45 protein-coding genes and 1 pseudogene (1 of these 46 running past the window's edge) are annotated in these 57,671 nt (G+C 71.6%); 22 read left to right on the forward strand and 24 right to left on the reverse strand.

Annotation, left to right across the window (positions count from 1 at the left end):
- Positions 1-722: 722 nt before the first annotated feature.
- The 3 genes from KZ829_RS37110 to KZ829_RS37120 form a co-directional block, all read right to left on the reverse strand.
- On the reverse strand, positions 723-3,242 hold the full coding sequence (locus KZ829_RS37110) for a DNA gyrase/topoisomerase IV subunit A (RefSeq protein ID WP_220148511.1): 2,520 nt from the start codon (positions 3,240-3,242) through the stop codon (positions 723-725).
- Positions 3,243-3,256: 14 nt separating this feature from the next.
- A complete protein-coding gene (locus KZ829_RS37115) occupies positions 3,257-5,338 on the reverse strand; it encodes a DNA gyrase/topoisomerase IV subunit B (RefSeq protein ID WP_220148512.1) in 2,082 nt (693 codons plus the stop codon).
- Between the two features lie 112 nt (positions 5,339-5,450).
- The gene (locus KZ829_RS37120) at positions 5,451-6,059 is read right to left on the reverse strand and encodes an adenylate/guanylate cyclase domain-containing protein (protein WP_220148513.1); all 609 of its coding nucleotides are present in this window, start codon (positions 6,057-6,059) and stop codon (positions 5,451-5,453) included.
- Positions 6,060-6,233: 174 nt separating this feature from the next.
- Between KZ829_RS37120 and KZ829_RS37125 the strand changes: the two genes are divergently transcribed.
- On the forward strand, positions 6,234-9,044 hold the full coding sequence (locus KZ829_RS37125) for an ATP-binding protein (protein ID WP_220148514.1): 2,811 nt from the start codon (positions 6,234-6,236) through the stop codon (positions 9,042-9,044).
- 175 nt (positions 9,045-9,219) lie between these two features.
- A complete protein-coding gene (locus KZ829_RS37130; protein WP_220148515.1) occupies positions 9,220-9,990 on the forward strand; it encodes a DUF5995 family protein in 771 nt (256 codons plus the stop codon).
- An 81-nt stretch (positions 9,991-10,071) separates the two neighbouring features.
- On the opposite strand, the gene KZ829_RS37135 is transcribed toward KZ829_RS37130, so the two are convergent.
- From KZ829_RS37135 to KZ829_RS44730, 5 genes are all read right to left on the reverse strand, one after another.
- Positions 10,072-10,581 carry a hypothetical protein gene (locus KZ829_RS37135; protein WP_220148516.1) on the reverse strand — a complete coding sequence of 170 codons (510 nt, stop codon included), beginning with the start codon at positions 10,579-10,581 and terminating at the stop codon, positions 10,072-10,074.
- A 35-nt stretch (positions 10,582-10,616) separates the two neighbouring features.
- Positions 10,617-12,101: a HAMP domain-containing sensor histidine kinase gene (locus KZ829_RS37140; RefSeq protein ID WP_220148517.1), complete on the reverse strand. Its 1,485-nt coding sequence runs from the start codon at positions 12,099-12,101 to the stop codon at positions 10,617-10,619.
- Positions 12,094-12,792 carry a response regulator transcription factor gene (locus tag KZ829_RS37145; protein ID WP_246636909.1) on the reverse strand — a complete coding sequence of 233 codons (699 nt, stop codon included), beginning with the start codon at positions 12,790-12,792 and terminating at the stop codon, positions 12,094-12,096. Before KZ829_RS37145 ends, KZ829_RS37140 begins: the two co-directional genes overlap by 8 nt.
- Before the next feature lie 336 nt (positions 12,793-13,128).
- Positions 13,129-13,776, reverse strand: coding sequence for a response regulator (locus tag KZ829_RS37150; protein WP_220148519.1), 648 nt, complete (start codon positions 13,774-13,776; stop codon positions 13,129-13,131).
- On the reverse strand, positions 13,773-15,785 hold the full coding sequence (locus KZ829_RS44730) for a sensor histidine kinase (RefSeq protein WP_220148520.1): 2,013 nt from the start codon (positions 15,783-15,785) through the stop codon (positions 13,773-13,775). Before KZ829_RS44730 ends, KZ829_RS37150 begins: the two co-directional genes overlap by 4 nt.
- A 476-nt stretch (positions 15,786-16,261) precedes the next feature.
- Here KZ829_RS44730 and KZ829_RS37160 point away from each other — a divergent pair, with 476 nt between their 5' ends.
- Positions 16,262-17,245 carry a glutathione S-transferase family protein gene (locus KZ829_RS37160; protein ID WP_220148521.1) on the forward strand — a complete coding sequence of 328 codons (984 nt, stop codon included), beginning with the start codon at positions 16,262-16,264 and terminating at the stop codon, positions 17,243-17,245.
- Here the strand turns inward: KZ829_RS37160 and KZ829_RS37165 are convergent.
- The gene (locus tag KZ829_RS37165) at positions 17,219-17,710 is read right to left on the reverse strand and encodes a MarR family winged helix-turn-helix transcriptional regulator (RefSeq protein ID WP_183215619.1); all 492 of its coding nucleotides are present in this window, start codon (positions 17,708-17,710) and stop codon (positions 17,219-17,221) included. The genes KZ829_RS37160 and KZ829_RS37165 overlap by 27 nt on opposite strands.
- 73 nt (positions 17,711-17,783) lie before the next feature.
- Between KZ829_RS37165 and KZ829_RS37170 the strand changes: the two genes are divergently transcribed.
- From KZ829_RS37170 to KZ829_RS37190, 5 genes are all read left to right on the forward strand, one after another.
- The gene (locus tag KZ829_RS37170) at positions 17,784-18,788 is read left to right on the forward strand and encodes an EamA family transporter (RefSeq protein WP_246636910.1); all 1,005 of its coding nucleotides are present in this window, start codon (positions 17,784-17,786) and stop codon (positions 18,786-18,788) included.
- Positions 18,677-21,508: an SWIM zinc finger family protein gene (locus KZ829_RS37175; RefSeq protein WP_220148523.1), complete on the forward strand. Its 2,832-nt coding sequence runs from the start codon at positions 18,677-18,679 to the stop codon at positions 21,506-21,508. The genes KZ829_RS37170 and KZ829_RS37175 overlap by 112 nt, the downstream gene beginning before the upstream one ends.
- Positions 21,505-22,566, forward strand: a complete 1,062-nt coding sequence (locus tag KZ829_RS37180) for an ATP-binding protein (protein ID WP_220148524.1) — start codon at positions 21,505-21,507, stop codon at positions 22,564-22,566. The genes KZ829_RS37175 and KZ829_RS37180 overlap by 4 nt, the downstream gene beginning before the upstream one ends.
- Positions 22,559-24,760 (forward strand): DUF5682 family protein, encoded by a 2,202-nt coding sequence (locus tag KZ829_RS37185; RefSeq protein WP_220148525.1) that lies wholly within the window; start codon positions 22,559-22,561, stop codon positions 24,758-24,760. The genes KZ829_RS37180 and KZ829_RS37185 overlap by 8 nt, the downstream gene beginning before the upstream one ends.
- A 63-nt stretch (positions 24,761-24,823) precedes the next feature.
- Entirely contained in the window at positions 24,824-26,005 is a 1,182-nt protein-coding gene (locus KZ829_RS37190) for a VWA domain-containing protein (protein ID WP_220148526.1), read from the forward strand.
- On the opposite strand, the gene KZ829_RS37195 is transcribed toward KZ829_RS37190, so the two are convergent.
- Positions 26,006-26,236 carry a hypothetical protein gene (locus KZ829_RS37195; protein WP_220148527.1) on the reverse strand — a complete coding sequence of 77 codons (231 nt, stop codon included), beginning with the start codon at positions 26,234-26,236 and terminating at the stop codon, positions 26,006-26,008.
- Between the two features lie 322 nt (positions 26,237-26,558).
- Between KZ829_RS37195 and KZ829_RS37200 the strand changes: the two genes are divergently transcribed.
- Positions 26,559-27,260 (forward strand): hypothetical protein, encoded by a 702-nt coding sequence (locus KZ829_RS37200; RefSeq protein WP_220148528.1) that lies wholly within the window; start codon positions 26,559-26,561, stop codon positions 27,258-27,260.
- Between the two features lie 685 nt (positions 27,261-27,945).
- Complete coding sequence (locus KZ829_RS45080) at positions 27,946-28,236, forward strand: hypothetical protein (protein WP_504739927.1); 291 nt, start codon at positions 27,946-27,948, stop codon at positions 28,234-28,236.
- On the opposite strand, the pseudogene KZ829_RS45085 reads toward KZ829_RS45080, so the two are convergent.
- Positions 28,149-29,261: pseudogene (locus KZ829_RS45085) on the reverse strand (S8 family serine peptidase); the annotation flags it as partial. The gene KZ829_RS45080 and the pseudogene KZ829_RS45085 overlap by 88 nt on opposite strands.
- 151 nt (positions 29,262-29,412) lie before the next feature.
- On the reverse strand, positions 29,413-31,248 hold the full coding sequence (locus KZ829_RS37210) for a S8 family peptidase (protein ID WP_308285822.1): 1,836 nt from the start codon (positions 31,246-31,248) through the stop codon (positions 29,413-29,415).
- Between the two features lie 355 nt (positions 31,249-31,603).
- Between KZ829_RS37210 and KZ829_RS37215 the strand changes: the two genes are divergently transcribed.
- A complete protein-coding gene (locus KZ829_RS37215) occupies positions 31,604-32,224 on the forward strand; it encodes a hypothetical protein (protein ID WP_220148530.1) in 621 nt (206 codons plus the stop codon).
- 86 nt (positions 32,225-32,310) lie between these two features.
- Here the strand turns inward: KZ829_RS37215 and KZ829_RS37220 are convergent, their stop codons facing one another.
- Positions 32,311-34,215, reverse strand: a complete 1,905-nt coding sequence (locus tag KZ829_RS37220; protein ID WP_220148531.1) for a hypothetical protein — start codon at positions 34,213-34,215, stop codon at positions 32,311-32,313.
- A gap of 433 nt (positions 34,216-34,648) precedes the next feature.
- On the opposite strand from KZ829_RS37220, the gene KZ829_RS37225 reads away from it, so the two are divergent.
- The 5 genes from KZ829_RS37225 (at position 34,649) to KZ829_RS37245 (ending at position 38,915) form a co-directional block, all read left to right on the forward strand.
- Entirely contained in the window at positions 34,649-34,939 is a 291-nt protein-coding gene (locus KZ829_RS37225) for a DUF1540 domain-containing protein (RefSeq protein ID WP_183215638.1), read from the forward strand.
- 129 nt (positions 34,940-35,068) lie between these two features.
- A complete protein-coding gene (locus tag KZ829_RS37230; RefSeq protein ID WP_220148532.1) occupies positions 35,069-35,824 on the forward strand; it encodes an NUDIX hydrolase in 756 nt (251 codons plus the stop codon).
- Positions 35,821-36,768, forward strand: a complete 948-nt coding sequence (locus KZ829_RS37235) for a molecular chaperone DnaJ (protein ID WP_220148533.1) — start codon at positions 35,821-35,823, stop codon at positions 36,766-36,768. The genes KZ829_RS37230 and KZ829_RS37235 overlap by 4 nt, the downstream gene beginning before the upstream one ends.
- A 12-nt stretch (positions 36,769-36,780) precedes the next feature.
- A complete protein-coding gene (locus KZ829_RS37240) occupies positions 36,781-37,740 on the forward strand; it encodes a hypothetical protein (RefSeq protein WP_220148534.1) in 960 nt (319 codons plus the stop codon).
- Positions 37,737-38,915: an adenylosuccinate synthetase gene (locus KZ829_RS37245; RefSeq protein ID WP_220148535.1), complete on the forward strand. Its 1,179-nt coding sequence runs from the start codon at positions 37,737-37,739 to the stop codon at positions 38,913-38,915. The genes KZ829_RS37240 and KZ829_RS37245 overlap by 4 nt, the downstream gene beginning before the upstream one ends.
- On the opposite strand, the gene KZ829_RS37250 is transcribed toward KZ829_RS37245, so the two are convergent.
- Positions 38,912-39,346 (reverse strand): nitroreductase family deazaflavin-dependent oxidoreductase, encoded by a 435-nt coding sequence (locus tag KZ829_RS37250; protein WP_220148536.1) that lies wholly within the window; start codon positions 39,344-39,346, stop codon positions 38,912-38,914. The two genes, KZ829_RS37245 and KZ829_RS37250, sit on opposite strands and share 4 nt — an antisense overlap.
- A 77-nt stretch (positions 39,347-39,423) precedes the next feature.
- Here KZ829_RS37250 and KZ829_RS37255 point away from each other — a divergent pair, with 77 nt between their 5' ends.
- The 3 genes from KZ829_RS37255 to KZ829_RS37265 all read left to right on the forward strand — a co-directional run bounded on the left by KZ829_RS37255 (position 39,424) and on the right by KZ829_RS37265 (position 41,550).
- Complete coding sequence (locus tag KZ829_RS37255; protein ID WP_220148537.1) at positions 39,424-40,023, forward strand: sulfite oxidase-like oxidoreductase; 600 nt, start codon at positions 39,424-39,426, stop codon at positions 40,021-40,023.
- Positions 39,993-40,742: a ferredoxin reductase gene (locus tag KZ829_RS37260; protein WP_220148538.1), complete on the forward strand. Its 750-nt coding sequence runs from the start codon at positions 39,993-39,995 to the stop codon at positions 40,740-40,742. The genes KZ829_RS37255 and KZ829_RS37260 overlap by 31 nt, the downstream gene beginning before the upstream one ends.
- 61 nt (positions 40,743-40,803) lie before the next feature.
- Positions 40,804-41,550, forward strand: coding sequence for an energy-coupling factor ABC transporter permease (locus tag KZ829_RS37265; protein ID WP_220148539.1), 747 nt, complete (start codon positions 40,804-40,806; stop codon positions 41,548-41,550).
- A gap of 594 nt (positions 41,551-42,144) precedes the next feature.
- Here the strand turns inward: KZ829_RS37265 and KZ829_RS37270 are convergent.
- The 5 genes from KZ829_RS37270 to KZ829_RS37290 are packed head-to-tail and all read right to left on the reverse strand — an operon-like array spanning position 42,145 to position 49,174.
- On the reverse strand, positions 42,145-44,190 hold the full coding sequence (locus KZ829_RS37270) for an alpha-galactosidase (RefSeq protein ID WP_220148540.1): 2,046 nt from the start codon (positions 44,188-44,190) through the stop codon (positions 42,145-42,147).
- Complete coding sequence (locus KZ829_RS37275) at positions 44,187-45,500, reverse strand: ABC transporter substrate-binding protein (RefSeq protein WP_246636912.1); 1,314 nt, start codon at positions 45,498-45,500, stop codon at positions 44,187-44,189. Before KZ829_RS37275 ends, KZ829_RS37270 begins: the two co-directional genes overlap by 4 nt.
- A 25-nt stretch (positions 45,501-45,525) precedes the next feature.
- On the reverse strand, positions 45,526-46,350 hold the full coding sequence (locus tag KZ829_RS37280) for a carbohydrate ABC transporter permease (protein WP_246636913.1): 825 nt from the start codon (positions 46,348-46,350) through the stop codon (positions 45,526-45,528).
- The gene (locus KZ829_RS37285; RefSeq protein ID WP_220148542.1) at positions 46,347-47,210 is read right to left on the reverse strand and encodes a carbohydrate ABC transporter permease; all 864 of its coding nucleotides are present in this window, start codon (positions 47,208-47,210) and stop codon (positions 46,347-46,349) included. Before KZ829_RS37285 ends, KZ829_RS37280 begins: the two co-directional genes overlap by 4 nt.
- Positions 47,207-49,174 carry a beta-galactosidase gene (locus tag KZ829_RS37290; RefSeq protein ID WP_246636914.1) on the reverse strand — a complete coding sequence of 656 codons (1,968 nt, stop codon included), beginning with the start codon at positions 49,172-49,174 and terminating at the stop codon, positions 47,207-47,209. The genes KZ829_RS37285 and KZ829_RS37290 overlap by 4 nt, the downstream gene beginning before the upstream one ends.
- A 135-nt stretch (positions 49,175-49,309) precedes the next feature.
- Here KZ829_RS37290 and KZ829_RS37295 point away from each other — a divergent pair, with 135 nt between their 5' ends.
- A complete protein-coding gene (locus KZ829_RS37295) occupies positions 49,310-50,329 on the forward strand; it encodes a LacI family DNA-binding transcriptional regulator (RefSeq protein ID WP_220148543.1) in 1,020 nt (339 codons plus the stop codon).
- 124 nt (positions 50,330-50,453) lie between these two features.
- Here the strand turns inward: KZ829_RS37295 and KZ829_RS37300 are convergent, their stop codons facing one another.
- Positions 50,454-50,831, reverse strand: coding sequence for a hypothetical protein (locus tag KZ829_RS37300; protein WP_220148544.1), 378 nt, complete (start codon positions 50,829-50,831; stop codon positions 50,454-50,456).
- Between the two features lie 224 nt (positions 50,832-51,055).
- Between KZ829_RS37300 and KZ829_RS37305 the strand changes: the two genes are divergently transcribed.
- Positions 51,056-51,835, forward strand: coding sequence for an SGNH/GDSL hydrolase family protein (locus tag KZ829_RS37305; RefSeq protein ID WP_220148545.1), 780 nt, complete (start codon positions 51,056-51,058; stop codon positions 51,833-51,835).
- Between the two features lie 25 nt (positions 51,836-51,860).
- On the opposite strand, the gene KZ829_RS37310 is transcribed toward KZ829_RS37305, so the two are convergent.
- From KZ829_RS37310 to KZ829_RS37320, 3 genes are read right to left on the reverse strand one after another with little or no spacing between them, the layout of a single operon-like run.
- Positions 51,861-53,504: a serine/threonine protein kinase gene (locus tag KZ829_RS37310; protein ID WP_308285823.1), complete on the reverse strand. Its 1,644-nt coding sequence runs from the start codon at positions 53,502-53,504 to the stop codon at positions 51,861-51,863.
- A gap of 45 nt (positions 53,505-53,549) precedes the next feature.
- Positions 53,550-55,568 (reverse strand): hybrid sensor histidine kinase/response regulator, encoded by a 2,019-nt coding sequence (locus KZ829_RS37315; RefSeq protein WP_246636915.1) that lies wholly within the window; start codon positions 55,566-55,568, stop codon positions 53,550-53,552.
- A gap of 58 nt (positions 55,569-55,626) precedes the next feature.
- Positions 55,627-56,565, reverse strand: coding sequence for a ribose-phosphate diphosphokinase (locus tag KZ829_RS37320; protein ID WP_220148547.1), 939 nt, complete (start codon positions 56,563-56,565; stop codon positions 55,627-55,629).
- Between the two features lie 46 nt (positions 56,566-56,611).
- Between KZ829_RS37320 and KZ829_RS37325 the strand changes: the two genes are divergently transcribed.
- A complete protein-coding gene (locus KZ829_RS37325) occupies positions 56,612-57,454 on the forward strand; it encodes an ABC transporter ATP-binding protein (RefSeq protein ID WP_183215692.1) in 843 nt (280 codons plus the stop codon).
- Positions 57,455-57,545: 91 nt separating this feature from the next.
- Here the strand turns inward: KZ829_RS37325 and KZ829_RS37330 are convergent, their stop codons facing one another.
- Positions 57,546-57,671, reverse strand: partial view of an ABC transporter ATP-binding protein gene (locus tag KZ829_RS37330; protein WP_220148548.1) — the 3' portion only. Its footprint extends 528 nt past the window's final position; 126 of the gene's 654 nt are visible here — the last part of the coding sequence; the start codon falls outside the window, past its right edge — the gene reads right to left on this strand; the stop codon is at positions 57,546-57,548.

Below are 57,671 nucleotides of genomic sequence, written 5' to 3' on the forward strand. Positions count from 1 at the left end.
GCCCGCGCCCACCCTCGTGTCCGCCCTCGCGTCCGCCCGCGCCCACCCTCGCGCGTTCTCGCCCCGCGCTCACCAGCGCCCCAAGCTCGATCTTGGACGCTTTCCCACCCTCTCAAGTGGTCGAGTTCCCAAGATCGCGCTTGGCGGGTTGGCGACTCTCGCGAAGCCACGCCACCGCCCCGCGATCTTGGATCTTTGGCCACCTCTCGCGGTGGCAAAACGTCCAAGATCGCGGCCGACGAAGTGGCGATGCCCCGGCTCAAAACGCCGAGGTGGAACGTCCGGACGGTGACCGCCGATCTCAGCCCGCCGGCCGCGCCGCAGGCGCAACCACCCACTCACCTCGCGCGGCTCGGCGGAACGGCGTAGCCCTACGGAACGCTCCCGCCCGTACCGCTGAAGGGTTTGCGGAAAAGCCCGGCCAGGCAAGGTTCGGGGGCGGGGGTGGCCAACGAAGGTATCAAGCCTGACGGCCTTCGTCGGCCACCCCCGCCCCCGAACCGTCCCAGCCGGAAGCGAAGTCGGCGCCCGCCCCGACGGGCTCTGCCGATGGAAGGACCGACCCCGCCCCAGCGGCCCCCGTCAGACGCAAAGCCGACGGTCCCAGCCGAATGCAAGAGCTGGCCGTCCCGGCCGGGAGCATGAGCTGGCCTCCGCCCCGAACCGTCCTGGCCGGAACGCTCCCGGAGCGGCGCACCGGACGGTTCGGAGGGGGAAGACGATCAGTCGCGCTCGATCAGGTGGCCGATGATCTGCGGACCCATGATGACCGCGACCCCGGACCCGTCCCGGCGCGCGTCCGGTTCGGGGAGTTCCACCGGATCGCCGGTGTTGCTGGCGCCGACCGGACGCGGGCCCACCCAGGCGACCGAGAGCCGCGACTCGCCCTTGAGGAAGCGCTGCACCCGCACCCCACCGGTGGCCCGGCCCTTGGCCGGGTAGGAGGCGAACGGCGACACCTTCACCTGGGTGCCCGTGGACGTGACGACCATCGGCGCACCGTGGGTGTCGTCCGTCGTGGACACCGCGTTGAAGGAGATCACCTCGGCGTCGGCGCCGACGTTGACGCCTGCCATGCCGCCGCCCTTGAGGCCCTGTGGCCGGACCAGCTTGGCCGGGAAGCGCAGCAGGTTCGCGTCGGAGGTGACGAAGACGAGCGCCTCGCCCCCGTCGGTGAGCCAGGTGGCCTGGAGGACTTCGTCGCCCTCCTTGAGGGTGATCACCTCGAACTCGTCGGACCGCACCGGCCACTCCGGGGCGCACACCTTGACGATGCCCATTCTCGTGCCCATGGCGATGCCCGGCGAGCCCTCGGCCGTGAGCGGCGCGAGACCGACCACCCGTTCGCCCTGGTGCAGGGGGACGACTTCGGATGCGGACATGCCGCCGCGCAGCGAGACCGTCCCCGATTGTTCGGGCAGGACGGGCAGCGGCAGCACGTCGGTCTTGAACGCCCGCCCCCGGTTGGTGATCAGCAGGACGCGCCCGCGGGCCGTCGAATGGATGACGGCGCGGACCGCGTCGTGTTTGACCCGGCCGCTGCGGCTGTGGGCCTCGGTGGATTCCTCGCTCTCCGCCGCGGTCCGGGCGATGAGCCCGGAGGCGGAGAGGATGACCTGGCAGGGGTCGTCGGCGACCTCGAGCGGGCCGGCCGGCACCGAGGCGGCGAGGACCTCCTTGAGGTCACCGTCGATGAGGGTGGTGCGCCGGGCCGCGCCGAACTCCTTGGCGACGGCGGCCAGTTCGTCGGAGACGACCTTCTTCAGCACGGTCTCGTCGTCGAGGATGCGGCTGAGTTCGGCGATCTCGTTGCGCAGCCGGTCCTGTTCGGCTTCCAGCTCGATCCGGTCGAACCGGGTGAGCCGCCGCAGCGGGGTGTCGAGGATGTAGGTGGCCTGGATGTCGGAGAGCCCGAACTCGCTCATCAGACCGGCCTTTGCAGCGGCCGCGTCGTCGCTGGCCCGGATGAGCGCGACGACCCGGTCGATGTCGATGAGCGCGATGAGCAGACCGTCGACGAGGTGCAGCCGGTCCTCGCGCTTGGTGCGCCGGAACAGGGTGCGGCGGGTCACCACGTCGTAGCGGTGCTGGACGAAGACCTCGAGAAGAGCCTTCAACCCGAGCGTACGAGGTTGCCCGTCGACGAGGACCAGGTTGTTGATGCCGAACGAACTCTCCAGCGGGGTGAGCCGGTAGAGGTCGGCGAGCAGGGCCTGCGGGTTGACGCCGACCTTGCACTCGATGACCAGGCGGGTGCCGTGCTCGCGGTCGGTGAGGTCCTTGACGTCGGCGATGCCGGCGAGCCGGGCGGCCTGACGCTGGCCACGCCGCGGGCCGGAGGTGATGACCTTGCCCTTCACCTCGTCGGTGATCGCCTCGATGATCTTCTCGGCGCCGACGCCGTAGGGCAGTTCGGTGACGGTGATGGCCTGCCGGCCCCGGCCGCCCTCGAGCGGGCCGGTCTCGGCACGGGCCCGGAGGCGCACGACGCCGCGGCCGGTCTCGTACGCCCGGCGCACCTCGTCGAGGCCGAGCAGCTGGCCACCGGTCGGCAGGTCGGGGCCGGGAACGTAGCGCATCAGCTCGTCGAGGCCGGCCCCGGGCTTGCGGATCAGGAGCCGGGCGGCGGCCACGACCTCGCCCAGGTTGTGCGGGATCATGTTGGTCGCCATCCCGACGGCGATCCCGGACGTGCCGTTGACCAGCAGGTTCGGGAAGGCGGCGGGGAGCACCTTGGGCTCCTGCTCGGAGCCGTCGTAGGTGGGCTTGAAGTCGACGGTGCCCTCGCCGAGTTCGCCGACCAGCAGCATGGCCTCGCGGGACATGCGGGCTTCGGTGTACCGCGCGGCGGCCGGGCCGTCGTCGGGTGAGCCGAAGTTGCCGTGGCCGTCGATGAGCGGCGTGTTGAGCGAGAAGTCCTGGGCGAGGCGGACCAGGGCGTCGTAGATCGCGACGTCGCCGTGCGGGTGGTACTTACCCATGACGTCGCCGACCACGCGGGCCGATTTCACATACGGCCGGTCGGGGCGCTGGCCCTGCTCGGACATGGACCAGAGGATCCGCCGGTGGACCGGCTTGAGACCGTCCCGCGCGTCGGGCAGGGCCCGGGAGTGGATGACCGAGTACGCGTACTCCAGGTAGGAGTCCTCCACCTCGGTGACCAGCGGGTTGTCGATGATCCGGGCGCCGGCCTGGTCGAACGCTGACAGGTCGACGCGCTTGTCGGTTTTGCGGCGTGCCATGGGTAGCGGGCCTCTCAGGCGTCGATCGTCTCTTGGTCGATCCGGCCGGCGGCCTCGATCAACCAGTTCTTCCGGGGCTCGACCCGTTCACCCATCAGCAGTTCGAGGGTGGCTTCGGCTCGTTCGGCGTCCTCGATGGTGATCCGCCGGACGGTCCGCTCGGCGGGGTTCATCGTGGTGTCCCACAGCTCGTCTGCGTCCATCTCGCCGAGGCCCTTGAACCGGGGCACCGGCTTCTGCACCTGGCGGCCGGAGCGCTCGATGCGGGTGACGGTGCTCTCCATCTCCTGCTGGGTGTAGGTGTAGAGGGTCTCCGAGTTGCGGCCCTTGGTGACCACCTTGTGCAGCGGCGGCATGGCGGCGAAGAGCCGGCCGTGCTCGATGACGGGCCGCATGTACTTGGCGAACAGGGTGATCAGCAGGGTCCGGATGTGCGAGCCGTCGACATCCGCGTCGGCCATGATCATGACGCGGCCGTAGCGCATCTGGCCGATGTCGAAGGTGCGGCCCGAGCCGGCGCCGAGCACCTGCACGATGGCCGAGCACTCGGCGTTGTCGAGGACCTGCTGGAGGCTGGCCTTCTGGACATTCAGAATCTTGCCGCGGATCGGCAGCAGGGCCTGGTACTCCGAGCTACGGGCCATCCGGGCGGTGCCGAGGGCCGAGTCACCCTCCACGATGAACAGCTCGGAGCGGTCGATGCCGATGGCCCGGCAGTCGACCAGCTTGGCCGGCATCGACGCGCCCTCCAGGGCGGTCTTGCGGCGGGCCGCGTCCTTCTGCTGCTTCTGGGTGAGCCGGACGCGAGCCGCGTCCACCACCTTCTGCAGGACGGTCCGGGCCTCGGTCTTGGTGCGCCGCCCGTCGATCCACTCTTTGAGGTACGCCTCGACGAGCCCCTGCATGACCCGGGTGACCCCGGCCGTGGACAGCTCGTCCTTGGTCTGCGAGGTGAACTGCGGCTCCGGCACCCGCACGTGGATGACCGCGGTCATGCCCTCCAGGAAGTCGTCCAGGACGGGCGGCTCCTCCTTGGGCTTGAGCAGCGCGCGGGCGTTGCGGACGGCCTCGGTGAGGGCCCGCACCAGGGCCCGCTCGAAGCCCTTGCGGTGGGTGCCGCCGTGCACGTTGCGGATGGTGTTGGTGAAGCACTCGACGGTGCGCTCGTAGCCGGTGCCCCAGCGGAAGGCGACCTCGATCTGGGCGGTTCGGACGACATTGGACTGCATCACGCCGTTGGCGTCGGCGGCGTTCTCCTTGTACGTCCCCTCGCCGGTGACCATGAGGACACCGGAGACCGGCTTGTCCGCGGCCGGGGTGAGGAACTCCACCATGTCGGCCAGGCCGTTCGGGTAGTGGAACGTCTCGGTGGCCGGCTCCTCGGCGGTCGCGTCGAAGAGCGTGTACTGGACGCCGGGGACCAGGAACGCGGTGTTGCGCAGTTTGGTCCGCACGTTGTCGACGTCGAGGCGGGCGCCGGTCTCGAAGTAACGGGCGTCGTACCAGTACCTGATCGAGGTGCCGCCGGGCTCGCCCCGCTTCATCCGGCGGACCACGCGCAGGCCGGGCTCGCGGGTGAACGACGCGTTCGGGCCCGGGCCGTCGAAGACGCCGGGGACGCCGCGCTGGAACGAGATCTCGTGGACCTTGCCGTCCCGCTTCACGGTGACGTCGAAGCGGTGTGACAGGGCGTTGACCGCCGAGGCGCCGACGCCGTGCAGGCCGCCGGAGGTCTTGTAGCCGGAGCCGCCGAACTTGCCGCCGGCGTGCAGCCGGGTGAGCACCAGCTCGACGCCGCTCAGGCCGGACTTGGCGTGCACGTCGGTCGGGATGCCGCGGCCGTCGTCGTCGACCTGCACCGAGCCGTCGGCGTGCAGGATCACCGCGATCGTGGTCGCGTGCCCGGCGACACCCTCGTCGGTGCAGTTGTCGATGATCTCGTTGGCCAGGTGGTTGATGCCCCGGCTGTCGGTGGAGCCGATGTACATGCCTGGGCGTTTCCGGACAGCGTCCAGCCCTTCCAGGTGCGTGAGGTCGTCAGCCCCATACAAGGTCTCTGGCTGTGCGGTCACGAGGCGGCACTCCCGATCGGCCATGGGTGGTCAAGACGGCGCGAGCCTACCCGGCGCCTCCGACACTTCTGCCCCAGGCGAGGCAGGTCTAGACCATGCCGTAGCCAAAATCGGGGTAAATGACCACAAAAGTGGTCTACGACACGACGGCCAACGGCGCGGCCTGCGGCTGCAACGCTCGCCAGAGGTCCAGCGGGTAGGACTTGCCCGGAACCGACACCGGCGGCAGTTCCTGGTAGGCGATGAGCTCGTCGGTCACCTCCCGGGTGGCCGAGCAGACCACCACGGTGCCGTGCGGCGCGTACGCCTGCAGCCGGGCCGCCGTGCTCACCACGCTGCCGCTGATCATCCCGTAGCCGCCGTCGAACGCCGCCATCGGGTCGACGATCACCTCCCCGGTGGCCAGCCCCACCCGGGTACGGACCGGGAACCTGCCGGCCAGGAGTCGCCCCCTCAACGTCTCCTGGACCGACAGGCCCGCTCGTACCGCGGAGGCCGCCGCCTCGGGCCCGAAGCCGTCCTCCGCGGCGCCGAACACCGCCATCACCGCGTCACCCACGTACTTCTCGACGATGCCGCCGCACTCGCGGACCACCTCGGACACGACCGAGAAGTAGTCACGTTGCAGCGCCCGCACCTCCGCGCAGTCCAGCCGGTCCACCAGAGCGGTGAAGCCGACGATGTCGATGAACAGCACGGTCACGTCCTGGCGCCGCTCCTGTACGGCGGTAGTGATGGTGGTCATGTCTCACGCTCCCCCAGATCACTGCGTTGACCGGGAGTACGGTGCCAGCCCTGGACAAGACGCGGATCCGCAGAACTACCTATCTCTGCAGCATCGATTTCCGTCGTTTTTGTGACGCAGAACAGTCCGAACCGACGACAACGTGATAGGCCGATACGGATTAGGCTGCCGGGCATGGCCAGACAGGGGGACGACGGGCCGCTTGTCGGGCGCACCGGCACGCTGGCCGACATCCAGTCCTACCTGCGCGACGTCGGTCCCGGCGGGACAGCCGCGGTGTTCGTGACCGGGGAGAGCGGCATCGGCAAGAGCCGCCTGCTCCGGGAGACCGCCGACGCCTTGCGCGGGACGGGCTTCGCGGTGCTCTTCGGCACATGTCTCGACATCGGGGACGCGTCGCCGCTGCACCCGGTGCTGCAAGCGTTGCGCCGGCACGACGGCAGCGGCCCGGCCGCGGCCGCCGACGACGCCGGCGCGCTACTCGACCGGGTCTCGCGCGACCTGCGCCGGATCGCCGGCGACCAGCAGCTGCTGCTCGTGCTCGACGATCTCCAGTGGGCCGACCGCAGCACCCGGCAGTTGCTGCTCTACCTGCTCGCCGGTCTCGGTGACGTCCGGGTCTCGGTGCTCGCCGCGATCCGGGCCGAGGCGCTGCACGGCACCCACCCGCTGCGCCGGGTGCTGGCCGAGCTGCGCCGCCTGCGGTCGGTGCGGGTGGTCGACCTGGCCCCGCTCAACCAGAGCCAGACCCACGAGCTGGTGTCCGCGATCGTCGGCGGCACGGTCGCCGTGGAGGACGCGGAGCGGGTCTTCAAGCGCAGCGGCGGCAACCCGTTCGTCGTCGAGGAGCTGGCCCGTGACCTGCGTGACGGCCGGGTCGAGCTGTCCGACACGCTGCGCGAGATCTTCCTGTCCAGGGTGGACGAGCTGCCGCCGCACGCGCACACCGTGGTGCACGCCATCGCGGCCGGTGTGGAGCCGGTGGAGCACGCCGTGCTGGCCGGGGTGGTGCCGCTGCCCGAGGACCAGCTGATCGAGGCGATCCGGGCCGCCGTGACGCACCGGTTCGTGGCCCGTGACGGCGACGGCTACAAGCTGCGGCACCGGCTGGTCGCCGAGGTGCTGGAGCAGGAGGTGCTGCCGGCCGAGGCGGCGTCGCTGCACCGGCGGTACGCGGAGGCCCTGGAGTCGATCGACGGCGAACCGGACAACGCCCGCCTGGCCTACCACTGGCAGCGGGCCGGCGAACCGGGCCGGGCGCTGCCCGCCGTGGTCGCCGCCGCCCGCACCGCCGAGAGCATGTACGGCTTCGCCGAGGCGCACCGCTACTGGACGATCGCGCTGCAGCTCACCGACGAGGCCGACCGCCGCCGCACCGAGTTGCTGGCCAACGCCGCCGAGTCGGCCCACCAGTGCGGCGAGCACCTGCTGGCGCTGGCCCGGCTGGAGGAGCTGGCCGGCCGTCCGGACGCCCCCGGTCAGGCCGGGGTGCACCTGCGGCGGGCCCGCTACCTGGCGGCCGCCGGGCGCTCGGCGACCGCTGAGACGGAGTACCACCGCGCTCTCGAGGCACCCGACTGCACCCCACGCCAGCGTGCCTCGGCCGCGGCCTACCTGGCCGAGCTGCTGCTGCACCTGGGCCGGTACGCGGACGCCAACCAGCACGCCCGCGAGGCCCTGGAGCTGGCCGCGGTGAACGGGGCGACCGCCGACCTGGTCCGGGCGAGCGCCGCGCTCGGCTTCAGCGCGGCCTTCCGCGAGGATCCGGACGCCGGACTGGCCGTCATCCGGCACGGTGTGGAGATCGCCGAGCGGTCCGGGCACCCGGACGACCTGGGGGTGGCCTACCTGCACCTCGCCGAGCTGCTGGCCGGCCCGCTGAACAGCGTCGAGGAGGGGGTCCTGGTGGCCCGCCGCGGCGCGGAGAAGCTCTCCTCGCTCGGTGTCGGCCGGACCTACCAGACGAGGCTACTGGCGATCGCCGCGAATGGACTGTTCAGAAGCGGACAGTGGGCCGAGGCGGACGCGGTGCTGGACTCCGCGATGCGCAACCGCCCGTCCGGTGCCGACGCTGTCGAGCTGCTGCTGGCCCGGTGCCGGCTCTGGGTCGGTTTCGGCGAGCTGGACAACGCCCGCCGCAACCTGGACGCGGCGGCGACCCTGCTGGCCGGCGGCGGCGCCCGGCACGTGCTGCCGATGCTGACCCTGCGGGCCGGCATGGCGATCTGGCTGGGCGAACACGGCGACGCCCGGGCCGCGGTGCAGCGTGGGCTGACCGAGTCCCGCTCCGACGACCTGGTCCTGCTCGCGGTGCTGGCCTGGCACGGGCTACGGGCCGAGGCGGAGGCGCACGTGGCCGGCCAGCCGGTCGACGCGGGTGCGGTCCGGCGGCTGCGAACGGTGATGGATCGCCTAGTCAAGGGGGTGGTCGACGCGCCGCCTGCGGTCCGGGCGGTGGTCGACGGCTACCTCGACCTGTGCACCGCCGAGCTGAGCCGGGTGGAGGACCGCCACGATCCGGAGCCGTGGGCACGGGCGGCGGCGGTCTGGGACCGGCGCCAGCAGCCCTACCCGGCGGCCTATTCGCGCCTGCGGCACGCCGAGGCGTCGTTGCAGCGCCGGGTCCGGCGGGCGACGGCGATCTCCGGGCTCCGCCAGGCCTACGGGACAGCGACCGCGATGGGTGCCCGGCCACTCGCGAGCGAGATCGTGGGGGTGGCCCAGCGGTTCCGGGTCACGCTCGCCGACGACGCGGAGACGGTGCCGATGGCGGTGCCCGAGCAGCCCGCCGACGAGCTGTCCTCGCTGACCGGCCGGGAGCGTGAGGTTCTGGCCGCGGTGGCCGAGGGCTTGACTAACCGGGAGATCGGTGAGTTGCTCTTCATCAGCGAGCGCACCGTGGGCGTGCACCTCGGGCACATCTTCGACAAACTGCAGGTGCGGACCCGGGTCCAGGCAAGTCGTGTCTTTCTGACAGCAGCCTGACCAGGCAATCGTTATCTCGCCGTGACTTACGTACGCGGAATACGTAGTTCTACCGATCCGATCGGCGGACCCCCGGTGGAAGTGTGAGTCGCACGGGGGAGCACCGCCCGGCGACCAGCTTCGCCGGGCGGTGCTGGGGGCCCTCCGCTGTACTGCATCATTCACGGAGGAACCGATGACCCAGCCCATCTGGGGCCCCGTTCAGCAGGAGATGTCCGACATCCTGCAACGGCACCCCGACGACGTGCCCGGAGTGGTGGACCAGCTAGCGAAAATGCAAGAGGTCCTGTGCCAGGTACCGCCGTTGCTCCACAGCAACCCGCTGGCCGACTTCAACAAGCTCTACCTCACGATCACCGAGAACGTGCTCGAGCGTCTCTACGCCGGCAAGTTCAAGGACCCGGCGTTCCTGGCCCGCCTCGACGTCGAGTTCGCGGCGCGCTATTTCGACGCGCTCCGTTACTGGACCGAAGGCAGCCCGGCCTGTCCGGGTGTGTGGGCCGGCCTGTTCTGCCGGGTGCCGGGGCCGGATGCCCGCCCGCTCCCGTCAGCGGTCGCCGGCGTCAACGCGCACATCAATTTCGATCTGCCGTTCGCGCTGGTCACCACCTTCGACCACCTGGGCAGCGATCCGGTGGACGGCAGCGACCAGCACCACGACTACCTCCAGGTCAACGACATCTTCGCCGAGGAGATCCCGGGTCTGCGCCGCGGTTACCTCGATCGCTGGCAGGTGCTCATCGACACGATGAACGGCGACCTCGACGACTGGTGGCAGGGCGAGATGGTGGAATACACCCGCAATGTCGCCTGGCGCAACGCTCAGAAGATCTGGGCTCTGCGCCACGACATGATCGAGCTCGACAAGGAGCGGCGGCGGCTCGACAAGACCGCCACCGGTCTCGGCAAGCTCCTCCTGTCGCCCTTCGGCGAATTCCTGCAGTAATCACCCCAGGACTCGGCCGCGCGGGGGGCGTGGCCGGGTCGGGGACCGTCGGCTGAGGCCGGCCCAAGGGGCGGGCCGGTCTCAGCCGACGATGATCAGACGGGCCGCGGTGGCAGAGCCGTCGCGGACCCCGCCCACGCCGACCGTCGCGCCCACGGTCACGGCATCGCGCTCGGTCTTCTCCCGCTTCACCCGGTCGACCACACGCAACGGGTCACCGAAGGTCCACGAGCCCTCGAACCCGTCGGACGACTTCACGGTGAACCGGTCAGCCTCCACCGCGGTGACCTCGCCGCGCTGGACCACGATCGTGCGTGTGCCGCCGTCACGTGTCTCCACCACCACCTCGCCGTGCAGCGCGTTCTTCCGCAGCAGCTTGCGGACGGCGTGCGGCCGCACCTTGCCGGGCGCGGTGGACGGGCCGTCGGCGAGCACCTCGGTGAAGCCGACCTCCTGGAGAGCCACCACCTCGGCGGCCGTGTCCACATCGGGTGTGCCCACATCAGGCGTGTCCACATCGGGGCTGCCACAGCCGGTCAGGACCAGGGCCAGTGCGATGCCCGCCATCAGGATCTTCGGGGTACGAGTCATGCCCACGATCCTGGGCCGGCCGCGATCGAGCCGTGTCAGCCCATTGTTCGGGAACGGTAAAGCTCCACGGTGAACATGGCGCCACCCTCCGGGGCGTGCCCCGCCGTGATCCGCCCACCGAGCCGGGTCACGAGACGGGCCGCCAGCGCCAGCCCGAGCCCGCTGCCCACCTCACGCACACCCCGGTAGCGCCGGTTCAGCTCGCCCCGCTCGAACGCGACGGCCAGATCGCCGTCGGTGAACCCGGGCCCGCCGTCACGGACCTCGACGATCCCGCCGCTCAGCCGGCCGGAGGCCGGCACGAGCCGACCCTCCTGATCGCGAACCTCCCCGGGCCGGCCCTCCCGATCGCGAACCTCCCCGAACCGGCCCTCGCCGTCGGCGGCCGGCCGGGCCGCCAGGATCAGCGGCGCGCCCGCCGGGACCACCCGCAACGCGTTCTCGCAGAGGCCGTCGAGCACCTGCCGGATCCGCCCGGCGTCGGTGTGGACGACGACCGGGCCGTCCGGCGCCTCGACGGTCAGCGACGGACCGTCAGGGCCGCAGCGGGCCGCCCATGCCCGCCCCGCGTCGCGGACCAGCTCCGCGAGGTCCACCTCGGTCACGTCGAGCGGCAGGTCCGCGGCCTCCAGGCGGGAGAGCACCAGCAGGTCGGAGATCAGCCGGTCCAGCCGCTGGGCCTCGCCGAGCATGGTGGCGCCCGCGCCGGCCGTGTCGTCGCCGGTGATCACGCGATCGGCGAGCGCCTCCGCGTATCCCCGGATGGTGGCCAGCGGGGTGCGCAGCTCGTGCGACACCGACAGCAGGAAGTCACGCTCCCGGCCCTCGCTGGTCTGGAGGGCGGCGGCGAGCTGGTTGAACGCGTCGGCGAGCCGGGCCGCCTCGGACGGGCCGGCCCGGGAGATCCGCACCGAACGGTCCCCCGAGGACAGGCGGGTGGCGGCGGCCGCGGCCCGCGCGATCGGCCGGGTCACGAAGCGGGCCAGCACCGTGCCGGCGAGGACCCCGCCGGCCAGGCCGATGACCAGCGCCACCCAGACCCCGCCGAGCACCCGGGCGGCCAGGTTGGTGGCGACCTTACGGGTCAGCACGACGCCGCCGGCCCGGCCGGGCAGCGGCCGGGCCGCGACGAACGACAGTCGCCCGGAGACCTGGCCGCGGATGTCGAGGGTCTCGCCCGCGGCCACCCGCCGCACCACCCGTGGCGGAAGCCCGGCACGGTCGGCGCGGCCGTTGCGGACCAGGTAGATCTCGACGCCCTCGGCGCGCAGCCGGTCGACGATCCGGGCCCGGACGGCGGGGCGCTCGTCGGTGAGCAACTCGACCGCGAGCACGGTCTGGTTCATCAACTCGGTGCGGACCTGGGTGTTCACCGACCGGATCGCGATCGGCACCGCCACCATCGTGGTCGCGATCACCGAGACGAGCGCGGTGGCGGTGGTGACGAGGACGGCGCGGCCGGCCAGCGTGCCGAAGAACCGTCGCACGGCGGGGCCCCACGCCCGAGGTGGTTCACGCATCGGCGGTATACCCCACCCCGCGGACCGTCCGGATCAGGGCGGCGGCCGGGCCCAGCTTGGCGCGGACCTGCGCCACGTGCACGTCGACCGTCCGGGTGCCGGCGTGCGAGGCGTAACCCCAGACGGCGGCCAGCAGCTCCTCCCGGGTGAAGACCCGGCCGGGCCGGCCCACCAGATGCGCGAGCAGGTCGAACTCGGTCGCCGTGAGGGTCAGCGACCGCCCCTGGAGCGCGGCGGTCCGGCGGCCGGGATCCAGGGTGAGCGGGCCCAGGCTGCGCACCCGCTCCGCCCCGGCCGGTCCGGCCGCGCGCCGCAGCAGCGCCTTGACCCGGGTGACCAGCTCGCGTGGGCTGAACGGTTTGGTGACGTAGTCGTCGCCGCCCAGCTCCAGCCCGAGGATGCGGTCGACCTCGTCGTCCCGCGCGGTCAGGAAGATCACCGGGGTCCAGTCGTCGGCGGCTCGCAGGCGGCGGCAGATCTCGGTGCCGTCCATGCCGGGCAGGGCGATGTCCAGAATGCACACGACCGGGCGCAACCGCCGGGCGGCGAGCAGGCCGGCCGCGCCGTCGTGCTCGACCTGCACCCCGAAGCCCTCCCGGCTCAGGTAGAGCCGGACCAGGTCGGCGATCGGCCGCTCGTCCTCGACCACGAGGACCAGCCCCCTGCCCACCGCGCCCGTCACGGCACCCATCATGCCGCGCGGCGGGGCGCGGAAACGTACGAGGAAGGTAAGACCCGACCGGGTGATGTGTGTGTTCCGCTCGTCTTGTGCGACATCTGGCGGCCGTGGTCGCCCTGACCTGCACCCGGGCATTTGTGGAAACGCTCCCAAAAACGTCGTGGAAGCGCTTTCTTCCCGTGCTATAAAGGCGACAGCGGCGGGGCGCCTCGAGCGTGGACGCCGCGTGCCCAGCGCCGTTGCGCCCGTCGGCAGCTCCCGCCCCGAGCCGGGCGAGGCGTCGCACACGGGGGGATGCCTCGCCCACCATCGTCACCGGGCCGCCCGCGAAATCGCGGGCGGCCCGCGTCAGCGGCCCAGGCCCACCTCACGCGCCCGCAGGATGGCCTCGGTCCGGTCGGCGACCTGGAGTTTCGCGAAGACGTTGGAGACGTTGTTGCGGACCGTCTTCGGTGACAGGTAGAGCGCGGCCGCGATCTGCGCGTTGCTGCGGCCCGCCGCCAGCAGCTCGAAGATCTCCCGCTCCCGGGCGGTCAGCTGCGGGAACGCGTCGGTCGGCTGCGGCGGCCCGGCGGCGAAGAACTCGGCGATCCGCTGGGCCAGGGTGGCACCGAAGATCGCACCGCCGGCCGCCACCGTGCTGATGGCTCGGACGATCTCCTCCTGCTCGGCGCCCTTGACCAGATAGCCGCGGGCGCCGGCCCGGATCGCCGCGAAGACCGTGCCGTCGTCCTCGGACATGGTCAGCACCACGACGCCGACCCCGGGCGCGTCCACCGCCAGGCGGCGGGTGGCCTCCACCCCGTTGAGCCGGGGCATCTGCACGTCCATCACCACGACGTCCGGCAGCAGCCGGGCCGCGGCCGCGACCGCCTCCACCCCGTCCGCCGCCGTGCCCACCACCTCGAGGCCGTCGACCGACGTCAGCAGCATGGCCAGGCCGTCACGGAAGATCGGGTGATCGTCGGCCACCAGAACCCGGATCGGTTCGGTCATGTCAGCACTCCCAGGGGCAGGCGGGCGCGGACCACCGTGCCGCGGCCGCCGGGGCACTCTATCCGGCAGTCGCCGCCCAGCTCAGCGGCCCGTTCCCGGAGCGAGACGAGACCGACGCCGCTCGGCGTGCCGGCCGCGATGCCGACGCCGTCGTCGATGATCTCGACGGTCAGGTCACCGCCGGCCACGTCCAGCCTGACCCGGCAGGAGGCGGCCGAGGCGTGCCGGGCCACATTGGCCAGTGCCTCCGAGGCGATCCGGTACGCCGCCACCTCCACCGCCGCGGGCAACTGCTCGAGATCGTCGCCGCCGTCGACCGTCACGGTGAGACCGGGCACCCGAACCCGGGCCGCCTGCTGCCGTACCGCGCCGAGCAGGCCCACGTCGTCGAGCGCGGGCGGCCGCAGATCGTGGACCAGCCGCCGTACGTCGGCGACCGCTGCCGTGGCATCCTCCCGCGCCTGTCTCAGCAGCCGGTCGGCCTCCTCGGGCCGGCGGGCAGCGAGGTTGCGGGCGGTGTCGATGCGCAGCGCCACCCCGCCCAGCGTGGGGCCGAGCCCGTCGTGCAGGTCACGGCGCAGCCGGCGGCGCTCCTCCTCACGGGCCGCGACGATCAGTTCCCGGCCACGCTGCAACTCGCCGACCAGGTGGGCGTTGCGGGCGGCGACCGCGGCCTGCCGGACCATGTCGGCGAGCAGCCGTTCGTCGCGCTGGGACAGCGACACCCGGGGTCCCGCGGCGGGCAGGACCACCCGGCCCACGGTCTCCCCCCGGTACGTGATGGGCAGGCTGGTGGTGCGCCCGGCCGGCTCGCCCTGGGTGGCCACCACCTTCTCGCCGCCGGGCCGGTCCACCTCGACGACGACGTACGGCGACCGGAACGCCTCGGCCACCGCCCGCGCCACGGCGAGCAGTTCGTCCTCCGGCGAGACGGACCGTTCCAGCTGTTCGGCAAGCCCCGCCACCACCCGGTACGGGTCGTCGCGCCGCCCCAGGACCAGCCGCCGCACCAGCAGCCACAGCCGGTGCCGCAGCGGCCCGTACCCGGCGGTGACCAGCAGGACCGCGACCACCGCGGCGTCGCGTTCCGGCAGGCTCTGCCCGAGGAACAGCCCGGTGGCGCCGAGCACGCACGCGTCCACGGCCAGGACGGTGACGGCCATCGCGGCGTACAGGACGGTGCCGCCGAGCAGCCGGTCGACGTCGAGCAGGGTGGGCCGGGCGATCGCCACCACGACGGCCGCGCCGGTCAGGCCGACGGCCGGGGCCAGCGCCACCGACGACAACTCGGGCACCACCAGCACCGAGACGACCACCAGCAGGTCGATGATCGCGGCCCAGAGCAGCCAGCGCATCCGCAACCGGTCGTAGCCGTCCGCCTGCCGGAACCGCCGCACCACCACCGCGACCGGCACGATCATGCCGAGCGGGATGGCCAGGAACGACACCTGGAAGATCGCCACCCACCAGCCGTCCGGCAGCGGGATCGAGGTGGGGTCGAGGTTCAGCCCGGCGAACTCGGCCGGCATCGGCTCGCCGGCCCGCTGCTGGGCCGCGGCGGCCGGGATGACCAGGGAGAGCAGCGGCATCAGGCAGGACGCGACGAGGCTCAGATAGGCGGCGATCCGCCACCGGCCGCCGGGCAGCCGCCCGGCCGGATAGATCAGCAGCAGCAGCGGCAGCCAGATCAGCAGGGCCGCGCCGAGCCGCTGGTAGATCCAGAACGCGGCGGAGGCGCCGGGCAGGTCGTTCCAGGTGGCGTAGGCCAGCCAGGTGCCGGCCGCCGCGTCCAGGCACCAGTGGATCCCGGAGAGGCAGAGCAGCCAGGCGATCGGGTGCCGGGGCAGGCGGCGCAGCAGCAGCGCGCCGGGCACGGCCAGGCCCAGACCGGCGATCCCGGCGGTCCACGCCACCTCGGTGACGATCCGCTCCCGGTGCTCCGACGGCACCTGGAGATCGAGCAGCGAGGCCGCGATCAGGGAGCCGGCCGATACGGCGACCACCGCCACGGCCGCGGGCGTTCATCACCCTCCCGGCGATGGGGATCTTCGGCGTGACGGTCGGCCGCTTCGTCGGCGCCACGCACCTGCTGATCGGCTACGCCGCCCTCGGCGTCCTGCTCGCGCTGCGCCCGCGGCTCACCGGCGCCCGCGACTGATCAACCCCATCGGTGGTCGCCCTCCCCGCGGAGGGCGGCCATCGTTCGTTTCAACCCCATTCCCGGTACGGGCTACGCGAACCCGCCGCAGTAGACCCGCGAGCCACTGCCGGGTCCGGGCCGTGCCGCGCCCGCCGGGCGTGAGCGCGGGGGCGGGCTCGCGGCCATCGCGACCGGGAGTGGGCAGCTCAGCCCGGCGGGCGCGGCGCCGGGCGCGCCCCGGCAGTGAGGTCGCGGGTCTGCTACGGCGGGTTCGCGGAGCCCGTACCGGAAATGGTCTTTCCTGGATGCGGTGTGCCGGCGGCGGATCCGGGCAGACTGAGTGGCATGGCCTATCTGACTCCGGCGGGTGAGTTCACCCGTGACCAGCGGTACATCGCCACCCGGATCACCGCGGACGGGCGCGACGGCTTTCCGGTGGAGGCGGGGCGGTACCGGCTCGTGGTGAGCCGGGCGTGCCCGTGGGCGAACCGGGCGATCATCGTGCGCCGGCTGCTCGGGCTGGAGGACGCGCTGTCGATGGGGGTCTGCGGGCCGACCCACGACGAACGTAGCTGGACGTTCGACCTGGATCCGGGCGGGCGTGACCCGGTGCTCGGGATCGAGCGGCTGCGGGAGGCGTTCTTCAAGCGGTACCCGGACTACGACAAGGGCATCACCGTTCCGGCGATCGTGGAGGTGCCGACCGGCGCGGTGGTCACCAACGACTTCGCGCGGATCACCGTCGACCTGTCGCTGGAGTGGACGGCGTTCCATCGGGAGGGCGCGCCGGATCTCTACCCGTCGTCGCTGCGGGACGAGATCGACGAGGTGAACGAGGTCGTCTACGCGGATGTGAACAACGGCGTCTACCGGGCCGGGTTCGCGGGTTCGCAGGAGGCCTACGAGGAGGCCTACGACCGGCTGTTCCGGCGGCTCGACCGGCTGTCCGACCGGCTCGGGTCCCGGCGTTACCTGGTCGGGGACACGATCACCGAGGCGGATGTCCGGCTGTTCACCACGCTGGCCCGGTTCGACGCGGTCTATCACGGCCATTTCAAGTGCAACCGGCACAAGCTGACCGAGATGCCGGTGCTGTGGGCCTACGCGCGTGACCTGTTCCAGACGCCGGGGTTCGGCGACACCATCGACTTCACGCACATCAAACGGCACTACTACGAGGTGCACCGGGACATCAACCCGGCCGGCATCGTGCCGGCCGGGCCGGACCTCTCCGGGTGGCTCACCCCGCACGGCCGCGAGGCGCTCGGCGGGCGGCCCTTCGGGGACGGGACGCCGCCCGCCTCAGAGCCCGTGCAACAGTTCGCGTAGCAGGGCGCTGAGCTGCGCGCTCTTCTCCGGCGGCAGGTGGGCGAGGAGCCGCTGCTGCTCGGCCAGGCCGGCGGTGACCGCCTCGTCGGCGAGGGCGCGGCCGCGCTCGGTGAGGCGGACCAGGATGGCCCGGCGGTCGTTCGGGTCCGGCGAGCGGGTGACCAGGCCGGCCTTCTCCAGGCGGTCGAGCCGGGCCGTGGTGCCGCCGGTGCTGAGCATCATCGACGCGGCCAGGGCGCCCGGCGACAGCTGGAACGGCTCGCCGGAGCGGCGCAGCGCGGCCAGCACGTCGAACTCGGGGCGGCCGATGCCGAAGCGGCCGTAGGCGCGCTCGGTGACGTCGCCGGCCAGTTTGCCGAGACGGAAGATCCGGCCGAAGACGCCCATGGCGGCGGTGTCCAGATCGGGGCGCTCGCGGGCCCACTGTCCGAGGATGCGGTCGATGTCGTCGGTCACGTTCCCCATTCTCTTGATGACAAGCTTCTCGACAAAGTTTATCTTTACGTCGAGATACTTTACGTCGAGGGAGTTGGTGGCGATGCGGCGGGCCCTGCTGCTCACGGCGGTCACGCCCCTGGTGTGGGGGACCACCTATGCGGTCACCACCGAGTTCCTGCCGCCCGACCGGCCACTGCTCGCCGGGCTCCTACGGGCGCTGCCGGCCGGGCTGGTGCTGCTCGCGCTCACCCGGCGGCTGCCCCGCGGCGCCTGGTGGTGGAAGTCGGCGGTGCTCGGCGCGCTCAACGTCGGGATCTTCTTCGCGTTGCTGTTCGTCACGGCGTACCGGCTGCCCGGCGGCATGGCGGCCGTCCTCGGCGCGGTGCAGCCGCTGCTCGTCGCCGGGCTGAGCGTGCTGCTGCTGCGGGAGCGGGTGGCGCTGCGGACCGTGCTGGCGGCCCTGATCGGCGCGGTGGGCGTGGCGTTCGCCGTGCTGACCGCGGCCGCCCGGCTCGACCCGGTCGGCGTCGCCGCCGGGCTGGCCGGCGCCGCGTCGATGGCGCTCGGCCTCATCCTCACCAAACGGTGGGGCCGGCCCTCGGTGTCGCTGCTCACCGCCACCGGCTGGCAGCTCACCGCGGGCGGCCTGCTCCTGCTGCCGGTCGCCCTCCTGGTGGAGGGCCCGCCGCCCGCACTCACGGCGCCGAACCTGCTGGGGTACGCGTACCTGTCCCTGGTCGGGACGGCACTGGCCTACACGATCTGGTTCGCCGGGGTGGAGCGCCTTCCCGCCGCCCGGGTCTCGCTGCTGAGCCTGCTCTCCCCGGTGATGGCCACGGCGGTCGGCTGGGCGGCGCTCGGCCAGACCCTCACACCGGTGCAGCTGACCGGCATGACACTCGCCTTCGGCGCTGTCGTCTGGGGCCAGTCGGCGCATCCGGTGGGCCGCCGGTGGGGGCGGAAAACGTCGTACCCGGGGCCTAGGGTCGGGGCGTGCCCGTTGAACAACGATGGTCCACCGCCCAGATCGAGGCGCTCGCGCCCGACCCCGCATCGCTGCGCAACGCACGCGGTGTCACCGGCCAGTTCACCACCACGGGGCTGACCGGCGACGTCCTCTGGGGAGTGTGCCGGGGCTATCAGGTGGCGGCCGATCTGTCCGGGCCGGCGTTCAAGTGCTCCTGCCCGAGCCGCAAGATCCCGTGCAAACACGTGCTGGGGCTGCTGCTGCACTGGTCCTCGTCCGGCGCCGGTTCCGCCGCCGGAGCGGCTCCCGAGTTCGTCACCCGGTGGGTGGCGGCGCGGGCCGCGCGGACGTCGCGGTCCCCCGCCGCGCCCGATCCGGTCGCCGCCGCGAAACGGGCGCAGGGCCGCGCCGACCGGGTCGCCGGCGGCATGGCCGAGCTGCGCCGATGGCTCGACGACCAGGTCGAGCAGGGTCTGGCCGCGGCCGGGCGGTCCGGGCCCGCGGCCTTCGACGCGATGGCCGCCCGCCTGGTCGACGCGCAGGCGCCCGGGGCGGCCGGCGCGGTGCGCCGGCTCGGCACCATCGCCGGGATCGGCCCGCAGTGGGCCGACCGGCTGCTCGGCGAGCTGGCGCTGCTGCGCCTGCTGGTCTCCGGGCACGCCCACCTCGACGCCCTCGACCCGGGGCTCGCGGCCACCGTCCGCTCCCGGATCGGGTTCCCGACGCCGGCCGAGGAGGTGCTGGCCGGGCCGCGGGTCACCGACCGCTGGCAGGTCCTCGGCCAGGTCGAGGTCGACGACGGCGCGCTGACCAGCCGGCGGACGTGGCTGCACGGTTCCGGCAGCGACCGGTTCGCGCTGGTGCTGTCGTTCGCGGCGCCCGGCCAGCCGCTGCCGGCCGACCTCGTCCCGGGCACCGCGTTCCGCGGCGACCTCTGCTTCTATCCGGGCTCCGTGCCACTGCGCGCGCTCGTCGCCGAGCGCACCTCCGCGGCCGAGCCGTTCGGCTCACCGGACGGCGCCGGGCCGGTCCGGGCGGCTCTCTCCCGCTGGTCGGCGCTCCTGGCCGCGGAGCCCTGGCGGTCCGACGCACCCGTGCTCCTGTCCGGCGTGCGCCCGTCCGGCGCCCACCTGGTCGACGCCGCGGGCGACGCGTTGCCGCTGGCCCCGGGCCATCGCGAGCCGTGGTGGCTGCTCGCCGCCGCGGGCGCCGCCCCGGCCACGATGGCCGCCGAGTGGTCCCCGGCCGGATTGCGTCCCCTGGCCGCGTGGGTCGACGGTGCTTTCGTGCCCGCCGCCCCGCCGATCCCGGACCCGTCCGCATCCCGTGATCCGGAGCTGCCTCCGGAGCTGCTGACGGCCGCCCTGGTCGGCACGGGCCGCCGCCCGTGGTCCGGCCACGCCGTCCAGGTCGGGCCGCTGAGCGCCGATCTCGGCTCGCCCGTCCCGGATAGTTCGGCCGCCGTGCTGCTGGAGGCGGCGGCGGTGGCGCTGACCTGCCGGCGGGCCGGGGTGACGCCGGAGAGCGGGCGGGCGCCGCTGGTGGCCGCGCCGGCTGAGACGGTCGCGCCGCTGCCGGCGGCGGCGTCGGCGCGGCTGGCCCAGATCCTCGGTGGGGGCGCGCCCGGCGGTGGGCACAACGAGCAGGAGCTGCTCGCCCAGTGGCTGGCGGCGGCCGCCGGGCGCGGCGGGATCGTGCCGCCCGCGATCCTTCCGCCGTTGCTGGAGGCCGGGCGGCGGAACATCTCGGTCCGGGCCGACCTGGCGAAGGTCGCCGGGCGGCGGGGCGCCTGGCTGGCCGGGCAGCGCGCCGACTGGCGATGGCTGCTCAGCGAGGCGCCGGCCGCGCCGGCCGGGACCGGGGCGGAGAACGAGGTGGCCGGGGAATGGGCCACCGCGGGTTCGGCCGAGCGGCTCGGTCATCTGGCCGCACTTCGGCGCGTCGACCCGGATCGGGCCCGTGCACTGGTGGAGAGCACCTGGGCGGAGGAGTCCTCGGAGAACCGGGCGCGTTTCATCGGCGCGTTCGGGCCGGGCCTGTCGCCGCGGGACGAGCCACTCCTGGAGCGGGCGCTCGACGACCGGCGCAAGGAGGTTCGGGAGGCCGCCCTCGAACTGCTGCGCAACCTGCCCGGAGCGGCGCTGGGCCGGCGGATGGCCGAGCGGGCGCACGCCGCGGTCCGGTTCGACGGCGCCGGCCGGCTGAGCGTCGAACCGCCCACCGAGCTGGACCGGGACCTGCGCCGGGACGGGGTCGGCGCGGCCCCGGTCCGTGGTGTCGGCGCCGGGGCGTGGCTGCTCGAGGAGGTGGTGGCCGGCACTCCGCTGGACACCTGGACCGGCCTCGACCCGCGGGGCTGGCTCGCCGCGGCCGGCGGCCACGACTGGGCGGCGCCGCTGCTGCACGGCTGGGCCAAGGCGGCGGTCGTGCAGCGTGACCCGCGGTGGGCGACCGCATTGCTGGGTGCTGACGCGGGCCGGCTGCGCGAGGCCGTCCGCTGGGATCTGCACCTGGTCCTGCCACCGGACCGGCTGGCCCGGCTCGCCGCCGACGCCCTGCGCGCCGAGGACGGCACCGCCCAACGGCTGCTGGCGCTGCATCCCGGGCCGTGGCCGGACGGGCTGTCGGTCGCCGTCCTGGAGACGGTGGAACACCGTGCCCGCGTCGACCGGCACACCTGGCAGCTGGGCGAGCTGTGCCGGGCGGCCGGCCTGGCCATGCCTCCGGAGTACGCCGACCTCACCGGCCGGCTGGCCGCCCTGCTGGACCAGACCGTCGAGCCGGCCCGGGTTCGCCCGGTGGCCGAGCTGGCCCGCACCCTCACCTTCCGACTCGAGATGTTCGAGGAGCTTTCGTGACCGCTCTGCGACCGCACGCCGAGGACCAGTACGCCGAAGAGCTGGCCCTGCTCGCCGCCGCCGACGACCGGCCCCGTCCGCCCGGCTGGCGGCTGTCGCCACATGCCGTGGTCACCTATCTGCTCGGCGACGGCGCGAAGATCACCCCGAAGTACGTGGGCCCGCGCCGCCTCATGGAGGTGGCCGTCTCCACCCTTGCCACCGACCGGGCGCTGCTGCTGCTCGGCGTCCCCGGCACCGCCAAGACCTGGGTCTCCGAGCACCTGGCGGCGGCCGTCTCCGGCGACTCCACGCTGCTCGTCCAGGGCACCGCCGGCACCCCCGAGGAGGCGATCCGGTACGGGTGGAACTACGCCCGCCTGCTCGCCGAGGGCCCCACCGACGCCGCCCTGGTGCCGAGCCCGATCATGCGGGCCATGCGGGGCGGGTCGATCGCCCGGCTGGAGGAGCTGACCCGGGTCCCGTCCGACGTGCAGGACGCGCTGATCACCATCCTGTCCGAGAAGACGCTGCCGGTCCCCGAGCTGAACACCGAGGTCCAGGCGCAGCGTGGTTTCAACCTGATCGCCACGGCCAACGACCGGGACCGTGGGGTCAACGAGCTGTCCAGCGCGCTGCGCCGCCGGTTCAACACCGTGGTGCTGCCGGTTCCGGCGAGCGCCGACGACGAGGTGGAGATCGTGGCGCGGCGGGTGGCCCAGCTGGGCAGGGCCCTGGAGCTGCCCGAGGTGCCGGCCGCCCTGGAGGAGATCCGCCGTGTGGTGACGGTCTTCCGGGAGCTGCGGTCCGGGATGACCGAGGACGGGCGTACCAGATTGAAGTCGCCCACCGGGACCCTCTCGACGGCCGAGGCCATCTCGGTGATCACCAACGGGATGGCGCTGGCCGCCCACTTCGGTGACGGCACCCTGCATCCCGGCGACGTGGCGGCGGGCATCGTCGGCGCCGTGGTGAAGGACCCGGTCTCGGACGGGGTGGTCTGGCGGGAGTATCTGGAGGCGGTCGTCCGGGAACGGTCCGGGTGGCTCGACTTCTACCGGGCCGCCCGCGATGCCTGAGCGGATCTACGGGATCCGGCACCACGGCCCGGGGTCGGCTCGCGCCGTGGTCCGGGAGTTGTCGGCGAACCCACCGGAGGTGCTGCTGATCGAGGGTCCGCCGGAGGCCGGCGACCTGGTCCGGTGGGTGGCGGACGACGGCCTGGAACCGCCGGTCGCCCTGCTGGGGTATGCGGTGGACGATCCCGGGAAGGCCGCGTTCTGGCCGTTCGCCGTCTTCTCGCCGGAATGGCAGGCCATCCGGTGGGCGGTCGGGAACGGCGTCCGGGTGCGTTTCTTCGATCTTCCGTACGCGTTCCGCGTAGCTCCGGAAACCGAAAGCCGGCCGGATGAACAGGAGGGTGAGGCGGCCCGGCCGGTGGATCCGATCGGGGAGCTGGCCGCGGCGGCCGGGTACGACGATCCGGAACGCTGGTGGGAGGACGTCGTCGAGCATCGGGGCGTACCGGTCTTCGAGGCGATCGCGGAGGCGATGACGGCGATCCGGGAGACCGTTGCGGAGAACCCGGACGATCTGCTGCGTGAGGCGTATATGCGGTCGGTGCTGCGGGAGGAGCGGCGCGGGCACGAGGACGTCGCCGTCGTCTGCGGGGCGTGGCACGTGCCGGCGCTGCTCCGGAAGGTGCCGGTCAAGGACGACGCCGCGCTGCTCAAGGGGCGGCGTAAGGGCAAGGTGGCGTTCACCTGGGTGCCGTGGACGTACGGGCGGCTCGCGTCGTGGTCGGGTTACGGGGCCGGGGTGCGGTCGCCGGGGTGGTACCACCATCTGTTCACCACCGGCGACGACGTGGTGCCCCGGTGGCTGGTGGACGCGGCGGGGGTGTTGCGCGCGGAGGGCGTGGCCACGTCGTCGGCGCACGTGATCGAGGCCGCCCGGCTGGCCGAGGCCCTCGCCACGCTGCGCGGACGGCCGCTGGCCGGGCTGGCCGAGGTGACCGAGGCCGCGGAGGCGGTGATGTGCGACGGCGAGCCGCTGCGCACCGAGCTGATCTCCCGGCGGCTGGTCGTCGGCGAACGGCTGGGCGCGGTGCCCGACGAGATGCCGGCCGTGCCGCTGGCCCGGGATCTGACCGCGCGGCAGCGCTCGCTGCGGCTGAAACCGGAACCCGGCGAGCGGAACCTCGACCTCGACCTGCGGCAGGACAACGACCTGCGGCGCAGTCGGCTGCTGCACCGGCTGCGGATCCTCGACGTGCCGTGGGGCGTGCGGACGGCCGCCCGGCGCGGCACCGGGACGTTCCGGGAGGAGTGGCGGCTGAGCTGGCAACCCGAGTTCGCGGTCCGGCTGGTCGAGGGCGGCATGTGGGGCACGACCGTGGCGGCCGCGGCGACCGCCCGGGTGACCGCACGGGCCGGTGCGGCGGGCACCCTGGCCGAGGTCACCGAACTGGTGGAGACCTGTCTGCCGGCGGATCTCGCGGGGGCGTACCCAGCGGTGCTCGCGGCGCTGGACCGGCGCGCCGCGCTGGACGCCGACGTGCATCACCTGATGGCGGCGATTCCGGCGCTGGCGCGCACGCTGAGGTACGGCGACGTGCGCCGGACCGACGTGGCCGGCCTGGCCACGGTGACCGCCAGCCTGCTCGCCCGGGTGTGCGCCGCGCTGCCGTCGGCGGCCGGGTCGCTCTCCGACGAGGCGGCCCGGCGGTTGCGGGACGGCATGGACGGCGTGCACCAGGCCGTCGGCCTGCTCGCCGACGAGTCGCAGCGGGAGCGGTGGCTGGCGACCGTCGGGGCGCTCGCGGTCCGGCCAGGGCTGCACGGTCTGCCGGCCGGGCGGCTGACCCGCCTGCTGCTGGACGCCGGGCGGCTGGACGGCGCGGAGGTGCGCCGCCGGCTGCGGCTGCCGCTGACCGTCGGCACGCCACCGGCGCACGCGGCGGCCTGGGTGGAGGGTTTCCTCGCCGGTGGCGGGTTGCTGCTGGTCCACGACGAGGCGCTGCTCGCCCTGGTGGACGACTGGCTGGCGGACATTCCGGCGGACGCCTTCGAGGCGGTGCTGCCGCTGTTGCGGCGGACGTTCGGGGCGTTCGAGGCGGGCGAGCGGCGGGCCATCGGCGAGCGGGTGGCGGGCGGGCGTTCCGGTTCCGCCAGAGCGACCGCCGAGATCGATCCGGCCCGCGCCGCGGAGCCGCTGCCGGTGCTCGGCGCCCTGCTGGGCCGCCCACTCACCCCGGCCGGGAACCGGCCATGACCAGCGGCGAAGACCGGCAGCAGGCGCGATCGGGAGACGGCCATGACCGGTAGTGGAGGTGGGATGAGCGGGGCGGACGATGTGACGCGGGAGCGGCTGCGGCGGTGGCGGCTGGTGCTCGGCGGCCAGGCCGACGAGGCGCTCGGCAGGGCGGAGGGCCGGGACGGGGCGATGGACGCCGCGCTGGCCGCGCTCTACGACGCCGGGGAGGGCGGGGCGGACGGTAGGCCGGCACGACGGTCGGCCGGGCTGGGCGGGTCCGCGCCGAAGGTGGCCCGCTGGCTCGGCGACATCCGGGAGTATTTTCCGGGCACCGTGGTCCAGGTGATGCAGGCCGACGCCATCGAGCGGCTCGACCTCACCCGGCTGCTGCTCGAACCGGAGATGCTGGCCGCCGTGGAACCCGACATCCACCTGGTCGGCACGCTGCTCTCGCTGAACCGGGTGATGCCGGACGCCACCCGCGAGGCGGCCCGCCAGGTGGTCCGGACCGTGGTGGAGGAGCTGGAGCGGCGGATCGCGCAGCGGACCCGGGCCGCGGTGACCGGCGCGCTGAACCGGGCGGCCCGGATCAGCCGGCCCCGGCACGCCGACATCGACTGGGACCGGACCATCCGCGCGAATCTCAAGCACTACCTGGCCGAACACCGCACGGTGATCCCGGAACGGCTGGTCGGCTACGGGCGGCGGAGCACGGCGGTCCAGCGGGATGTGGTGCTCTGCGTGGACCAGTCCGGCTCGATGGCGGCCTCGGTGGTGTTCTCCGGGGTGTTCGCCGCTGTGCTCGCGTCGCTGCGCTCCCTGCGTACGTCGCTGGTGGTCTTCGACACCGCCGTGGTCGATCTGACCGATCAGCTGGCCGATCCGGTCGAGGTGCTGTTCGGCACGCAGCTCGGCGGCGGCACCGACATCAACCGGGCGATCACCTACTCGCAGCAGCTGATCACCCGGCCACGGGACAGCATCTTCGTGCTGATCAGCGACCTGTACGAGGGTGGCGTCCGGGAGGAGATGCTGCGCCGGGTGGCCGAGATGACCGCGGCCGGGGTGCAGGTGGTGGTGCTGCTGGCGCTGTCCGACGAGGGGGCGCCGGCCTACGACCACGAGAACGCGGCGGCCCTGGCGGCTCTCGGGGTGCCGGCGTTCGCGTGCACGCCGGACGTCTTCCCGGATCTGATGGCCGCCGCGATCGAGCGCCGTGACCTGCGCGCCTTCGCCGAGCGTGCCACCGCGACGGGAGGTTGATCAGTCGGTCCAGCGGAGGAAGCGGTCGAAGAGTTCCGAGGCGGGCGCCTGGGGCATGTCCCGGGCGGCCTCCTCGAGGTGGTCCCACATCACGATGGCCAGGTCGACGCGACCGTGTTCGGCGGCCAGCTGTTCGCGGGCCGGGTCGCACGGCCAGGCCCGCCCGCAGGAGGCGCAGTCCCATGAGGGCCGGGCGGGGCCGTGCTCCACTCGATCCGCGATCCCGGTCATCGCCGGGACCTCGCGCCGCACCACACGGGGCCGCTCCTTCCTGGCGCGGGCACCCCGCCATGGCGCCCGCCGTGCCCCACACATTGCGCGTGCATCGTGCACCGGTCAACCGCGCGACCTCTTGGCTCGCTGGTCCGGGTGACCCCCGGTCGGGCCATCGGCACCGGTCGCTTCGGCCCGGTCACTGTCAGTCCAACCCCGAAGATCAAGATTTGGGGTACGGGGTGAGCGCGCGATAGTTGCCGATAAGTGGATTCCTGCCTGATATGTACCCGTCTCTGGAACCATGAGGGTCGGAATCTCCGGCGCCCGAGGAGGTGACATGACCTACGACGAGGATCCCCAGCTCCCGGCGGACACTCCCGAGCGGGCCACCCGGCGACGTGGACAGGTCGCGGTCGGGGTCGCCGGGGCGGTGGCCGTGCTGAGCGGAGCCGGGCTCCTGGCCACCCAGCTGATGAACGAGTCGCAGCCCACCCTTCCGGAGCCGGCCGCACTGGCGCCGCAGACCACGCCGGCCTCCCCCGGCGTGGGAGCGACCGGGGTCTCGCCGTCGGATGCCCGTACCCCCGGAAAAGCAACGAAGCAGGCGCCGCCCGCGCATCGCAGCCCCGCGCCCACGCCCGCGTCGAGCCGTCAGGCGAGCCCTGCCCCGAACGCCGCGCGAGCCTCCTCCGCCATCGCTGACCTGCGAAAACGCTTCGGCTTCGGCGGACCGGAAATAGCCGAACGGACCGAGAAGCTGGGTGAGGGCACGGTACGGATCGTGACCGCGCAAAGCGACCTCACCGGCGACCGGGAGCTGATCCTCGCCGGCGACGACGGCACCGAGGTCGGCGGTGGCGTGCACTGCACCACGGACGTCCCGAACGACACGGTCATGTCGCCGGCACCTGAAATGCTGATGTGCTGGCGCACGTCGCCGGAACGCAGCGTGATCACGATGGCGACCACAGCCGAGGGCGAACCGTCCACGGCCGACAGCGTTGTGGTCATCCAGCGCGAATGGGACCGTCTCGACTGAGGCGACCGGCATCGAACCCGGAACGGCAACGAAACGGCCCGGCATCCCAGAGAAGGATGCCGGGCCGTTCGTCGTGGCTCGCGAGTGTGGTCAGGCCACGATGGGGGCGCTGGTGACGCCGAGCACCGTGGGGCCGGCCGGGACCATCACCCGGTAGGTCTGGCCGGCGACCAGGCCGGTGATGGTGACCTTGACCGGGGAGGCGCTCGCCGTGTACTTGCCGACGGTGGTCCAGGCGCCACGGATGTTCTGCTGGATCTCGGCGGGCCGGCCGACCGCGCCGGTCAGGGTGACCGCCAGCTTCCCCTTCGCCGTCCGGGCCACGGTGACCGCCGCGCGCACCTTGTAGGTGACCGGCGCGGAGGTCGCGGCCTCGCTCGTGGTGGTGGCGACCGCCTTGAGGACGAGCTGGTAGCTCGCCTTGGCGGTGCGGTTCACCCGGACGGTGCCGGCGGAGCCGGTGGTGGCGTCGGCACACTGCTGCGCGGCGGCGCCCTCGGTGACGCAGATCTGGACCGGCTTACCGGACCATGCCTTGTTGTCAGCCTTGACGGTGAACGTGGTGGTCACCGCGGTGCCGTGGACGACCTCACCGCCGGCGACGTCGGCGGTGATCACCGGCTTGACCTTCGCCACGGTCCGGCTCGGCGACGGAGCGACGGTCGGGGCGGAGGTGGGCGCCGTCGTGGGAGCCTTGGTCGGCGGGGTGGTCGGCGCCGTCGTGGGAGCCTTCGTCGGGGCAGTGGTCGGCGCCGTGGTGGGAGCGCTCGTGGTCGGCGCCGTGGTGGGAGCCTTGGTCGGCGCGATCGTCGGGGCCGTGGTCGGGGCGGTGGCGGGCGGCGTGATCGTGGCGAGCGCCGCGGCGGCGTCGATCCGGCCGTTGCCGAAGTCGTTGTCGAAGCCGGCCGGGCCCAGGTCGGCCGCCGACTTCTCCAGGGCGGTCTCGATCTGGTCCGGGGTGAGGCTCCCCTGGTAGCCCTTGAGCAGCGCGGCCACCGCGGCCACGTGCGGGGCGGCCATCGAGGTGCCGTTCATGCTGGTGTACTGCTTTCCCAGCGCGGTCGGGTAGGTGCTCATGATGCCGCTGCCCGGGGCGGCCACGTCGACGTAGCTGCCGGCGTTCGAGTAGCTGGCCACCTTGTCGGCGGAGTCGGTCGCGGCCACCGCGACGACACCATCGTCAGCGGCCGGGTACGAGATGGGGCTGCCCTCCTGACGGCTGTTGCCTGCGGCGGCGATCACCGTGACGCCCTTGTTGCGGGCGTACGTGATCGCGTTGCTCACCGCGGACACCTTCGTCGTGGAGCCCAGCGACATGTTGATCACCTGGGCGCCGTTGTCGGCGGCCCAGACGATGCCCTCGGCGGTGTCCGACATGTTGCCGCTGCCGTTGGCGCCCAGCACCTTGACCGGCAGGATCCTGACGTCCGGCGCGATGCCCGAGACACCGACGCCGTTGCCGGTCACCGCGGCGATGGTGCCGGCCACATGCGTGCCGTGCCCGTTGCCGTCGGTGCTGGTCCCGGCCGTGTTCGCGATGGCGTCGTAGCCGGGCAGCACGTTGGCGGCCAGGTCCGGGTGGGCGGCGTCCACACCGCTGTCGATGACCGCCACGGTGGCACCCGAGCCGGTCGACCTCTGCCAGGCCTCGGCCGTACGGATCTTGGTGAAGTCCCACTGCTGCGCCCGGTAGGGGTCCGAGCCGGTGGGGATGCCGAGCGCGTGCACCGGGGCGTCCATCTCGACCCCGACCGCGTTGTCCGTCTTCTGCGCGTCCTTGACCAGCTTCACCGCGGACGCCCTGTCGGTGGCCTCCTTGACGGTGACGACCGGCCGGCCGGCCTCGTCGATCGTGGTCGACACGACCCGCGCGGGCTGAGCCTCGGTCACCACGTCCGGAACGATGTGCTCCGGTTCCGCTGTCAGCCCGTAGGTGACGGGGGTCCAGTCCGCGCTGCCGGTCGGCAGGGCGACCACGCCGACCGCGGCGAACGCGCTCATGGCAACGGCACCGACGGCGTACTTGCTGATGGTGGCCTTGTTCAAAACGGTTCCTCCCCCTCGGACGACGTGAACCAGACTTGAGGGGGAGGATTGCGAACCCAGTTGTCACGCTGGTGCTTCTGGGGAGCAGGCGCACCTCAGGTTTCGATCAGGCGGTGACCGTGTTGCTCGTGGCGCCGAGGACCGCGACGGTGTCCGGCACGACGACCCGGTACCTCTGACCTCTGACCAGGCCACTCACGGTCATGCGGGCCACCGCGCCGTAGGAGCCGACGGCCTCCCAGGTGCGGGTCGCCAACGAGTACCGCTGGATCTCGACCCGCTGCCCGGCCGCTCCGGTGATGGTCACCGTCATCACGCCACGGCTGATCAGCCTCGCAGCGGCTGTCACGCGCACCGTGTAGGTGGCGACCGGCGACGTCGCCGCCGAGGTGGTGCCGGTCTCGGCCATCGTGAGGTAGGCCCGGAAGCCCGCCGTGGCGGCGCGCGACACCGTGACCGTGCCTGAGCCGCTGGTTTTCGCATCGGTGCAGGTGAACGCCGCTCCCCCGGCGGCCAGGCACAGCGACACCGGCTTGTTCGCCCACGCGCGGCCGGACACCCGGACGGTGAACACGGTCGAGGTGGGTGCCCCGTAGGTCACCTTCCGACTGGTCACGTTCGTGGTGATGAGCGGCTTGATCTTCGGCTTGGCGGTGCCGCTCGGCGTGGGGCTGCCGGTGGGGCTCGCCGTCGGGCTGCCGGTGGGGCTCGCCGTGGGCGCGCTGGTGGTGGGTGCCGTGGTAGGTGCACTGGTGGTGGGCGCCGTCGTGGGGGCAGTGGTCGGCGCGCTCGTCACCGGCGTGACCGCGGCCAGCGCGGCGACGGCGTCGACACGTCCGTACCCGTAATCGCTGTCGAAGCCCTTGACGCCGAGGTCCACCGCGGACCTCTCCATCGCGGACTCGATCTGGTCCGGCGTCAGCTGCGGCTGATAGGCCTTGAGCAGCGCGGCCAGCGCCGCGACATGCGGCGACGCCATCGACGTTCCATTCAGGGACACGTACGACTGGCCGCGCGCCGCGGGATACGTGCTGAGGATCCCGCTCCCGGGCGCCGCCACGTCGACGTAGCCGCCGGCGTTCGAGTAGGACGCGTACCGGTCGGCGGAGTCGGTCGCGGCCACGGCGATCACCCCGGCGTCGGCGCCGGGATAGGAGACAGGGCTTCCGGACGTACGCTCGTTGCCCGCCGCCGCGACCACGGTGACACCCTTGCCCCGGGCGTACGCGACGGCGTTGCTGATCGCGGCGACCTTCGTCGTCCCGCCCAGCGACATGTTGATCACCTTGGCGCCGTTGTCGGCGGCCCAGACGATGCCCTCGGCGACATCCGACGAGTAGCCGCTGCCGTTCGCGCCCAGCACCTTCACCGGCAGGATCCGGACCTCCGGCGCGATGCCGGAGACGCCCACCCCGTTGCCGGTGACGGCCGCGATCGTGCCGGCCACATGCGTGCCGTGCCCGTTGCCGTCGGTGCCGGGCCCCACCTTGTTCGCGACCGCGTCGTAACCGCTGATCACGTTCGCCGCCAGGTCCGGGTGGGCCGAGTCGACCCCGGTGTCGATCACCGCGACCGTCACGCCGTTGCCCGTCGACTTCGGCCAGGACTCGGCGACCCGCATCTTCCCGAAGTCCCACTGCTGACTCCGGTACGGGTCCGATCCGGACGGAACGCCCAGCGCGTACACCGGCGCGTCGATCTCGACGCTCACCGCGTCGTCGGCCCGCTGCGACGCCTCGACCAGGTCGGCGGCGGCCTTCCGGTCGGTCGCCTGCTTCGAGGAGACGACCGGTCGGCCATCGGCGTCGATCGTCGTGGTGACGATCCGGGCGGGCCGCGCCTTCGAGACGGTGGCCGGGAGCAGTTCCTCCGGGCGCTGGGTCAGGCCGTAGGTGACCGGCTCCCAGCCCGTGCCGCCGGTGGGCAGGGCGAACACGCTCACGGCCGCAAGCGCTCCCACGGCCACAGCCCCGGCCGCATACCGGCGCAGTTGAACCCTCATGCTCGATGTCCCTCTCTCAGCGGTCGGACACGAGCTTCGGTCGGGCCGGAGCACCGTTTAGTGATCACGAGGTTGCGAATCGGGAGCGCGCACCTCGGTACCAAGGCCGCGATTCTCGTGCGAGAAGTCCGACTTGTTAGGGAACATGAAGATTCGACTGGCTCACGTGCAAATGGGCCTGACGGAATCGAGAACCGCGAGGTATGACGACATGAGCCGATCCGATGGCCGCCGGAACCGCGACCGGAGACACCGATCCACGCAGCGCCCGATTCACCGGCCGAGCTGGAAGGCAGTGATCGGGGTGACCGGCCTGGCGGCCGTCCTCGGCACCGGAGCATATGTGATCACCGGCCAGGTGCTCGCCGACCGGCAAGCCGATGTGATTCAGGGCCAGCGGATCATCGTCCCGGCCCCGGTGGCCCCGGGGAGCACATCCGGATCACCGGAGCCCTCCGCGACACCGACGGCCGTCTCCAAGAAGGCGTCACCGACCCCCTCGACGGCGGCCGATGAGATCAAGGAAGCACGGCGGAAGATGGCCAAGGACGGCGTCGAGGTTCAACGGCCGGTCGCACCGAAGAGCACCACGTCGGCCGACGACGTCAAGACGACCACCGAAGGGTCCCTGAAGGAGGGTGGCATCGTGCGGATGGTCACCGCTCGCGGGGACCTGACCGGGCGGGGGGAGTTGGCCTACGTCGCCGGCGGAATCCGGAAACATCGGAATGCGTCCTGCTCGCAGACCTTCCAGTTCAGCACCAATCCCCGACCGGCGAAGAAGGACAACCTGCTGATGTGCTGGCGGACCAGTCCGGCCAAGAGCGTGCTCGCGATCGTGGTCGACCCGAAAGGCCGCCCGTCCCGGGACAAGGCGGTCGACGCCCTCGAGAAGAGCTGGCGCGAAATGGGGTGAGCCGGTCGGTACAGGTCACAGCACAGCGGCCCGGAGTGTGAACTCCGGGCCGCTGTGTGATGTCGAGCGTGAGAACCGCAAGACGATCAGAACGAGGCCACCGTGAACGTCGAATTGCTCGACACCGTCGAGTAGTTGACGGCCGCGTCACTGACGGATTCGCCATCGTTGATCACCGTGATCGTGTAGGTCCCGTCAGGGACCTCGGTACCCGGGGTGATCGTTGGCGTGTGATTCGCGGTGGCACCCGTGATGGAGTCCGAAAGGTTGAGCGTGCAGATGATCTCCGAGTCGCTGATCTGCAGAACGCTGTTGCAGTAGCTGGTCGGGTTGGGCCCGGCAGCTGTCACTGCCGGAAGGCCGGTGCCGAAAGTCTGACTGTTCCACTCGTTGTTCGTCAGCAGAACATAGGACTCATCGGCATCCAGCGGCGCAGCAGTGGCCACGTCACCGAAGGTCAACTCGCCGAAGCCGGCCCCGATGATGTCCAGAACCGGCGCGGTGTCGGTCGGCGCCGTGTTCGGGGTGACATTGATGCCATAGGTGAAGGTGTACGGCGCACCCGTGGTGGTCTTGGTGCCGGACGCCGTGGTGACGCTCAGGTTCACAGCGCCCGGCGCATGCGCGGTGGTGGTGCCGCTGAACGAGGTAGCATCGATCACGGTGACGTTCGTGAGCGGGCTACCGCCGAGCGAGGCGGTAAGGGTCGCACCGGCGGACGTCGGGACACCTTCCAACCCTGAGACGGTGAGGCTCTGCCCACCCTGTGCCGGACCGGATGCCGTTGGCGTCGCCGTGCCGCCCTCGACCGCGAATTCAGCGCCCGACAGATCCAGCACCGCGGCCACGGTGAAGACAGCCGGTGCCGTGACCATCGCGGCGTCGGCGACGTTACTGGCGTAGGTGCAAAGGTTCCACGGTGTAGTGACGTCCTTGCCTCCGACGATCACCGCATTGGCCGGCAGGGTGACCGCGACCTTAAAATTCGTGATCTTCAATGGCGTCGCCGCGTAGGGCTCCAGGCCGGTGGCAGCCCCGAGAGCGCTTGTCGCTGGACGTGTGAGCGGGCAACTGTTCCGGGTGGCCAACACCTCGGGGACTCCAGCGGCGAAGGGGGCGCTCGCCGTCGGCGCGGTGAGCGTCAAGTTGGTGGCCTCACCCGAACTGCCACCGGTCGGAACCACCGTGACGGCGGGCAGCGTCTTGTCGAAGCTGGCGAAGGTTACGTTGCTGCGGGCCGCCAACGGAGTGGTGCCGGCCGTGGTGCCGGCATAGGAGCAGAGAAGGTAGGGCGTTCCGAGCGTCAAAGTCGGGGCTGCCGCGGTCCCGGGCACGGTCACTGTGACCGCGGTGTTGGCCGGAAGGGCGGTGGTGCCGGCGACCTTCACCGTAGAGGTGGCGTTGATCCGCGTCCCAGCTAGGGGTGCGGTATAGGTGACTGGACATTCCGTACCGGCGACGAACTGAGTCGTGTACGCGGTCCCGGTGAAGATCGCACTACTCGCGGTCAGGGTGACCTTTTCAGTGGCCTGCCCGGTGGTCGGGCTCAGCGCGGCGATGTTCACAGCGGTAAGGAGGTTCGCGGTGGTCTCGGTGGCGACCAGATCGCCGGCCGCTGTCGCGTCGTCGTAGATGCACGTCTTGTAAGTGCCCGCGGGCAAGGCCGGCGTGGTGACATGGGCGGTCGTGCCGCCGGACGCCGCGTCGATCAGACCACCGGGCACGGCGCCGGTCACGCCCGCACCGTAGGTGGCCGGGCAGTTCGTCTCTGTCGATGGCACGAACCGAACCGCCATGGTGTCGGCCAATGCGGTGCCACCGGTGAGGTAAAGAACGGTGCCGCCGGCGATCGCCACCTGGGTCGTGTTGAGCGTGATGGCGGCGCTGGCCGGCGTCGCGGTGCCGGCCAGCACCAGCACGGCTGCTGCCGCCGCCGCACCTCCGGCCTTGAGTGGCCGGTGGCCGGGTCGTCGTGCTGTGGACTTGCGCATGCGAGGTCCTCCTACGGTCTGCGAAACCGCGATAGGGATTGGGAGCCCGCGCGCTTAGGCGACGGCGGGCCGTCTCGCCCGAAGCGTAACGATTAAGGGTGATGGAGATCCCGAAAGCTATAAAGAACCTCATTTTTCCGACATCTCCCTACCGCAGAGCTAACATGCCCCGTCTCGCCCAGCACCGCGACCGCCGGACACCGTGGCGGCAACACACCGAACACCTCGCGGGTCCCGGCCGACTGAAACACACCTCCCATGACCGATAAGCGCGATGAATTGGCGAGGCATGCCTTACCTAAATTGATGAAAGTAAAGCCTTTCCTAAGCATTGTCCATTTCTGGAATTGCAACGCCGGAAAGATGCACTGCAGAGAAATAGTGGGTAAGTTCGAGTCGAAGCCAATTCCCTGACCGCCGAAGGAGAACCGTCGTGACCCAGATGATGAACATGCCGCGCGTGCAGACCTGCACCGTCACGGACTGTGGCTACAACCACGACGGATGCACGGCGTTCGCCATCACCATCGGTGACACGAACGCCGAGTGCGACACCTTCGTGGGCTCCGGGCTGTCCGGCGGCATGGGCGTGGCCATCGCCCAGGTGGGCGCCTGCAAGCGCGCCGACTGCAAGTACAACAAGGATCTCGAATGTCAGGCGCCGGCCATTACCGTGGGGGCCTCCGCGGACGTGGCGGACTGTCTCACCTACGAGCATTCCTGACCGATTCCGCACAGAGCGCCGCCGTCTCACCCCGGGTGAGGCGGCGGTTTCTGTTGACACCGGCCGACACCCGGACTAGGTTGCACTCAGATCGAGTAAGACTCATAGCGAGAAGAACCGGAGCGGGCGATGGACGAGGCGAGGTTCCTGGCGGGGTACGACCCTCGGGACTATCCCGCGGTCGCGGTGACCGTGGACGTGGTGGCGCTGACCATTCGGGACGGACGGCTCTGCGTGCTGCTGGTCGAGCGCGGCGAACAGCCCTTCGCCGGCCACCGGGCGCTGCCGGGCGGGTTCGTCCGCGAGGAGACGCTCGGCGAGGCGGCCCTCCGGGAACTGGCCGAGGAGACCGGGCTGACGCCCGGTCAGGAGAAGACCGAGCTCGAGCGGGTGCACCTGGAGCAACTTCAGACGTACGGGAATCCGGGCCGTGATCCCCGGATGCGCGTGGTCTCCGTGGCCTATCTGGCGTTCGCGCCGAGCCTGCCCGAGCCGACGGCCGGCAGTGACGCGGCGCGCGCCTACTGGGTGCCGGTGGAGGAGGCGAAGGATCTGGCCTTCGACCACGACGAGATCCTCGCCGACGGGCTGGAGCGGGCGCGGGCGAAGCTCGAGTACACACCGCTCGCCACGGCGTTCACCGGGCCCGAGTTCACCATCGGCGAGCTGCGGCAGGTCTATGCGGCGGTGTGGGGCGAGGAACTGCACGCCGGCAACTTTCACCGGAAGGTGCTGTCGGTTCCGGGCTTCGTGGAGAGCACCGGCGAGACGACGGCGAAGGGCGGGGAGCGGGGCGGGCCGCGGGCGAAGCTGTACCGGGCCGGTGACGCCCGGCTGCTGCACCCGGCGCTGCTCCGCCCGACCAGGGAGGACCGGGTGCGATGATCACGACAGCACGGATCGAGACGCTCTCCTTCGAGGAGGCGGTGGGGCAGATCGCCGCGGCGGAGAGCTTCCGGGAACTGGACGTGGAGCGGAGCGGCGGCCGCGCGTACAAGAAATGGGCGAAGCTGGTCCATCCAGACGCGGTGGGCGCGGGCCGGAGGGCGACCGCGACGGACGCCTTCGCCAGGCTCTCCGCTCTCTACAGGCAGAAGCCGGAAGTGCCGGTGCTGCACGGACGCCGGCGGGCCTACGGGATGGGCGAGATGTTCGCCCACGGTGACCTCGCCGAGCTGTACGCCGACGGCCAGGCCGTCATCAAGATCCCCCGGCATCCGGGTGACAGCGACCTGATGGAGGTCGAGGCCGCCACGCTCCAGAGACTGTGGCGGGACGGCGATCCGCGGTTCCGGCCCTACGCGGCCCGGCTGATCGAGAGCTTCGTCTACGAGGACGAGCGGCGCTGCCGGCGCCGGGTGAACGTGCTGGAGCGGCAGGACGGCATGGTCAGCCTGGCTCACGTAAAGGAAGCGACGCCGCAGGAGGTGCTCTGGATCTGGCGCCGGCTGCTGACCGGTTTGGGCTGGGCACACCGAGCCGGGGTCACGCACGGGGCGCTTCTGGAGGAACACGTGCTGATCCATCGGGAGATGCGCGGACTCGTGATCATCGACTGGTGCTATGCGGGACATCGACCTAGGGCGATAGTGAAAGCACGGCAGTCGGCCTACCCGCCGGAGGTGCTGAACGACAGGCTCGCTGGTCCCGCCACCGACATCTACATGGCGACCGGGCTGATCACGCGGCTGATGGGGTCGCGGATGCCCGAGCCGCTGCGGCGGTTCGCCGCCGGATGCACCTATGACGCGCCGCGGATGCGGCCGCAGGACGCCTGGGCGCTGCTGGGCGAACTCGACGACATCATCCCCCAGCGGTACCGGAACTGAGGAGAGAGCGACATGGGAAGCGGACTCTGGTCCACCGACGTCTACACGGCGGCCGCCGACTTCCGGGCGGCGACCGGGAGGAGCGCGTTCGCGTACAGCGACTCCGGCGCCCGGACCGCGCACCCCGACCTGGATCCGGACGGGGTCTTCATGCGGGAGTCCCGGGACAGTGACGAGCATCCGTTCAGCACGCCGATCGCGGTCCTGTTCGACGTGACCGGGTCGATGGGCAACGTGCCGCGGGTTCTCCAGACCAAGCTGCCGCAGCTGCTGGGACTGCTCACCAGGAAGGGCTACGCGGTCGACCCGCAGATCATGTTCGGGGCGATCGGCGACGCCACCTGCGACCGGGCGCCGCTCCAGATCGGACAGTTCGAGTCGGACAACCGGATGGACGAGGACCTCGCGAAGATCGTGCTGGAGGGCGGCGGCGGGGGCCAGAAACACGAGTCCTACGAGCTGGCGCTGTACTTCATGGCCCGGCACACGATCCTGGACTCGCTGGTCAACCGGGGGCGCAAGGGCTATCTGTTCATCATCGGGGACGAGATGCCGTACCCCCGGGTGAAGCCGCGCGAGGTGCGCGCGGTGATCGGCGACGAACTGCGCGAGCCGATCCCGACCGAGGACATTCTGGCCGAGCTGAAGCGCAAGTTCGACGTCTACTACATCCTGCCGACGGCGGCCCACCACAGCGGCGACAAGGAGGTGCTGTCGCGCTGGCGCAAGCTGCTCGGGCAGAACGTCCTGGAGCTCGACGACCTGGACGCGGTCTGCGAGACGATCGCGCTGACCGTGGGGCTCGGCGAGGACGCCATCGACCTGGACGAGGGCATCGCCGACCTGACCGACGTGGGCTCGGCGGCGGGCGGCACGGTCGGCCGGGCGCTGTCACCGTTGCAGCGGACGCCGGTGGTGCGGTCGTCGTTCGAGATCGCGGGTGGGGGCGCGGGCGGGAACCAGCGGCTGTGAGCCGGCACGTCGCGGTCGTCGACCTCGGGTACGGCGACGCCGGCAAGGGCACGGTCGTCGACTTCCTCTGCGCCACCGAGGACAAACGGGCCGTCCTGCGCTTCAACGGGGGAGCGCAGGCCGCGCACAACGTGATCACCGAGGACGGGCGGCATCACACGTTCAGCCAGTTCGGGTCGGGCACGCTGCGCGGCGTGCCCACCCACCTGACCCGGTTCATGGTGGTGGACCCGCTCTCGCTGGCCGGCGAGGCGGCCGCGCTCGGCAACCCGTTCCACCTGCTCACGGTGGATGGGGAGGCACTGCTCGCCACTCCGTGGCATCGCGCCGCGAACCAGCGGCGGGAGCGTTCGCTCCGGCACGGCTCGTGCGGCATGGGCGTCGGAGAGACGATGGCGTACGCGTCGGAGCACCCCGATGCCCCGAAAGTCGCCGACGTGCTGTCCCCCGCACGGCTGCGGTGCCGCCTGGCGGCCGTCCGGGAGGCGCTCGACGTGCCCGGGCCGCCGCTGGACGACGTGGTGGAGGCGTTCGTCGCGTTCGGGGAGGCGGTCCGGATCGTCGGCCCGTCCTGGACGTCCCGCCTGCTCGCTGAGGGGCCGTGTGTGTTCGAGGGCGCCCAGGGGGTGCTGCTCGACGAGTGGCGGGGTTGGCATCCGCACACGACGTGGTCGACGACGACGTTCGACAACGCCCTGTCACTTTGCCCGGATCTGTTGCGCCTCGGTGTAGTCAGGACCTACACCACCCGGCACGGAGCCGGTCCGTTCGTGACCGAGGCGCCGCTGGATCTGCCGGAGGCGCACAACGGCCGCGACCCGTGGCAGGGCGACTTCCGGGTCGGCCACTTCGACGCGGTGGCCCACCGGTACGCGGTCGAGGTGGCCGGCGGCGTCGACGCCCTGGCGATCACCCACCTGGACGTCCCGGACCGCTCCCCCGGTCTGCGGATCTGCACCTCCTACGAGGTGGACGGCGAGTCCTGGGACCGGATCGAGCCGGGCCCGCCCCGCGACCTGGAGTACCAGGAGCGCCTCGGCGAGCGGCTACGGCGCGCCCGCCCGGCCGGCATGTACCAGCCGGACGACTGGTGCGAGTCGATCGCCTCGCACCTGGGCGCGCCGGTCCTCGTGGAGTCGCACGGCCCCGGGGCCGCGGACAAGAAGTCGCGCTAGGCCGGGGTCAGGAGGAAGACCGGGATCTGGCGGTCGGTCTTCGTCTGGTAGTCGGCGTAGTTCGGGAAGGCCTCCACCGAGCGCTTCCACCAGGTGTCGCGCTCCTCACCGGACAGCTCACGGACCGTGTAGTCCTGCTTGAGCGGCCCGTCCTGGAGCTCGACGAGCGGATTCTTCCGGATGTTGTAGACCCAGACCGGGTTCTTGGGGGCGCCGCCGAGCGAACCGACGACCGCGTACTCCCCCTCGTGTTCGATCCGCATCAACGCGGTCTTGCGCAGCAGCCCGCTCTTCGCACCGACGCTGGTCAATACGATGATCGGCTTGCCCAGGATGTCGTTGGCCTCGGCACCGCCGGTGGCCTCGTACTTCTCTGCCTGATTGCGCGCCCAGTCAGATGTGCTGGGGGCGTACTCACCCGTCAACGGCATGATCCCGACCCTACCTCGCGCACCCGGATCGCACGCGGACACACGATGGTGACGCTCGTGAGGTTTACTCGTATCCCATGAGCATCATCTCCCGGGGCTTCGGTGGGCGCAGACGCGAGTCGCCGCCCGATCTGCCGCCCGGTCAGTACCTCGCGCACGACTTCCCGGTGCTCTCGGCGGGGCCGACCCCGCGGATCCCGCTGGACCGCTGGCACTTCACGATCGTCACCGAGACCGGCGAGAAGCACACGTGGGACTGGAAGCGGTTCACCGCGCTGCCGGCCGAGGAGATCACGGTCGACATCCACTGCGTCACCAAGTGGTCGAAGCTCGGCACCACCTGGAAGGGCGTCGCGATCGACACCCTGTTCGAGGAGGTCGAGTCGGCCGCCGACTACGTGATGGCGCACAGCTACGGCGGCTACACCACGAACGTGCCGCTGGAGGACCTGCTCGACGGCAGAGCCTGGATCGCGTACGAGTACGACGGCGAGCCACTGCACCCGGAGCACGGCGGCCCGGCCCGGCTGCTGATCCCGCACCTGTACTTCTGGAAGTCGGCGAAGTGGGTGGACGGCTTCCGGATGATGCACGAGGACGAGCCCGGGTTCTGGGAGGACGCCGGCTACCACATGTACGGAGACCCATGGCGCGAGCAGCGGTATCACGGCGACTGACCTGGCGGGCGGCCACCGTCGTGGCGGCCCGCTGGGAGACACCGTCGGCACGCACCCTGGTGCTCGACGTTCCCGAGTGGCCCGGGCACCTGGCCGGGCAGCACATCGACATCCGGCTCACCGCCGAGGACGGCTACCAGGCCCAGCGCAGCTATTCGATCGCCTCGGCATGGCCGGGTGACGGCCCGGTCGAGATCTCGGTGCAGCGGCTGGAGGACGGCGAGGTCTCGCCGTACCTGACCGATGTGGTCGAGCCGGGTGACCGGATCGAGGTGCGCGGCCCGGTCGGCGGCTGGTTCGTCTGGCGGGACACCGCCACGGCGCCGGTGCTGCTGCTGGCCGGCGGCTCGGGTGTGGTGCCGCTGATGGCGATGATCCGGGCGCGTTCGCTGGCCGGCGGCCGGCAGCCGTTCCGGCTGATCTACTCGGTCCGCACGCCGGAGGACGCGCTCTACGCCGGGGAGCTGCGCCGCCGGGGCCGCGAGGACGCCGGGCTGGACGTGCGGTTCGTCTGGACCCGTAGGGCGCCGGACGACTGGCCGCATCCACCGGGGCGGATCGACGTGGCGACGGTCAACACGTACGGGTGGCCGCCCGGCCTCCAGCCGGACTGCTTCGTCTGCGGCCCCACCACATTCGTGGAGACGGCCGCCGACATGCTGGTCGCTCTCGGACACGACCCGAAACGCATCCGCACCGAACGTTTCGGCGGCGCATAGACATCCATGCCTTCCCCGGCCACGAACCAGCTTCGACGGCACGAGGCTGGGGAGTACGCCCATGGAAGCGACAGCGATGCACGTGGCCGGTGGGACCGTCGGTACACCGGTCACGATCGTCTTCTCGGTGGCCGCCGTGGCCGCCCTCGGATTCTGCGCCGGCCGGGCCCGCACCCACCTGGACCGGCCGTCGGCGCTGACAGCCGGCCTGCTGACGGTGCTCCTGCTGACCGCGCAACTGATCAACCATCTGCTGCCCGGGGTCCACGGGCACCTGATCGGCGGGGCGCTGGCCGCCATGCTGGTCGGACCGTGGATCGGCGCGCTCACCGTGACAGGCGTGCTGATCCTGGACGGCCTGCTGTTCGGTGACGACCTGAGCACCCTCGGCCTGAACGTCCTCAATCTCGCGATCCTCGGTACGGCCGCCGCGTATCTGCTGGTCGCCGCCCTGCTGCGGGGACTGCCGCGGAACCCGGACGGGCTGGCCACCATCGCGCTGACCACCGCCATGGTCAGCGCCGGGGCGGCCGCGGCGGGCGCCGGCCTCCAGTACGCGCTCGGTGGCGACCCGCCGCTGACCGGGCTGACCGGCCAGATGGTCGGCACCCAGGTGCTGATCGGGATCGGCGAGGGCCTGATCACCGCGGCGGCGGTGGTCGCGCTCGCCCGGTTCCGGCCCGCCCTCGTCCACGCCGTGACCGGCCCCGTGGTGAAGCGGACAGCGCCCGCGGTCCCGGCCGCCGTCGCCGACGAGCCGGAGAGTCTCTACCGCGTCGTCCGCCGCCGCGGCCACACCGCCTACTGAACCCCACCCGATCTTGGACGCCCACCCCACCCACCTATCGGTAGCCAGACGCTCAAGATCCCGCACGCACAACAAGCGCACGCACACACGAACGCACAACAAGCGCAGGCACACGCGCACGCACAACAAGCGCACGCGCACAAGCATGCGCAACAAGCGCACGCGCAGCGATCTTGGACGCCCGCCCACCCGAAACGGTGGGAAAACGTCCAAGATCGCGGCGGGTGAGGGCGCGGGACGCAGGCGCGAGGGCCGCGAGGGCCGCGAGGCAGGCGCCGGGACGCAAGCGCGGGGGCTCACACGCGGCAATCTTGGACGCCCGCCCACCCAAAACGGTGGGAAAACGTCCAAGATCGCCGCGGGTGAGGGCGCGGGACGCAGGCGCGAGGGCCGCGAGGCAGGCGCCGGGACGCAAGCGCGGGGGCTCACACGCGGCAATCTTGGACGCCCGCCCACCCAAAACGGTGGGAAAACGTCCAAGATCGCCGCGGGTGAGGGCGCGGGGTCACGCGGGGGCGGGCAGGCGGGGCGGGCAGGCGGGGCGGGCAGGCGGGGCGGGCAGGCGGGCGGGGTGGGTGGTCAGGTCAGGTCAGGTCAGGTCAGTTCTAGGAGCAGGGCCTGTTCCGGGGTGAGCAGCGGGGCGGGGAGACCCACCTCGGCCAGCACCCGGCCGGTGAGCGTGGCTGAGCCGGCGGCCAGCCACAGGGGTGGGGCGTCCTGGAGGGTCCGGGGTGGGACGCCGATCGGGCGGACCGTGTAGAGGCGGTCCGGGTCGAGGCCGGGCAGCCGGATCGGCGGCGGCAGGGCGGCCCGCGGCGTGCCCAGCGTGACCAGGGCGAAGACCGCGTGTGTGCGGTCCTGGGCGACGACCCCGTGCAGCAGGTGCGCCGGGTCGGGCGAGTCGGCGCGGACCACCCGGCCGGTGTGCAGCAGGGGGCGCAGGCGCTTGTGCTCGGTGATCCACGCGGCGATGTCGAGGCGTTCGGATTCGGAGGCGGCGGTCAGGTTCCATTCGATGCCGGCGCTGCCGAACAGTGCGGTGGCCAGGCGCAGGCCGAGAGCCGAGGTGCGGCCGGTGACGTGTGCGGTGGCCGCGCCCAGGTGCCCGCCCAGGTACTCCGGCGGGATCAGCACGCCGGTCCAGCGCTGGATCGACTGCCGGTCCAGCGGGTCGTTGGTGTCGGATGTCCAGAATCGGTCGACGAGTTCGAGGATGCCGAGGTCGATGCGGGCCCCGCCGGAGGCGCAGCTCTCGATCTCCACGTGCGGGAACCGGGCGCGCAGCGAGGTGAGCAGCCGGTAGAGGGCGCGGGTCTGCCGGCCGGAGTGCGAGGTCAGCAGGTCGCGGTTGTGGTCCCACTTGAGGAACGCGATCGGGTACTCGGTGAGCAGCGCGGACAGCCGCTCCAGCAGGTAGTCGTGGGCCTTGGTGAGGTCGAGGACGCGCTGCCGGCGCCAGGTGGGGCCGGTGCCGCCGTCCAGGATCCAGTCGGGGTGGGCGGCGGCGAGGGCCGAGTCGGGGCTGATCATCTCCGGTTCGACCCAGAGGCCGAAGTCCATGCCGGCCTTCTTCACCCGGGCGATCAGCGGGTGCAGGCCCTCGGGCCAGAGCGAGGAGTCGACATACCAGTCGCCGAGGGCGCGCTTGTCGTCGCGGCGGCCGGCGAACCAGCCGTCGTCCAGCACGAACCGTTCGACACCGACGGAGGCGGCGGCGTCGGCGAGGTCGCTCAGCACGCCGAGGTCGTGGTCGAAGTAGACGGCCTCCCAGGTGTTGAGGACGACCGGGCGGGGCAGCCGCGCCGGCGAGTGGGCGCGGATCCACGGGTGCAGGCGATCGGAGAGGCCGTCGAGGCCGGTGTCCGAGAAGACCGCGACCAGCCAGGGCGTCTCATAGGACTCGCCGGGGGCCAGCCGGACTTCACCACCGATCTGCCCCGGGCTGAGCAACTCGCCCGCGCCCAGGACTCCGTAGCCGAGGGCCGAGCGTTCCGCCCAGATCCGCTTGTCGCCGCTCCAGGCCAGGTGCACGGCCCAGACCCGGCCCTTGCGGAAGCCGAAGCCGGGCTCGCCGGCCGTCATCAGGAACGCGTCGTCGTGGCCGGGGCGGCCGTGCCGGCTCTCCCGGCTCCACACGCCGTGCCGCAGCGGGGCACGCTGCGGCTGCCGCTCATGGGACCAGAGACCGGTGAAGTCGAGCAGTTCGGACGCCTCGTCCGGGATCGGCAGCAGCACGTCCAGGCAGGGCAGCACGATCTCCCCGGCGCCGCGGTTCGCCAGGCGGTGCCGCAGTCGCAGGACACCCTGCGGCGACAGCTCCAGCTCCGTGGTCACCTCTTGCGTGGAATCGGCGCTCGCGTGGCGTACCAGAACGGTGTTGTCGTCCTGGGAGTGAGCGCCGATCAGCCGGAACTCTCCGGCGGAGAGCGAGGGACGACCGGTCCATCCCTCGGAGAGGGAGGGCAGGAGAGAAAGACGCAGGGGTACGTCGATCGAGCTCGGTGGCACCGCGGGCACGAAGGGGTCCTCGGTGGGGAGGTGGTCGCCCAGGCCGGGACCCCAGTGGAGGATGCGCGCGGCGGTGCCGCGGGTGTCGAGCACGAGGCTGACACCCGCGGCACGCAGGTGGAACACGGTCACTCGGCGACCGGGACGGACTGCGACTTCATGTTCTCGACGGTCTTGGCCTGGGTGGTCTTGAGCGCGTCGAGCAGGGTGCCGTTGCCGGAGACGGCGGCCTTGAAGCCGTCCGACGCGGTGGCGTAGGTGGAGGTCATCGTCGGTCCCCAGACGAAGTCGGGCGCGACCTGGCCGGAGGCCGTCGCGAAGACATCGTAGATCTTCTGGCCGCCGTAGAATTCGACTCCCTCGGACAGCGCCGGGAGCTTGGCGCCGGCCTTGGTCGCCGGGTAGAGCTGCGCCTCCTTGTTGAGCAGGGTCAGCGCCTCCTCGGAGGTGTTCAGCCAGAGAGCGAACTTCGCGGCCTCGTACGGGTGCTTCGAGCCCTTGAAGACGGCGGTCGACGAGCCGCCCCAGTTGCCGGCGACGGTGCCGCCGGAGGTCCACTGCGGCATCGGGGCGACCGCCCACTTGCCCTTGGTGTCGGGGGCGCCGGACATGATCGAGTTGGCGCCCCACACCGCGGAGGTCCAGGTCCAGGCCTGGCCGGTGTTGTAGGCGTTGTCCCACTCGGTGGTCCACGGCGGCACGGCCGAGACGAGCTTCTTGTCGATCAGGCCCTGCCAGTAGTTGGCGACCTTGGTGGTGTTCTCGTCCTGGAGGTTGACGGTCCACTTGCTGCCGTCGTTGGCGAACCAGCGGCCGCCGGCCTGCCAGGCGAAGCCGGCGAACTGGTTGATGTCGCTCTGCGAGAAGTTGGTGATGTAGCCACCGGCGGCCTTCACCTTCTCGGCGGCCGCGGCGTACTCGTCCCAGGTGGTCGGCACCGGGATGTTGTTCTTCTCGAACAGGTCCTTGCGGTAGAAGAGCGCCATGGGCCCGGCGTCCTGCGGGATGCCGTAGACCGAGTTCTCCTCACCGAACGTGACCTGGCCCCAGGTCCAGTCGACGAACTGGTCCTTGGCGGCGGTCACCTCGGAGCAGTCGGCCAGGTTGGCCAGGCCGTCCTGGACGCGGAAGCTGGGCAGCGCGTCGTACTCGATGTGGCCCAGGTCGGGGGCGTTGCCGGCCTTGAGCTGGTTGAAGAAGTTGGCGTAGGTTCCGCCGTTGCCGTTCGGGCCGGTCTGCACCTTGACCTGGATGTTCGGGTTCTTGTCGTTCCAGACCTTCACCACGTTCTCGATCCCGGGGATCCAGGTGGTGTAGGTCAGCGTGACGTTGCCTTCCGAAGGGGCACAGCTCTTCGAATCCGCGGCGGTTTCGGAAGATCCACCGGATGAGCAGGCACCGAGTGCGAGTGCTGAGACCAGCACGACACTGAGAGCGCGCATTTCGATCCTCATTTCTTAAGGGGGGTTACTTGATGGCGCCGGAGCCGAGGCCGTTGCGCCAGAACCGCTGCAGGAGCAGGAAGGCGATCACCAGGGGCACGATGGAGACGAGTGCGCCGGTGAGCACCAGCATCCGCAGCTCGGGAAGCTGGTTGACCTGGGTGTTCCAGGTGTAGAGGCCGAGGGTGACCGGGAAGAGGCGTTCCTCGCCGAGCATGATCAGCGGGAGCAGGAAGTTGTTCCAGACCGCGACGAAGTGGAACAGGAAGATCGTCACGAGGGCCGGGAACATCAGCCGGCTGGAGATGGTGAAGAAGGTGCGGATCTCGCCGGAGCCGTCCAGGCGGGACGCTTCGAGCAGCTCGTCCGGGACGCTGGCGGAGGCGTAGATCCGGGCCAGGTAGACGCCGAACGGGTTGACCAGGCTGGGCAGGAAGACCGACCAGAAGGTGTTCGTCGCCTCGAACTGACTGAAGATCAGGAACAACGGCAGGGCGAGTGCGGTGGCCGGCACGAGGACCCCGCCCAGGACGACGTTGAAGATCGCCTCGCGGCCCCGGAAACGGTATTTGGCCAGGGCGTATCCGCACATGGCGGCCAGGATCGTGCCGAGCAGCGCGGACCCGCCGGTGTAGACGACGCTGTTCAGCATCCAGCGCAGAAAGACCCCGTCCCGGTACGCGAACAGCTCCTTCAGGTTGTCGATCAACGCGAAGTCGGCGAACCACAGGGGTGTGGTCGAGGTGAACTCGCTCCTGGTCTTGGACGCGGCGACGAACAGCCACCAGATCGGGACCAGGAAGTAGAAGGTCGCGGCTCCCATGATCACCATCGGCGTCACGCGCTTCATTTGTCGCCTCCCCGCTGGGTGACCTTGAGGAAGGCGAACGACAGCAGGCACGTGGCCAGGGCCAGCACCACCGAGAACGCCGCGGCCAGGTTGAAGTTCGGAATGGACGAGGTGGAGTAGACGGTCAGGTTCGGCGTGTACGTGCTGGTCACCGCGGAGCTGAAGGTGCGGAACACCTGCGGCTCGGCCAGCAGCTGGAGGGTGCCGATGATCGAGAAGACGGTGGTCAGCACGATCGCCGGCATCACCAGTGGGATCTTGATGGCCCAGGCGGTACGGATCGCGCCGGCGCCGTCGATGCGCGCCGCCTCGTACACCTCCTGCGGGATCGCCAGCAGCGAGGAGTAGATGATCAGCATGTTGTAGCCGACGTACACCCAGGTCACGACGTTCGCCATGGACCAGAGCACCAGGTCGGCGCTGAGCAGGTCGACGTTGCCGGTGACCGCGTCGAACGGGGACAGGCTGGGCGAGTAGAGGAAGCCCCACATGATCGCGGCGACCACACCGGGCACCGCGTACGGGACGAAGAACGCCAGCCGGAAGAACCGCCGCCCCTTGACCAGGCCGGAGTCCAGCAGCAGCGCCAGGAACAGGGCCAGGCCCAGCATCACCGGCACCTGCACGATGCCGAACAGCAGCACCCGGCCGATCGACTCCCAGAACGGGCCGTCGGCGAAGACCCGCTGGTACTGGGTCAGGCCGCCGAACACCTCGACCGCCGGGCCGAACGTGCCGGTGCGCTCCACCCTGTACAGCGACTGTTTGATCGCGTACAGGATCGGGGCCAGGTAGAACGCGGTGAACAGCAGACCGAACGGGAGGATGAAGAACAGCAGGGCCTTCTTCGGGGCTTTCACGAGGCCTCCTCTCGGACCACGGCCACACCGCCGCCCTCGACGCGGAGCGACCCGCTGATCGCCCGGCCGGCGACGAGGTCGTACCCGGTGGTGGGGTGCTCGACGGGATCGGTCCCGTGGTTGATGACGAAGAGGTAGGAGCGGCCGTCCCCGGAGCGCCGGACGATCTCGGCCGGGCCGAGCTTCTGGTGGCCGGCCACTTCGCGGAACAGCTCGGACATGTCCGTTCTCGTGGCGACGTACCAGGCGGCGCCGCTTCCGTACTCGTTGCGAGTGATCGCCGGAACCCCGGGCAGCGGGCCGTCCACGTACTCGGCCTCGACGGTCGCCGTGGTGACGCGGAGCCGTTCGGTCCAGAGGTCCCCGGTCCCGCCGTTGCTCAGCTTGACCGACATGCCGGGCATGAGCGGCGCGAACTCCTCGGCCACCACCCCGAGCAGGTCCCGGAACGCGCCCGGATAGCCACCGAGCCGGATCCGGTCCCGCTCGTCGACGATCCCGCTGAAGAAGGTGACCACCACACGCCCGCCGGCGGCCACATAGTCGGCGATCGCCCGGGCGTGCTCGTCCGACACCATGTAGAGACACGGGACGACGACCAACTTGTAGCGGCTCAGGTCGGTGCCGGGCGCGATCACGTCGGTGGTCATGCCGAGCCCGCGCAGCGCCCGGTGGGCGGCGTGCACCTGGTCGAGGTAGGTGACCGCCTGCGACGGCCGCGCCTCGCCCTCGGCCGACCACCACGAGTCCCAGCTGAACAGCAGGGCCGCGTCGGCCTCGACCTCGGTGCCGGCCACCTCGCCGATCCGGTCCAGGGTCTCGGACAGTTTCAGCACCTCGCGCCAGGCGACGGTGTCGGTGCCGGCGTGCGGCAGCAGCGCCGAGTGGAACTTCTCGGCGCCCTGGGCCGACGCCCGCCACTGGAAGAAGCAGATCGAGTCGGCGCCACGGGCCACGTGGGTCAGCGAGTTGCGGATCATCTCGCCGGGCGCCTTGGTGAGGTTGTGCGGCTGCCAGTTGACCGCGCCGGCCGCCTGCTCCATCAGCATCCACGGGCGCCCGCCGGCCAGGCCGCGGGTCAGGTCGGCGGCGAAGGACAGCTCCGCGACCGGGTCGCCGAGGCGGTGGTCCAGGTAGTGGTCGTTGGCGATCACGTCCATCTCCGGCGCCCAGGACCAGTAGTCGAGGTTGCGGATGTGGGCGGTGACCATGAAGTTCGTGGTGACCGGCGTCTCCGAGTGCTTCCTCAGGATCGCGGCCTCGGCGCGGTAGTAGCCGAGCAGCTCGTCGGAGCTGAACCGGTGGAAGTCGACGATCTGGGCCGGGTTGCGCACCGACAGCGCGAGGCGGGGCGGCTGGATCTCCGACCAGTCGCCGTACCGCTGGCTCCAGAACGAGGTGCCCCAGGCCGCGTTCAGCGTCTCGATCTTCCGGTAGCGGCCGCGCAGCCAGTTCCGGAACGCCTCGGCGCTGGTCTCGCAATAGCAGAGCGCGTTGTGGCAGCCCAGCTCGTTGGAGACGTGCCACAGCGCCAGGGCCGGGTGCCGGCCGTACCGGCGGGCGACCCGGGAGACCAGGTCCAGCGCCCGGTCCCGGAAGACCGGGGAGCTGGGGCACCAGGCCTGCCGGCCGCCCGGGAAGCGGGTCGTGCCGTCCTCGGCGACCGGCAGCACCTCGGGGTAGAGGCTGGTCAGCCAGGGCGGCGGGGACGAGGTCCCGGTGCCGAGGTTGAGCTTGATGCCGTTGGCGTGCAACAGCTCGACGACCTCGTCCAGGTCGTCGAAGCGGTACTCCCCCGGGCTCGGCTCCAGGTTGGACCAGCCGAAGATGTTGACGGCCACCAGGTCCACCCCGGCCTGCCGCATCAGCGCGACGTCCTCGCGCCAGACGTCCGGCGACCACTGCTCCGGGTTGTAGTCGCAGCCCAGGCTGACGCCCGGCACCGGCATGCGCACGAATTTCATAGCACTCCTGGTCAGCGAATGTGTGCACGTGCACACATTTCCGCGAACCCTAACGGCTGTTACGGATGTGTGAACGTGCACACAGTAGGACTGGCCTGCGGAGAGGTCAATAGCGAGCGGGTTACTGTTGATCGCATGTCCCGGCCCCAGCCCCAGAAACGCGCCACCGTGCACGACATCGCGGCCGCGGCCGGTGTGTCCCGGGGCACCGTGAGCCGCGTGCTGAACGGCGGTTACGTCTCCGCCGAGGCACGCGCCGCCATCGAGGCGGCGATCACCGAGGTCGGCTACGTGCCGAACAATGCGGCGCGGGCACTGAAGATGCGCCGGTCGCAGGCGGTCGCCTTCGTCGCGCTGGAGCCGCACTCGCTCTTCCTCGACGACCCCAACATCGGCTCGATCATGCTGGGCGCCAACGCGGCCCTGTCGCTGGCCGACCACCAGATGGTCAGCCTGGTCGTCGAGTCGTCACGGGACACCGAGCGGGTCGCCCGCTATCTGAGCGGCGGTTTCGTCGACGGCGCCATCGTCGTGTCCGCCCGCACCCGGGACCCGATCATCAAGGTGATCAGCGACCTCTCGCTGCCGGCCGCGTTCGTCGGCCACCCGCCCGAGCTGGACCAGACCATCCCCTTCGTCGGGATAGACAACGTCGGCTCGGCCCGCGCCATCACCGAGCACCTGCTCACCGGCGGCCGCCGGCGGATCGGCATGATCGCCGCCGCGCTGGACCGGGACTCCGGCATAGACCGGCTGGCCGGGTTCCGCGCCGCGCTCGGCCCCCTCTTCGACGAGGAGATGGTCGCCGACGTCCCGCACTACGACTACGGCTCCGGCGTCAAGGGCATGCGCGAGCTGCTGGAACGCGATCCCGGCGTGGACGGGGTCTTCGCCGCCTCGGACGCGATCGCGGCCGGCGCCCTGGAGGCGCTGCGGGAGGCCGGGCGCAGCGTTCCCGGCGACGTCGGCGTGGTCGGCTTCGACGACAGCACGTGGGCGGTCCGCTGCCAGCCGCAGCTCACCACGGTGCACCAGCCGGCCAAGGAGATCGGCTCGTGCGCGGCCCAGTTGGTGCTGCGCCAGTTACGCGGCGAGCACCCGGACCCGGGCGGTCAGCTGCTGCCCACCCCGCTGGTGCTGCGCGACTCCGCCTGACCTCGGCCCACCCCGCTGCTGCCGCGCGATTCCGCCTGACCTCGGCCCACCCCGCTGCTGCCGCGCGACTCCGCCTGACCTCGGCCCACCCCGCTGCTGCCGCGCGACTCCGCCTGACCTCGGCCTAGCCCAGGAAGCCCCGCCACCGTTCGGCGAGGCTCGGGGGCGGCGGCGGTGGCGGCACCCGGCGGGTCACCGCCGGCCGCACGGAACGACCGATCGGGCGGTCGTAGTCGGCGGCCGCGATGGCGTCGACGATCTGGTCGTCGGTGTAGTCCTCGGAGCCCGGGATCGAGTCGACGAAGCCGACCAGCACCCCGTCCCGCATCACCTGGGCCTTGAGGGCGGCCGATCCGTCGTCGCCCCACAGCGCCTCGCGGCCGTCGGCCAGCACGATGCGGACGGCGTAGCCGGAGCGCCCGGCGCTCGGCAGTTTCAGATGAGCGAAAACGTCACGATCCCGCAGACGGGTGACGACACGGCGGGCCCGGCTCTCCTCCATGATCGAACGCTAGCGCGCATGCCTGGAAGGCCGCTGTGGATTCGCTGCCCGGCGAGTCGCGCACGAAACATGACCTTGCGTGATAGTCCCAGGTCACATCGATGCATGTTACTACTTCTTAACAGGAATTTCACGGGATTCCATTTCTCGGAAGGCGGGCTTACCGTGCGGTAACCGAAGCGCTTCGGTCCCCGTATCCCCACGTGGAGCATCGGAGGCCATCGATGGGTAGGGCTACCGTTCTCACCTGTCTCGTCACCTCGTCCGTCCTGAGCCTCGCCCTCGCCGCACCCGCCCAGGCGGCGAGCATCGACTACGTCGCACTGGGCGACTCGTACTCCTCCGGCGTCGGCGCGCCCGGCCAGTCCGGCACCTGCCTGCGCAGCAACAACGCCTACGGGCCGAAGTGGGCCGCGGCCAACAGCCCGGCGTCGTTCCAGTTCCTGGCGTGCGGCGGCGCCACCACCGACGACGTCGTGCGCACCCAGGCGCCGGCCATCAACGCCGGCGCCGACCTGGTCAGCATCACCATCGGCGGCAACGACGCCGGGTTCGCCCCGACCATCGTCACCTGCCTGACCTCCAGCGACTCGGCCTGCGCCAGCAAGGTCAACCAGGGGAAGACGTACGTCGCGAACACCCTGCCCGGCAAGCTCGACGCGGCGTACTCGGCGATCCGGGCCAAGGCGCCGGACGCCCGCGTGGTGGTGCTCTCCTACCCGCTGATCTTCGACACCGCGTCGCTGATCTGCGAGATGAGCACGGCCAAGCGGCGGGCGATCAACGACGGCGCCCGGGTCCTCGACGAAATGATCAAGCAGCGCGCCGAGGCGGCCGGGTTCGTCTACTCCGAGGTGCGCGACGAGTTCACCGGGCACGGCGTGTGCTCGTCACGGCCGTGGCTCAACGGGCTGACGATCATCCCGCCGCAGAACTCGTACCACCCGAACAACAGTGGCTACACCAGCGGATACCTGCCGGCCTTCACCGGCTCGGCCGGCTGACGCCACTCGACGGCACCACGGGGCCTCACCAGGTGAAGGTGTGGCCCCGGGCGGTGTTCACGAAGGACCGGCCGTCGCGGACGTACCGGTAGGACATCACCACCGTGTAGCTGCGGCCCCGGCGCGGGCTGGCCGCGGCCGGACCGCACCCACGGATGAAGCTCTGCCGGGTGAACCGCAGATCGCAGGTGGTGGGCCCGGCGACGGTCCGCCCGGTGGCGGCGTCGCGCAGGGTCACCTCGACCCGGGCGCGGCCACCCGCCGGAGCGGTCAGCGAACCCTGGAACCGGACGTCACGGCCGGTCGAATGGCACGGGCGCGGGCCAACGGCGGTCCGGCTCGGCAGGTCGAACACCAGGCCCTGCGCGCACTGCCACGGCCCGCGCGCTCTGGCCTCCGGCAACGGCGACCGGGTGGTGGTCCGGGCCGGGGCGGGACGCTTCGCGCGTACCGCCGCGGTCTTGGCCTGGGCCGCGGGAAGCGCGACGCCCTTCGCCGCCCGGTGCTGACGATCGGATCGGTTGGCCGGAGGGCGCGAAGCGCCGGCCTGAGGCGCCGCCCGGGCGAGCGGCGGCACGCTGGGGGCGACGGCCACGGTGGGGGCGACGGCCACGGTGGGCGCCGCCTCCGGGTTCTCGTCGTCCCGCCGGTTCAGATGCCAGGCCGTGGTGGCGATCGCGGAGGCGAGCATCGCACCGACGGTCAGCGCCGCGATCGCGCCCGGCCGGGACCAGCGGGCGGCCGGAGCGTCACGACCGGAACGGCGGCGCGGCCCGGGCACCGGCGGCTTCCGCGGACCGGCCTCCTCCGCCCGGACCCCGGACTCCGAGGCCGGCGCCCGGGGCAGCGCGGGCGCCGAACGCAGGCTGGCGGCCAGCGCGGTCAGGTCGGTGACCAGCTCGGCGGCGCTGGGGCGCAGGCGCGGCTTGGCGGAGAGACAGGCGGTCACGATCCGCCAGAGCGGATCGGGGATGCCGTCGCGGCGTTCCGGCTTCCCCTCCGCGTGCAGGCGCATCAGCTCCGGGATCGAATCGGAGCGGTACGGCGGACGGCCGCAGACCAGCTCGTAGAGCAGCACGCCGAGGGCGTACACGTCGGTGGCGGCGCTCGGCGTGGTCCCGTGGAACGCCTCGGGCGCCATGTAGTGCGGCGTGCCGACCACCGCGTTCGGGGTGGTCATGCTGGGCAGCGTGAGAATGCGGGCGATGCCGAAGTCGGTGAGCCGGGTCTGGCCGTCACCGTCCAGCAGCACGTTGTCCGGTTTCAGGTCGCGGTGGATGACGCCCAGCTCGTGCGCCTCGGCGAGGGCCGCGGCGATCTGCGCGGCGAGGCGGGCCGCCTCCGCGGGTGACACCGTCCCGTCCCGGTGCAGGTGATCGCGCAGATTGCCGCCGTCCACCAGGTCCATCACCAGCGCCAGCGTCTCGCCGACGCTGAACAGATCACGGACCCGGACCACGTTGGGATGCCGCAGCATCAACAGGATGGTCCGCTCCTGGACGAAGCGGGTGATCAGACGCGGTTGCCGGAGCAGGCTCTCGTGGAGCAGCTTGACGGCGACCGGTTCGTTGGTGGGATGGTGCTCTCCCCGCCAGACGGTTCCGGTCGCGCCCTGTCCAATGGGGCGGATCAGGCGGTACGAGTTCCCGACGAGTTGGTCCTCAGCCACCCCGGAATACTGCGCTTTGACCGAAATTTCGGCAAGTTGGGGTCATTATCCTGACACTGGCGGTTGAGGGCCGCACAGCGAGCGGATCGCGCCCAGCAGCGTCGACCGGGTGAACGGCTTCTCCAGCAGCATGCTGTTCTCGTCCAGGTGCAACTGCGGACCCAGGGACGCCGCCGTGTAACCGGACATGTAGAGCACCGGCAGATCCGGTTGATGCGTCCGCAACGCCCCGGCCAGCTCCGGCCCGGTCATCGTCGGCATCACCACGTCGGTGATCAGCAGGTCCGGCCGTGCCCCCGCGGCCACCTCGGTGACCGCCATCAGCGCGTCGGTGGCCACCGAGATCTCGTAGCCGGCCGGTTCGATCAGCCGGCGTACCAACTGGGCCACGTCCGGCTGGTCCTCGACGATCAGCACCCGGCCGATCACGTTGGTCCGCCGCTGCCGCTCCCCGGACGTACCACCCCTCTGCTCGGCCGCCGGCAGATAGATGTGCACCGTCGTACCCATCCGGGGCTGCGACTCCAGCTCGATGTGACCGCCCAGGTTGTGCACGATCCCGGCGGCGGTGGCCAGGCCCAGGCCGGCCGCGGTCGGACGGGTGGTGAAGAACGGCTCCAGCGCCCGGCGGCGGACCTCCTCGGCCATGCCGGCGCCGGTGTCGGTGATCACCAGGTGCACCAGCTTGCCGGTCGGCGCGCCCTCGGCCAGCTGCCCCGGCTCGATCACCTTGTTGGTGGCGGTCACCCGGACCATGCCGCCGTGCAGCATGGCGTCCCGGGCGTTCGCGGCCAGGTTGACCAGCGCCTGCTCCAGCGGGCCCCGCTCGGCGCGGATCGGCCACACCTCCGGGCCGAACGCCAGATCCAGGCCGATGTGCTCGCCGAGCGTCCGGCTGAACAGCGCCTGCACGTCGGTGAGCAGGTCCGGGATCGGGATCACCTCGGGACGGCCGCCCTCACTGCGGCCGAACGCCAGCAGCTGGTGGGTCAGCGTCCGCCCGGTCCCGACCGCGTCCAGGATGTCCTTGGCCAGCTGGTAGTGCGAGGATCCCTCCTCCGCGCTGCTCAGGATCATGTCCGCCGAACCGGCCACCACGGTCATCAGGTTGTTGAAGTCGTGCGACAGCCCACCGATCAGCTGGCCCAGGCTGTCCAGCCGCCGCAGGTGGTCCAGCTGCCGCTTCAGGCCACGCGCGTCGATGTGGTCGGTGGTGTCGGTGATCATGCACAGGACGCCGATGAACTCGTGGTTCTCGTCCTGGACCGGCATCATGCTGATCCGTACGCTGCGCCGGGAACCGTCCGCCCGCATCAGCCGGGTCGCGCCGACCGTGGACCGGCCGGTCTTGCACTCGGCGATCCGGCGGTCCAGCTCCTTCTGCCCGACGTTGTCCAGGAAGCCGCGCAACGACACCCCGACGAGCTCGGCCCGCGGCATCCCGAGGACCACGCCGATCGGCTCGTTGGCGTACGTGGCCACGCCGTTCGGGTCCAGCTGGAGCACACCCTCCGGGATCGTCTCCAGCACCCGGCGGTACCGTTCCTCGGCCACCCGCAGCCGCTCCTGGGCGCGGGCGCTGCTCATCGCCAGCGACAGCTCGCCGGCGATGTCCCGGGCCAGCTCCACCTCCGGGGTGGAGTAGAAGGCGTCCGGGGTGTGCCGGGTCAGGATCAGCAGACCCGAGTACGTGTTGTCCACGATCACCGGGATCAGCACCGCCGCGGTGATCGACAACTCGGGGTTGGCCAGCGCGGTCGCCGACTCGCCGGCCAGCACGATCGGGCGGCGGCTGGCGGCCAGCGTGGTCGAGTACTCGTCGTCGGGGGTCTGGCCGGCCCGGTTCAGTGCCAGGGCCAGCGGTTCCGATCGTTCGTTGTCGAGATGGTGGTACGCGATCTCCTCGTACCGGCCGTCTTCACGGAGCAGTTGCACACCCGCGCCGTCACCGATCATGTCGGCGGCGGCGCGGGCGGCCGTGGATCGGACCTCGGCCGGATCCGACGCCGCTCGGCTGAGCGCGAGGGCGAGGTCGGCAAGCGCGTACCGGAGGGGGTAAGCCATGACACCCATGCGGTAATGATTCGCGTTTCGTGAGGCCGGTGAGACCGGTTTGCCAGAATCAGGCGAACAGCGCGCTCACCGACTCGCCGTTGTGAATGCGCCGGATGGCCTCGGCGAGCGCCGGCGCCACCGACAGGATGGTCAGCTTGTCGGTGCGGTTCCGCTGTGGGATCGGCACCGTGTTGGTGCAGACGATCTCCTCGATCTCCTTCTCGTCCGACAGCCGCTGCACCGCGTCGTTCGTGAACAGGCCGTGCGTACAGGCCACCCGGACACTGCGCACGTTGCGCTCCCGCAGCCGGGCCAGCAGCTCGAACACCGTGCTGCCCTTGGCGATCTCGTCGTCCAGCACGATCACGTCCCGGTCGGCCACCTCGCCGATCACCGAGCTGATCACCACCTTGTCGTCGGCGAACCGCTGCTTGGCGCCGGCCGCCACCTCCACCCCCAGCATCCGCGCGAACGCCGCGGCCTCCTTCGCGTTGCCCAGGTCCGGGGAGACCACGACGGTGTTGCTCAGGTCGTAGCCGCGGAAGTGCTGGGCCAGCTCACGCAGCGCGTGCAGGTGGTCCACCGGGATGCTGAAGAACCCGTGCACCTGCGGCGAGTGCAGGGTCATCGCCAGCACCCGGTCGGCGCCCGCGGTGCTCAGCAGGTCGGCGACCAGGCGGCCACCGATGGAGATCCGCGGGGCGTCCTTCTTGTCACTGCGGGCGTAGGCGTAGTGCGGCAGGACCACGGTGATCCGGGCCGCCGACGCGCCCCGCGCCGCGTCCAGCATGAACAGCAGCTCGGCCAGGTGCTCCTGGGTCGGCGGCACCAGCGGCTGGATCAGGAAGACGTCCCGCTCCCGGCAGTTCCCCCGCAGCTGCACCTCGATGCAGTCGTTGGCGAACCGGGAGATCTGGGTGGGCATGAGCGGCACCCCAAGGTGCTCGCAGATCTCGGCGGCGAGTTCAGGATGGGCAGATCCGGTGAAAACGGCGATGTCGCGCACGGGGACACCCTATTCACCGGGGCGGACGTTGATTAGTTTGGGCGTCATGAACGGACTCGCCGTCGCCTGCCGCCGGGTAGTGCACATCTACCGCGCCGAAGCCGGCGACGTGGTCGCCCTCGCCGGCGTCGACCTCTCCATCGCCCCCGGCGAGACGCTGGCGCTGGTCGGCCCGTCCGGCTCCGGCAAGTCCACCCTGATCGCGCTGCTGGCCGGGCTGATGCGCCCGTCCGCCGGCCGGATCAACATCGGCACCTACGACATGGGCAAACTCTCCGACGGCGAGATCTCCCGGCTGCGCGGCACCGAGATCGGCGTCGTCCTCCAGGGCGCCTCCCGCAACCTGCTGCCCTACGCGTCGCTGCACCGCAACATCCGGCTCGCCCAGCGCCGGGCCGCGCACACCCGCGGCATCGAGCTCGACGACCCCGACCGCATCCTCGACCTGGTCGGCCTCCCCGGCCAGGGCCGCCGCAAGCTCGCCGAACTCACCCCCGGCGCCCAGCAGCGCGCCGCACTGGCCGTCGGCATCGCCACCGGTCCCGGCCTGCTGCTCGTCGACGAGCCCACCAGCCGTCTCGACACGGCCGGGCGCGACGAGGTCCTGGACGCCCTGGAGACGGTCAACACCGAACGCCAGACCACCATCGTCGTGGTCACCCACGACAACGAGGTCGGCGCCCGCCTCGGCCGCGCCGTCACCATCCGCGACGGCCGCGTCGGCGCCGAGGGCCGCGACGGCCAGGACTTCGCGGTGGTCGCCGGCGACGGCACGGTCCAGCTGCCGCCGGAGGTGCTGGGCTCCTATCCGCCGGGCACGCTCTTCACGGTCCAGCACATCGAGGGCGAGGTCACCCTGCTGCCCTCCGGGCACGAGACCCCGGTCTAGGGCGGCGCTCCGCGTCCGCGTCCGCGGGACTCTCCGCGGATCTTGGACGAATCGCCACCAGATTCGGTGGTTGATCGCCCAAGATTGCCGGTCAGGGGCGGGGCCAGGTGACGACGCCGTCGGTGAGGTGCAGTTCGCGGTCGCAGGCCGCCGCGGCCTCCGGGTCGTGGGTGGCGAAGACGACCGTCGCGCCGCGGGCCGCCTCGGCCCGGAGCAG

This window comes from Actinoplanes hulinensis, assembly GCF_019429605.1.
Classification (GTDB): Bacteria; Actinomycetota; Actinomycetes; order Mycobacteriales; family Micromonosporaceae; genus Actinoplanes; species Actinoplanes campanulatus.

Bases quoted from the DNA above. Each gene is read 5' to 3' on its own strand.
- KZ829_RS37110 (WP_220148511.1), bottom strand. From the start codon at position 3,242: ATGGCACGCCGCAAAACCGACAAGCGCGTCGACCTGTCAGCGTTCGAC.
- KZ829_RS37115 (WP_220148512.1), bottom strand. From the start codon at position 5,338: ATGGCCGATCGGGAGTGCCGCCTCGTGACCGCACAGCCAGAGACCTTG.
- KZ829_RS37120 (WP_220148513.1), bottom strand. From the start codon at position 6,059: ATGACCACCATCACTACCGCCGTACAGGAGCGGCGCCAGGACGTGACC.
- KZ829_RS37125 (WP_220148514.1), top strand. From the start codon at position 6,234: ATGGCCAGACAGGGGGACGACGGGCCGCTTGTCGGGCGCACCGGCACG.
- KZ829_RS37130 (WP_220148515.1), top strand. From the start codon at position 9,220: ATGACCCAGCCCATCTGGGGCCCCGTTCAGCAGGAGATGTCCGACATC.
- KZ829_RS37135 (WP_220148516.1), bottom strand. From the start codon at position 10,581: ATGACTCGTACCCCGAAGATCCTGATGGCGGGCATCGCACTGGCCCTG.
- KZ829_RS37140 (WP_220148517.1), bottom strand. From the start codon at position 12,101: ATGCGTGAACCACCTCGGGCGTGGGGCCCCGCCGTGCGACGGTTCTTC.
- KZ829_RS37145 (WP_246636909.1), bottom strand. From the start codon at position 12,792: ATGGGTGCCGTGACGGGCGCGGTGGGCAGGGGGCTGGTCCTCGTGGTC.
- KZ829_RS37150 (WP_220148519.1), bottom strand. From the start codon at position 13,776: ATGACCGAACCGATCCGGGTTCTGGTGGCCGACGATCACCCGATCTTC.
- KZ829_RS37160 (WP_220148521.1), top strand. From the start codon at position 16,262: ATGGCCTATCTGACTCCGGCGGGTGAGTTCACCCGTGACCAGCGGTAC.
- KZ829_RS37165 (WP_183215619.1), bottom strand. From the start codon at position 17,710: ATGGGGAACGTGACCGACGACATCGACCGCATCCTCGGACAGTGGGCC.
- KZ829_RS37170 (WP_246636910.1), top strand. From the start codon at position 17,784: ATGCGGCGGGCCCTGCTGCTCACGGCGGTCACGCCCCTGGTGTGGGGG.
- KZ829_RS37185 (WP_220148525.1), top strand. From the start codon at position 22,559: ATGCCTGAGCGGATCTACGGGATCCGGCACCACGGCCCGGGGTCGGCT.
- KZ829_RS37190 (WP_220148526.1), top strand. From the start codon at position 24,824: ATGAGCGGGGCGGACGATGTGACGCGGGAGCGGCTGCGGCGGTGGCGG.
- KZ829_RS37195 (WP_220148527.1), bottom strand. From the start codon at position 26,236: ATGACCGGGATCGCGGATCGAGTGGAGCACGGCCCCGCCCGGCCCTCA.
- KZ829_RS37200 (WP_220148528.1), top strand. From the start codon at position 26,559: ATGACCTACGACGAGGATCCCCAGCTCCCGGCGGACACTCCCGAGCGG.
- KZ829_RS37220 (WP_220148531.1), bottom strand. From the start codon at position 34,215: ATGCGCAAGTCCACAGCACGACGACCCGGCCACCGGCCACTCAAGGCC.
- KZ829_RS37230 (WP_220148532.1), top strand. From the start codon at position 35,069: ATGGACGAGGCGAGGTTCCTGGCGGGGTACGACCCTCGGGACTATCCC.
- KZ829_RS37235 (WP_220148533.1), top strand. From the start codon at position 35,821: ATGATCACGACAGCACGGATCGAGACGCTCTCCTTCGAGGAGGCGGTG.
- KZ829_RS37240 (WP_220148534.1), top strand. From the start codon at position 36,781: ATGGGAAGCGGACTCTGGTCCACCGACGTCTACACGGCGGCCGCCGAC.
- KZ829_RS37250 (WP_220148536.1), bottom strand. From the start codon at position 39,346: ATGCCGTTGACGGGTGAGTACGCCCCCAGCACATCTGACTGGGCGCGC.
- KZ829_RS37255 (WP_220148537.1), top strand. From the start codon at position 39,424: ATGAGCATCATCTCCCGGGGCTTCGGTGGGCGCAGACGCGAGTCGCCG.
- KZ829_RS37260 (WP_220148538.1), top strand. From the start codon at position 39,993: ATGGCGCGAGCAGCGGTATCACGGCGACTGACCTGGCGGGCGGCCACC.
- KZ829_RS37265 (WP_220148539.1), top strand. From the start codon at position 40,804: ATGGAAGCGACAGCGATGCACGTGGCCGGTGGGACCGTCGGTACACCG.
- KZ829_RS37275 (WP_246636912.1), bottom strand. From the start codon at position 45,500: ATGCGCGCTCTCAGTGTCGTGCTGGTCTCAGCACTCGCACTCGGTGCC.
- KZ829_RS37280 (WP_246636913.1), bottom strand. From the start codon at position 46,350: ATGAAGCGCGTGACGCCGATGGTGATCATGGGAGCCGCGACCTTCTAC.
- KZ829_RS37290 (WP_246636914.1), bottom strand. From the start codon at position 49,174: ATGAAATTCGTGCGCATGCCGGTGCCGGGCGTCAGCCTGGGCTGCGAC.
- KZ829_RS37295 (WP_220148543.1), top strand. From the start codon at position 49,310: ATGTCCCGGCCCCAGCCCCAGAAACGCGCCACCGTGCACGACATCGCG.
- KZ829_RS37300 (WP_220148544.1), bottom strand. From the start codon at position 50,831: ATGGAGGAGAGCCGGGCCCGCCGTGTCGTCACCCGTCTGCGGGATCGT.
- KZ829_RS37305 (WP_220148545.1), top strand. From the start codon at position 51,056: ATGGGTAGGGCTACCGTTCTCACCTGTCTCGTCACCTCGTCCGTCCTG.
- KZ829_RS37315 (WP_246636915.1), bottom strand. From the start codon at position 55,568: ATGGCTTACCCCCTCCGGTACGCGCTTGCCGACCTCGCCCTCGCGCTC.
- KZ829_RS37325 (WP_183215692.1), top strand. From the start codon at position 56,612: ATGAACGGACTCGCCGTCGCCTGCCGCCGGGTAGTGCACATCTACCGC.